Origin of the sequence: Sulfurospirillum sp. MES, from assembly GCF_000789415.1 — a bacterium.
In the GTDB taxonomy this organism is placed as follows: domain Bacteria; phylum Campylobacterota; class Campylobacteria; order Campylobacterales; family Sulfurospirillaceae; genus Sulfurospirillum; species Sulfurospirillum cavolei.
Genome location: NZ_JSEC01000002.1, coordinates 173015 through 230685, shown reverse-complemented (window position 1 = coordinate 230685; position 57671 = coordinate 173015). Strand labels below are relative to the sequence as shown.

The 57671-nt window shown below is 44.3% G+C and carries 58 protein-coding genes (2 of these 58 running past the window's edge); 38 read left to right on the top strand and 20 right to left on the bottom strand.

What is annotated here, in order from left to right:
• From metH to OA34_RS04690, 3 genes are all read left to right on the top strand, one after another.
• On the top strand, positions 1–845 hold the 3' end of the coding sequence (metH, locus tag OA34_RS04700; protein WP_039672920.1) for a methionine synthase. It extends 2626 nt beyond the left edge of the window; the window shows 845 of its 3471 coding nt (coding positions 2627–3471); its start codon lies beyond the left edge, outside the window; the stop codon is at positions 843–845.
• Positions 846–857: 12 nt separating this feature from the next.
• On the top strand, positions 858–1553 hold the full coding sequence (locus tag OA34_RS04695) for an SIR2 family NAD-dependent protein deacylase (protein ID WP_039672918.1): 696 nt from the start codon (positions 858–860) through the stop codon (positions 1551–1553).
• Between the two features lie 85 nt (positions 1554–1638).
• Positions 1639–1905 carry a hypothetical protein gene (locus tag OA34_RS04690; protein ID WP_039672916.1) on the top strand — a complete coding sequence of 89 codons (267 nt, stop codon included), beginning with the start codon at positions 1639–1641 and terminating at the stop codon, positions 1903–1905.
• A 56-nt stretch (positions 1906–1961) separates the two neighbouring features.
• Here the strand turns inward: OA34_RS04690 and OA34_RS04685 are convergent, their stop codons facing one another.
• Both OA34_RS04685 and OA34_RS04680 read right to left on the bottom strand, forming a co-directional pair.
• Positions 1962–2330, bottom strand: coding sequence for a HepT-like ribonuclease domain-containing protein (locus tag OA34_RS04685; protein WP_039672914.1), 369 nt, complete (start codon positions 2328–2330; stop codon positions 1962–1964).
• Complete coding sequence (locus tag OA34_RS04680) at positions 2323–2631, bottom strand: nucleotidyltransferase family protein (protein ID WP_039672912.1); 309 nt, start codon at positions 2629–2631, stop codon at positions 2323–2325. Before OA34_RS04680 ends, OA34_RS04685 begins: the two co-directional genes overlap by 8 nt.
• Before the next feature lie 226 nt (positions 2632–2857).
• Between OA34_RS04680 and OA34_RS04675 the strand changes: the two genes are divergently transcribed.
• The 7 genes from OA34_RS04675 (at position 2858) to OA34_RS04645 (ending at position 9198) form a co-directional block, all read left to right on the top strand.
• Positions 2858–3145, top strand: a complete 288-nt coding sequence (locus OA34_RS04675; protein WP_039672910.1) for a nucleotidyltransferase family protein — start codon at positions 2858–2860, stop codon at positions 3143–3145.
• Positions 3138–3515 carry a HepT-like ribonuclease domain-containing protein gene (locus tag OA34_RS04670; protein ID WP_039672908.1) on the top strand — a complete coding sequence of 126 codons (378 nt, stop codon included), beginning with the start codon at positions 3138–3140 and terminating at the stop codon, positions 3513–3515. Before OA34_RS04675 ends, OA34_RS04670 begins: the two co-directional genes overlap by 8 nt.
• A gap of 188 nt (positions 3516–3703) precedes the next feature.
• Positions 3704–4690, top strand: a complete 987-nt coding sequence (locus tag OA34_RS04665) for a helix-turn-helix domain-containing protein (protein WP_039672906.1) — start codon at positions 3704–3706, stop codon at positions 4688–4690.
• A gap of 108 nt (positions 4691–4798) precedes the next feature.
• On the top strand, positions 4799–6814 hold the full coding sequence (locus tag OA34_RS04660; protein WP_039672904.1) for a TonB-dependent receptor: 2016 nt from the start codon (positions 4799–4801) through the stop codon (positions 6812–6814).
• A gap of 14 nt (positions 6815–6828) precedes the next feature.
• Positions 6829–7128 (top strand): hypothetical protein, encoded by a 300-nt coding sequence (locus tag OA34_RS04655; protein WP_039672903.1) that lies wholly within the window; start codon positions 6829–6831, stop codon positions 7126–7128.
• Entirely contained in the window at positions 7121–8710 is a 1590-nt protein-coding gene (locus OA34_RS04650) for a PepSY-associated TM helix domain-containing protein (protein ID WP_039672901.1), read from the top strand. Before OA34_RS04655 ends, OA34_RS04650 begins: the two co-directional genes overlap by 8 nt.
• A complete protein-coding gene (locus tag OA34_RS04645; protein ID WP_039672899.1) occupies positions 8707–9198 on the top strand; it encodes a hypothetical protein in 492 nt (163 codons plus the stop codon). The genes OA34_RS04650 and OA34_RS04645 overlap by 4 nt, the downstream gene beginning before the upstream one ends.
• A 43-nt stretch (positions 9199–9241) precedes the next feature.
• Here OA34_RS04645 and dmeF read toward each other — a convergent pair whose 3' ends face one another.
• On the bottom strand, positions 9242–10156 hold the full coding sequence (dmeF, locus tag OA34_RS04640) for a CDF family Co(II)/Ni(II) efflux transporter DmeF (RefSeq protein WP_039672896.1): 915 nt from the start codon (positions 10154–10156) through the stop codon (positions 9242–9244).
• Positions 10157–10225: 69 nt separating this feature from the next.
• Between dmeF and OA34_RS04635 the strand changes: the two genes are divergently transcribed.
• From OA34_RS04635 to OA34_RS04610, 6 genes are all read left to right on the top strand, one after another.
• Positions 10226–10498, top strand: a complete 273-nt coding sequence (locus OA34_RS04635; protein WP_025345216.1) for a metal/formaldehyde-sensitive transcriptional repressor — start codon at positions 10226–10228, stop codon at positions 10496–10498.
• 4 nt (positions 10499–10502) lie between these two features.
• Positions 10503–11162, top strand: coding sequence for a response regulator transcription factor (locus OA34_RS04630; RefSeq protein ID WP_039672893.1), 660 nt, complete (start codon positions 10503–10505; stop codon positions 11160–11162).
• Positions 11155–12372 carry an ATP-binding protein gene (locus OA34_RS04625; protein WP_286682845.1) on the top strand — a complete coding sequence of 406 codons (1218 nt, stop codon included), beginning with the start codon at positions 11155–11157 and terminating at the stop codon, positions 12370–12372. The genes OA34_RS04630 and OA34_RS04625 overlap by 8 nt, the downstream gene beginning before the upstream one ends.
• Before the next feature lie 87 nt (positions 12373–12459).
• A complete protein-coding gene (locus OA34_RS04620; RefSeq protein ID WP_039672889.1) occupies positions 12460–12900 on the top strand; it encodes a hypothetical protein in 441 nt (146 codons plus the stop codon).
• 9 nt (positions 12901–12909) lie between these two features.
• Complete coding sequence (locus tag OA34_RS04615) at positions 12910–13422, top strand: cytochrome b (protein WP_039672887.1); 513 nt, start codon at positions 12910–12912, stop codon at positions 13420–13422.
• A gap of 10 nt (positions 13423–13432) precedes the next feature.
• Entirely contained in the window at positions 13433–13888 is a 456-nt protein-coding gene (locus tag OA34_RS04610) for a hypothetical protein (RefSeq protein ID WP_039672885.1), read from the top strand.
• Positions 13889–13978: 90 nt separating this feature from the next.
• Here OA34_RS04610 and OA34_RS04605 read toward each other — a convergent pair whose 3' ends face one another.
• Both OA34_RS04605 and OA34_RS04600 read right to left on the bottom strand, forming a co-directional pair.
• Positions 13979–14647 (bottom strand): response regulator transcription factor, encoded by a 669-nt coding sequence (locus OA34_RS04605; RefSeq protein ID WP_039672883.1) that lies wholly within the window; start codon positions 14645–14647, stop codon positions 13979–13981.
• Positions 14644–16530 (bottom strand): FIST N-terminal domain-containing protein, encoded by a 1887-nt coding sequence (locus OA34_RS04600; protein WP_039672880.1) that lies wholly within the window; start codon positions 16528–16530, stop codon positions 14644–14646. Before OA34_RS04600 ends, OA34_RS04605 begins: the two co-directional genes overlap by 4 nt.
• 476 nt (positions 16531–17006) lie before the next feature.
• Between OA34_RS04600 and OA34_RS04595 the strand changes: the two genes are divergently transcribed.
• From OA34_RS04595 to OA34_RS04550, 10 genes are all read left to right on the top strand, one after another.
• Complete coding sequence (locus tag OA34_RS04595; protein ID WP_039672878.1) at positions 17007–19730, top strand: molybdopterin-dependent aldehyde oxidoreductase; 2724 nt, start codon at positions 17007–17009, stop codon at positions 19728–19730.
• An 81-nt stretch (positions 19731–19811) separates the two neighbouring features.
• A complete protein-coding gene (locus OA34_RS04590; protein WP_039672876.1) occupies positions 19812–22178 on the top strand; it encodes a pyridine nucleotide-disulfide oxidoreductase/dicluster-binding protein in 2367 nt (788 codons plus the stop codon).
• A gap of 2 nt (positions 22179–22180) precedes the next feature.
• Positions 22181–22387: a DVU_1557 family redox protein gene (locus tag OA34_RS04585; RefSeq protein WP_039672874.1), complete on the top strand. Its 207-nt coding sequence runs from the start codon at positions 22181–22183 to the stop codon at positions 22385–22387.
• The gene (gene trsM, locus OA34_RS04580) at positions 22388–23107 is read left to right on the top strand and encodes a DVU_1556 family methyltransferase (protein ID WP_197051132.1); all 720 of its coding nucleotides are present in this window, start codon (positions 22388–22390) and stop codon (positions 23105–23107) included. It abuts the gene before it with no gap.
• Between the two features lie 4 nt (positions 23108–23111).
• Complete coding sequence (locus OA34_RS04575; RefSeq protein WP_039672872.1) at positions 23112–23567, top strand: DVU_1555 family C-GCAxxG-C-C protein; 456 nt, start codon at positions 23112–23114, stop codon at positions 23565–23567.
• Positions 23564–24907 carry a radical SAM (seleno)protein TrsS gene (trsS, locus tag OA34_RS04570; protein ID WP_039672870.1) on the top strand — a complete coding sequence of 448 codons (1344 nt, stop codon included), beginning with the start codon at positions 23564–23566 and terminating at the stop codon, positions 24905–24907. The genes OA34_RS04575 and trsS overlap by 4 nt, the downstream gene beginning before the upstream one ends.
• A complete protein-coding gene (locus OA34_RS04565; protein ID WP_039672868.1) occupies positions 24904–26205 on the top strand; it encodes a DVU_1553 family AMP-dependent CoA ligase in 1302 nt (433 codons plus the stop codon). The genes trsS and OA34_RS04565 overlap by 4 nt, the downstream gene beginning before the upstream one ends.
• On the top strand, positions 26202–27236 hold the full coding sequence (locus OA34_RS04560) for an XdhC family aldehyde oxidoreductase maturation factor (protein ID WP_039672866.1): 1035 nt from the start codon (positions 26202–26204) through the stop codon (positions 27234–27236). The genes OA34_RS04565 and OA34_RS04560 overlap by 4 nt, the downstream gene beginning before the upstream one ends.
• 2 nt (positions 27237–27238) lie before the next feature.
• The gene (locus tag OA34_RS04555; protein WP_039672864.1) at positions 27239–28345 is read left to right on the top strand and encodes a DVU_1551 family NTP transferase; all 1107 of its coding nucleotides are present in this window, start codon (positions 27239–27241) and stop codon (positions 28343–28345) included.
• A complete protein-coding gene (locus OA34_RS04550) occupies positions 28338–28916 on the top strand; it encodes a histidine phosphatase family protein (RefSeq protein WP_039672862.1) in 579 nt (192 codons plus the stop codon). The genes OA34_RS04555 and OA34_RS04550 overlap by 8 nt, the downstream gene beginning before the upstream one ends.
• A gap of 13 nt (positions 28917–28929) precedes the next feature.
• On the opposite strand, the gene OA34_RS04545 is transcribed toward OA34_RS04550, so the two are convergent.
• The 6 genes from OA34_RS04545 to OA34_RS04520 all read right to left on the bottom strand — a co-directional run bounded on the left by OA34_RS04545 (position 28930) and on the right by OA34_RS04520 (position 34282).
• Positions 28930–30006: a CNNM domain-containing protein gene (locus OA34_RS04545; protein WP_039672860.1), complete on the bottom strand. Its 1077-nt coding sequence runs from the start codon at positions 30004–30006 to the stop codon at positions 28930–28932.
• Positions 30007–30118: 112 nt separating this feature from the next.
• Entirely contained in the window at positions 30119–30484 is a 366-nt protein-coding gene (locus OA34_RS04540; protein WP_039672858.1) for a methionine-R-sulfoxide reductase, read from the bottom strand.
• Between the two features lie 90 nt (positions 30485–30574).
• A complete protein-coding gene (locus OA34_RS04535) occupies positions 30575–31240 on the bottom strand; it encodes a potassium channel family protein (RefSeq protein ID WP_039672856.1) in 666 nt (221 codons plus the stop codon).
• Complete coding sequence (locus OA34_RS04530; RefSeq protein ID WP_039672855.1) at positions 31237–32565, bottom strand: TrkH family potassium uptake protein; 1329 nt, start codon at positions 32563–32565, stop codon at positions 31237–31239. The genes OA34_RS04535 and OA34_RS04530 overlap by 4 nt, the downstream gene beginning before the upstream one ends.
• The gene (locus OA34_RS04525; RefSeq protein WP_039672852.1) at positions 32562–33263 is read right to left on the bottom strand and encodes a response regulator; all 702 of its coding nucleotides are present in this window, start codon (positions 33261–33263) and stop codon (positions 32562–32564) included. Before OA34_RS04525 ends, OA34_RS04530 begins: the two co-directional genes overlap by 4 nt.
• Positions 33263–34282 (bottom strand): sensor histidine kinase, encoded by a 1020-nt coding sequence (locus tag OA34_RS04520; RefSeq protein WP_039672850.1) that lies wholly within the window; start codon positions 34280–34282, stop codon positions 33263–33265. The genes OA34_RS04525 and OA34_RS04520 overlap by 1 nt, the downstream gene beginning before the upstream one ends.
• 299 nt (positions 34283–34581) lie before the next feature.
• Between OA34_RS04520 and OA34_RS04515 the strand changes: the two genes are divergently transcribed.
• The 8 genes from OA34_RS04515 (at position 34582) to OA34_RS04480 (ending at position 45662) form a co-directional block, all read left to right on the top strand.
• Positions 34582–36585 carry a TonB-dependent receptor domain-containing protein gene (locus OA34_RS04515; RefSeq protein ID WP_286682844.1) on the top strand — a complete coding sequence of 668 codons (2004 nt, stop codon included), beginning with the start codon at positions 34582–34584 and terminating at the stop codon, positions 36583–36585.
• A complete protein-coding gene (locus tag OA34_RS04510) occupies positions 36585–37145 on the top strand; it encodes a hypothetical protein (protein ID WP_039672848.1) in 561 nt (186 codons plus the stop codon). The genes OA34_RS04515 and OA34_RS04510 overlap by 1 nt, the downstream gene beginning before the upstream one ends.
• Positions 37146–37204: 59 nt before the next feature.
• Positions 37205–39097 carry an AMP-dependent synthetase/ligase gene (locus OA34_RS04505; RefSeq protein WP_039672846.1) on the top strand — a complete coding sequence of 631 codons (1893 nt, stop codon included), beginning with the start codon at positions 37205–37207 and terminating at the stop codon, positions 39095–39097.
• A gap of 119 nt (positions 39098–39216) precedes the next feature.
• Positions 39217–40611, top strand: coding sequence for an MBL fold metallo-hydrolase RNA specificity domain-containing protein (locus tag OA34_RS04500; RefSeq protein WP_039672844.1), 1395 nt, complete (start codon positions 39217–39219; stop codon positions 40609–40611).
• Between the two features lie 94 nt (positions 40612–40705).
• On the top strand, positions 40706–43609 hold the full coding sequence (locus tag OA34_RS13520) for a response regulator (protein WP_286682843.1): 2904 nt from the start codon (positions 40706–40708) through the stop codon (positions 43607–43609).
• Entirely contained in the window at positions 43602–44621 is a 1020-nt protein-coding gene (locus OA34_RS04490) for an HD domain-containing phosphohydrolase (RefSeq protein WP_039672842.1), read from the top strand. Before OA34_RS13520 ends, OA34_RS04490 begins: the two co-directional genes overlap by 8 nt.
• Positions 44618–45310: a substrate-binding periplasmic protein gene (locus OA34_RS04485; protein WP_039672840.1), complete on the top strand. Its 693-nt coding sequence runs from the start codon at positions 44618–44620 to the stop codon at positions 45308–45310. Before OA34_RS04490 ends, OA34_RS04485 begins: the two co-directional genes overlap by 4 nt.
• A gap of 70 nt (positions 45311–45380) precedes the next feature.
• Positions 45381–45662, top strand: coding sequence for a flagellar basal body rod C-terminal domain-containing protein (locus OA34_RS04480; RefSeq protein ID WP_039672838.1), 282 nt, complete (start codon positions 45381–45383; stop codon positions 45660–45662).
• 32 nt (positions 45663–45694) lie between these two features.
• Here the strand turns inward: OA34_RS04480 and queA are convergent, their stop codons facing one another.
• The 3 genes from queA to tatB are packed head-to-tail and all read right to left on the bottom strand — an operon-like array spanning position 45695 to position 47898.
• Positions 45695–46714 (bottom strand): tRNA preQ1(34) S-adenosylmethionine ribosyltransferase-isomerase QueA, encoded by a 1020-nt coding sequence (gene queA, locus OA34_RS04475; RefSeq protein WP_039672837.1) that lies wholly within the window; start codon positions 46712–46714, stop codon positions 45695–45697.
• A gap of 3 nt (positions 46715–46717) precedes the next feature.
• Positions 46718–47482 (bottom strand): twin-arginine translocase subunit TatC, encoded by a 765-nt coding sequence (gene tatC / locus OA34_RS04470; RefSeq protein WP_039672835.1) that lies wholly within the window; start codon positions 47480–47482, stop codon positions 46718–46720.
• On the bottom strand, positions 47482–47898 hold the full coding sequence (tatB, locus tag OA34_RS04465) for a Sec-independent protein translocase protein TatB (RefSeq protein WP_039672833.1): 417 nt from the start codon (positions 47896–47898) through the stop codon (positions 47482–47484). The genes tatC and tatB overlap by 1 nt, the downstream gene beginning before the upstream one ends.
• A 175-nt stretch (positions 47899–48073) precedes the next feature.
• Between tatB and purL the strand changes: the two genes are divergently transcribed.
• Positions 48074–50275, top strand: coding sequence for a phosphoribosylformylglycinamidine synthase subunit PurL (gene purL / locus OA34_RS04460; protein ID WP_039672831.1), 2202 nt, complete (start codon positions 48074–48076; stop codon positions 50273–50275).
• Positions 50276–50398: 123 nt separating this feature from the next.
• On the opposite strand, the gene OA34_RS04455 is transcribed toward purL, so the two are convergent.
• Genes OA34_RS04455 through OA34_RS04440 form a run of 4 tightly spaced genes read right to left on the bottom strand, consistent with a single transcriptional unit; the run spans position 50399 to position 53833 of the window.
• A complete protein-coding gene (locus OA34_RS04455; RefSeq protein ID WP_039672829.1) occupies positions 50399–51163 on the bottom strand; it encodes an NlpC/P60 family protein in 765 nt (254 codons plus the stop codon).
• Positions 51160–51786, bottom strand: coding sequence for a hypothetical protein (locus OA34_RS04450; protein WP_039672827.1), 627 nt, complete (start codon positions 51784–51786; stop codon positions 51160–51162). Before OA34_RS04450 ends, OA34_RS04455 begins: the two co-directional genes overlap by 4 nt.
• 41 nt (positions 51787–51827) lie before the next feature.
• On the bottom strand, positions 51828–52703 hold the full coding sequence (locus OA34_RS13515; protein ID WP_286682842.1) for a metallophosphoesterase family protein: 876 nt from the start codon (positions 52701–52703) through the stop codon (positions 51828–51830).
• The gene (locus tag OA34_RS04440) at positions 52697–53833 is read right to left on the bottom strand and encodes a MalY/PatB family protein (RefSeq protein WP_039672825.1); all 1137 of its coding nucleotides are present in this window, start codon (positions 53831–53833) and stop codon (positions 52697–52699) included. The genes OA34_RS13515 and OA34_RS04440 overlap by 7 nt, the downstream gene beginning before the upstream one ends.
• 76 nt (positions 53834–53909) lie before the next feature.
• Between OA34_RS04440 and OA34_RS04435 the strand changes: the two genes are divergently transcribed.
• A complete protein-coding gene (locus OA34_RS04435; RefSeq protein WP_039672822.1) occupies positions 53910–54665 on the top strand; it encodes a DnaJ domain-containing protein in 756 nt (251 codons plus the stop codon).
• Positions 54665–55153 carry an acyl-CoA thioesterase gene (locus OA34_RS04430; RefSeq protein WP_039672821.1) on the top strand — a complete coding sequence of 163 codons (489 nt, stop codon included), beginning with the start codon at positions 54665–54667 and terminating at the stop codon, positions 55151–55153. Before OA34_RS04435 ends, OA34_RS04430 begins: the two co-directional genes overlap by 1 nt.
• A gap of 3 nt (positions 55154–55156) precedes the next feature.
• Here the strand turns inward: OA34_RS04430 and OA34_RS04425 are convergent, their stop codons facing one another.
• On the bottom strand, positions 55157–55786 hold the full coding sequence (locus OA34_RS04425) for a DsbA family protein (protein WP_039672819.1): 630 nt from the start codon (positions 55784–55786) through the stop codon (positions 55157–55159).
• Positions 55783–56217 carry a disulfide oxidoreductase gene (locus OA34_RS04420; RefSeq protein WP_286682841.1) on the bottom strand — a complete coding sequence of 145 codons (435 nt, stop codon included), beginning with the start codon at positions 56215–56217 and terminating at the stop codon, positions 55783–55785. Before OA34_RS04420 ends, OA34_RS04425 begins: the two co-directional genes overlap by 4 nt.
• 104 nt (positions 56218–56321) lie before the next feature.
• Between OA34_RS04420 and purH the strand changes: the two genes are divergently transcribed.
• Positions 56322–57671 carry the 5' portion of a bifunctional phosphoribosylaminoimidazolecarboxamide formyltransferase/IMP cyclohydrolase gene (purH, locus tag OA34_RS04415; RefSeq protein WP_039672817.1) on the top strand. Its footprint extends 183 nt past the window's final position, so only the first 1350 of its 1533 coding nucleotides appear in the window; its start codon is at positions 56322–56324; its stop codon lies off the right edge, out of view.

Here is a 57671-nt window from a genome sequence, read left to right as displayed (position 1 = left end):
GCGACATCAAAATCCCGACACCGCCGTTTTGGGGCAGACGGGTTTTAAAGACCGATGTCAAAGAGTTAGCCTATTCGTGGATCAACCACAAAATCCTTTTCGCACAGCGTTGGGGCTACAGCGGTAAAGGGCAAAGTAAAGAAGAAAAACAAAAGCAGCTTGATGAGGTGCTTTACCCAACCTATGAGCGTGTCAAAGCAGACATCGAGCGTCTTGGACTGTTTGAGCCGACACTCATCTACGGCTATTTCCCTGCGCGCTCTTTTGAGAATAAGCTCTACCTTTTCGACGAGAGCGAGGGCTATTTTAGTGAGGAACAAGTGTGTCGTGAGAGCATCGAAGAAGCGAGCAAGCGTGCTATCAAAGTCTTTGATTTTCCGCGTCAAAACCGCGCTCCGTACCGCGCTTTAAGCGACTTTATCAGTCCTTCTCGTCACGATGTTTTGGCGTTGACGTGCGTCAGTGCGGGAGCGAAATTTTCAGCGTATGAGAAAGAGCTTTACGATGCTGGCAATTTTACCGAATACTTTTTCGTGCACGGACTCGGCGTGGAGCTTGCCGAAGCGTTGGCGGAGATCGTCCACAAGCAGATACGACTTGATCTTGGCATCGCAGAGCATGAGGGGCATAGCTTGCGTGATGTACAGATGAAACGCTACCACGGATGTCGCTACTCGTTTGGCTACCCCGCGTGCCCAGCCTTGGAAGATACCAGAGTCATTTTTGATCTTCTAAAGCCTGAGGAGTTTGGCATCGAGCTTAGCGAGACGTTCCAAATCCACCCCGAACAAAGTACGACGGCGATCGTGATGCACCATAAAGAGGCACTTTACTTCAACGTGTAAGAGGAGTTTTTCATGGCAAAAGTGGTGATATTTTCAGGAGCAGGCATCAGCGCGGAGAGTGGACTCTCCACGTTTCGCGACGCGGACGGGCTGTGGGAAAAGTACCGCATCGAAGAGATCTGTCAAGCAGGGTGTCTGTCTTGGAACAGGGAAAACACTCTGGCATTTTACGACGCAAGGCGCGAACAATTAAGCGCGGTTGAACCCAATACGGCGCACCATTCCATCGCCAAACTGCAAGCAAAATTCCCCAATGACATCGCCATCATCACCCAAAATGTGGACGATCTTTTCGAGCGAGCAGGCTGCAAGGATGTTTTGCATTTGCACGGTTTTTTACCGCGCCTTCGTTGTGAAGAGTGCGGAGTAACGCATTTAATCGGCTATACCAAACAAGAGAGAACTTTTACATGTAAAAACTGTGGCGGTTCCTTTCGCCCCGACATCGTCTTCTTCGGCGAAGCCGCTCCCATGTACGAACACCTTTACGATGCGATGGAAGATTGCCAGTTTCTAGCCATCATCGGTTCAAGCGGAAATGTCGTAGCGATGGACCATTTTGCTTTACATGTAAAGCATTCCATTCTCAATAATTTAGAGAAAAGTGATGCGATTAACGAGCGGGTTTATACGAAAGTATTGCATCAAAAAGCGACTGAGGCGGTGGATGAGATTGTTGAGGATGTGGAGAGGTTTTTGCGAGAGTGAGAATTGACTAAAACTCACATTGATTTTTAAGAAATGCTTTTGTATGATAAACTACTCTTATGAAATATGCTTTAAGAAGGTTCTAATGTTTCAAAAATACTTATTTTCTTTATTTCTTTTGTTAAGTACATCTGTTTTTGCTGATAGCAATACAAAGTCTCAAGAATATTTAAAAAGTAATGAAGCTCATTTATTAATTCAAAGTGGCAAATCAGTTACTTGTGAAGACTCACAAAGTGGGAAAAAATATGTTTTAAATAAACTTCAATTTGTTTTTCCCGCAGGAGGAATGTATTTTTATAATGTTGGCAATGAACCTATTACGACAGAAAAATGTATATTGACTAAGTAATTAGTAAACCAAGATTATAAAGGGCTACTTTAGATAGCTTTCTAGCTCATAATTTCTTAAGATATTTTACAATTTTTATCAATAATTTTTCTACACTGCTCTTTAAATTTCGGCAAAATATGCCTGATAATCCACTCAATAATAGCAAGATTCACACCTTCGTAATCATGTGCGATGTAATTTCTTACATCGTAAATGCCTTTAATATCGTCAGCTTCAAAATATTCAAGAAAGGTGTTGTTAGAAGATTTTTTGATTTTGTCGAATTGTTCGGCGATGGACGTAAGGTGCATCAAAATAGCGGGGCGATAAATCGTTAAGTCGTGTAAAGCGTTGGTGATAGAGCCAGCATTTTTAACGATTTCTTCAATGTATTCTATTTTTTCAAGAATGAGATAGATTTTGCTAATGCTCTCTTTAGACATAAATCGTTCTATCAATAATGAATTTTTTAGCGGTTTTGCCCATGCCTGTTTTATCGGCTAAATCAACAGAAATTCCGAAAATAGAACTCATCTCTTTTTTGATTTCTTCGATGCGCTCAATTGACTTGATGCCGTAACGTTCGACAAAAGAAGGTTTGGCTTCGATGAGAATATCGATGTCACTATCCTCATCTGCTTCATCACGAGCGTATGAACCAAATAAGCCCTCTATAACGAAGCCCTCAGATAGATAATGATTTTTCATGCTTTTAAGCTGTTGAAGAATGGTTTCTTTTTTCATAAAAAAATTATAGCGAAGATTGAGCGCTTTGTGAATTGTATATTAAGAAGAATGTGGATATAGCTTATTTTGGGATTAATACTTCTAAAACTTATACACCTCTTCGAGTCGACAAATATACTAAACGTGAGTGCTTCTTTTGAATCTAAGAGGTTTTACATGTAAAAACAAAATCATAAATAATTTGACTCTATGTTATAATCACATTAAAACCAAAGGAGGATGTATGACAAAGCAACACATACTTGATTATCTTTCCATGCATAAACCTGAGTTTCAAAAAAAATACGGTGTGGAAGAGATCGGTTTGTTTGGCTCGTATGCACGCGATGAAGCCAAAGACGATAGTGATGTCGATATTTTTGTGAGTATGCAAGCAAAATTTGACAACGTGATGGGTTTAAAATATGATCTTGAAACTTCCTTGCAAAAAAAAGTCGATTTGATGACGAAACATAAATACATGAAGCCTTTTTTGCTTCAGATGATTACGAAAGATGTGATATATGTCTGATCGAACCTTGATGGTATTGTCAACGCTTGAAGATATCGACATGTCTATCGATATGGTCATCGAGCGATTTAAAGCCATTAAAACGGCAGATGATTTTCTTTCCAGTGCCGAGAATATCGAAAAATTAGACAGTATCGCCATGCGTTTACTGGCAATCGGTGAAGGTTTAAAAAACATCGACAAATTGACCGATGGGCAACTACTACCACGTTATCCAAGCATTGAGTGGAAAAATATCAAAGGACTTAGAGATGTGTTATCGCATCATTATTTTGATATTAACGCTGAAATATTGTTCGATGTATGCTCTTCCAAACTTGGTGAATTATCGAGTGTTGTCAAACTAATGAGCAAAGATTTAAAGGTGTGAACTCTTTTAAAACACTCAATATCTTAATAAAAAAACAGGGCTAAATTTTTAACTTTACAAAATTCTCTTTACATATAAGGCAAAACAGTCCTTAAAAATCTCAAAAACCTCAATTTTTGCTACAATATACAATACCTTTGTTTGATAACGTTTCTCAACTTAGGATGAATTGACTTTGAGGTAGTTTTGTGGATGAAAATTCGGTTTTACATGTAAACTCTTTTGATCTGTTGCAGATCGCTCAAACGATGGCGTATCCTTTTTCGCGTGAAAATTTTATGGCGAAAATCAAGCCTGAATTAGGGGAGGGATCGTTCATATGGTACAACCTTGGTAACGGCATTGCGGCGTATACGTATGCATACACGTTATACCAAGATACGATAACGTCGTTGTATTCAGATATTCCCGGTGCCGTGTTGGTGTTCAATCTCGGCGATGAATTTACGCATGCGTTTAAAAACGGTGCGAAGTATGCGATTAAGAAAAATAGTTTTTTTATCGGATTTTCTTCTGATGCGTTTCATGTGGAGATGCAAACGCTCAAAGATAGGGAGTATCGTACTGTCTCGATTGGTATTAAAGAAGCGTTACTGGGGCATTTGATTTCTAATTACCGTGAAGTGCATCAACGTATGGAGTCAGAAGCAAATCAAAACGGTTATGCGATTTTAGAAGGCGGCGAGATCGATCGACGGCAGTTTGAAATTTTAGAAGCGTTTCAGACCCATGAAATGGACACAAACCTTTTAAACGTGCTTCATTTGGAAGCGCATATTATGTATTTGGCACATTATACAATCGAGCGTTTGATGAGTACGATGCATAAAATTGCCGATTTTTCGCTCGATATAAAAACAATCCATTCATTGGAAAAAGCAAAAAATATTATTATAAACGAGTACGACAAAGAGCTTTCCATTAAACAAATTGCCTATCGTTCAGCGATCAATGAGTGTTATCTCAAAAAAGATTTTAAAGCGTATTACGGCATGACGGTCTATGCGATGCTTCAAAAACAGCGCTTGAATGTTGCAAAAAGCTTGCTTCAAAGCAATCAGAGTGTGAAAGAGGTGGCGTTTAAAGTCGGCTATAAACATACGGGAAATTTCAGTAAACTTTTCACAGAACACTTTGGTGTTACTCCGAGTATCTACCGCAAACGACATCGTTAAGTTCTTTTTTTCCTCTTTGTGGCGTTTTTTTTCCCTTTTGTGACTTTTGTTTATTGATAATCGTCATCATAAATGGCACACTTCCTTCATCAAAAAAAAAGGATAGTGATGTCACACAATACATTTTGGCAAATCAGTCTTGCAACATGCTTATTTCTTCCTTCTCTTGCTTTTTCGGACACCAATGCGACGATTCAGCTAAACGAAGTGACCGTTTCGGGCGAAAAAATCGAGCGTTCGTTGCAAGAAACAACAACGGCAGTCAGTGTGTTCCAAACGGATCAAGTCGATACGGCAGGGGCACACTCGGTGTACGACGTAGCGTCGCATGTGCCCAATATGATCAATAATCCTTCCGATATTCCCGTTATTCGAGGTGTTAACGGAGCCGGTGCGGCAATCGGCGGCTTTTCGATGCTCTCAGGTTCTCGTCCTCGTATTAGCACGAGTGTGGACGGTATCAGCGAAGCATGGAACGGGCAACGTTATTTAGACATCGGTTCGTGGGATATTGAGCAGGTTGAGGTTCTAAGGGGCCCTCAATCGACCACACAAGGACGCAACAGCATCGGTGGTGCGGTCGTCGTGACGACCAAAGATCCAAGCTTTGAACCTGAGGGTGCGGTTCGTATCGGATACGAAAATCAAGACGATAAAGCACTGGTTGCGGCGATGATTTCAGGTCCTGTTATAGATGATGTTTTGGCACTGCGTTTAAGCGCTGAGGGCGTTTACGGGCATAATTTTATCAATTACCAAAATTATGCTAATTATTGGGATCCTTCTGATGTTAAGCAAGGAAATGTTCGTGCAAAAGCTCTATGGCTACCTCAAGATGTGGATGGACTGATTGTCAAAGTTTCGGCATCGCATCGTGCGAGTGAGGGTGGTCATATGAATGAGATTATGCCAAATTCAGCGATTTCTGATTATGCATTTCGTCTCTCGTCTTCCAATCTTGTACGTTACAACGATTCCACCAACGATACGTTTAGCACCGATGTTGAGTACGCTATCAATAATGATCTTAAGCTTTACGTTTTAGCCGGTTACAACAGTACCGAAACGAAGACCAAACAAGCACCGACAGCCATGAATTTGGACATCGACGAAAAAAGTGAGACGTTAGAGACTCGTTCAGTGCATGATCCAAAAGACGGACTTTTAACGAGTATGGCAGGACTTTATTTCTACCATCGTGCACAAGATATGTTAGTGACAGACCAAATCAAGATGAACGGTGATGATGACATTACGGCGTTAGCATTTTATACGGAAGAGTCCTTGCATGTTAACGATAAATTTGACATTATTTTCGGTGGTCGTGTGGAGAGAGAGGAACAAGAACGCGACGTAACGTACATGTCAAAACCAATGAATGCCGATGTTGCCGAGACGATGTTTTTACCCAAAGTCGGCGTTAATTATAAGCTTACACCCGAACATAACGTAGGCTTTACCGTGCGTAAAGGTTACAGTCCAGGTGGTGGCGCATTGACATGGGATACGTATGAGTATTACGAATATGATAAAGAAGAGGTATGGACGTATGAAGCCACGACACGTTCTTTGTTGCTCGATAAAACGCTGACCTTGAATACCAACCTTTTTTACAATGAGTATAAAGGCTATCAGGGGATTGCGGGTTCGGGTTACGGACAACGGTTTATCAATATACCCGAGGGCGAAAGTTACGGCTTTGAGGCTGAGACGATTTACCGTATAACGTCTGATTTGGAACTTCAAGGTGGCTTTGGTCTTTTACGTACAAAAATAACAGAAGCGGATGCTAACAATTACGCCAAAAAAGGTAATGAATTTAACCACGCGCCGCATTTTACGGGAAGCCTTGGCTTTAAACAACATTTTATGTCCGGCTTTTTCGTTGGCGGCGACTTAAATTACGTCAGCGAATACTACACCAACGTTACCAATACCGAAGCATATAAAGCGGGCGATTATACGCTTGTCAATTTCAATGTAGGATATGAGACGAAAGCGTATACGATTCGAACCTACCTTAAAAACGCATTCGACGAAGACGTACTTTATAATTACCGAGGAACGTTTCGCCAAGTCGGTCAACCACGCACCTTTGGCGTGACGTTTGATTACCGATTTTAAGGGAAGCCTTGTCAATGAATCTTTATCGCTATTTAGCCACGCCTGAGCCCAACGGTAAAAAAATAGGGCTCTTTCGCATCATCACCGCCATCTTTGGCGGTCTGGTGCTTTCGTACCTTAGTTTGTGCGTTTTGGTTGCTTTTGATTCGCCTTTCAAAAACGATTTTGCCGTGATCGCGCTTTTGTACAACACCTTGGCATGGGCGGCAGTCGCTTTGTGGATCGCCTTAGCGCCTACCAAACTTAGCGCACTGCTTCGCTTTGTGCTTCCCACCATGATCGTTGTGGGCATTTTAGGATGGCTGTATGAATGAGATCAACGCATCCAAATTATGGAAACAACGCCTTTTAAGGCTTCATGCCGCACTGGGTATGGTGGTTTCACTGCTCATGTACATCAGTGTTTTCTTTGGCATTTTTGCCATTTTTCTACCGTATTTACAAGTGTGGGAAAAACCATCGCGTCATATTGAAAGGACAGATGTGACGCAGATTGATTATGAAACCATGCTCAATCAGGTTTTAGAAGACCCTAATTTTCCCAAAAACAACCTGCTTATCACACTTCCCGGTACGAAAGGTGAGACGGCGTTGAGCATTTCGCATCGTTTTAGTGTTCCACGTTTTTTCAATCCCATCAGTGGTGAAATAATCCAAGATGAAGGCGCGCAGTCACAATTGGCATTTTTTTTAAATAGACTCCATTTTGGTAAAGTGCTGGATTTTGACAAAGAGCTTTTTGGAGTCGCCTTTAGCTTTTTTGGGCGTTTGCTCTTTGGTTGTATGGCTGTGGGTGTGATGAGCATCGTCATCTCCGGCGTTATTTTGATCATCATCTTCTCCTACAAGAACAAAACCAAAACGCTGCAAGCACTTTTTTCACGTTTACATGTAAAGATTTTTACGTGGGTTTTTCCTATCTTTTTACTGATTACACTTAGCGGTGCTTTTATGAATCTCTCGCTTCTAAGCTCCGTCCCGATGGCAAAATTGGCTAGTGGCGGAAAAGAGAGCCGCATCGATGCGATCATCGGTCCCGTGCTGTTTCCCAAAGAAGAAGCGCGTATCGCTTCTGGTGAAACAGCACCCATGCTACCGATTAAGACATTAATCGAAAAAGCGCAAACCCTCAATCCTCAGATCAACTTTCAGCAATTAAAGCTGGTCAACTGGAACGCTACAAATGCCCAGATCGAGCTCAAAGGGTACGATGTTACCAAGCCTTTTTTAAACGGTGGTGCCTTTAATAAGCCGAGTTTAACCCTCAGCGCAGTCGATGGCTCACTTATCTCAGAGCAAAAAGCACTGGATCGTTCGTGGAGCGTTTTCTTTGCGGAAGCGACCTTTTTTCTTCACTTCTTAGCAGGCGTGGATATCATTAACCGAACGTTAGTGGCATTGGTCATGGTCGCATCTGCTCTGGCAATCGGCTTTGGTGTGATGTTGTGGCTTGAAAAACAGGCGAAAAAGTTTGATGAACGCATTCCTTTTTACCACTGGATGGCAAAACTCTCTTTAAGCATCATGGTCGGCGTCATTCCCGCCACGGGCGTGCTTTTCGTGTTGCAATGGCTTTTACCGTTTGATCTGAGTGATCGGCTTTTATGGCAAAAAGGGCTCTTTTACAATGCGTGGCTTGCAACGCTGTTTTGGGCGTTTTACCGCTTCAACACTTACCAAGCCGCCAAAGAGTTTTTAGCCTTAGGCGGTGCGTTGTTTATCGGCTCGGTTTTTCTGCACTGGTTTATGCTAGGATTTTTCCCTTTTAGCTCTATTTTAGGGGTTGATCTTTGGCTTTTAGCGTTGGGAAGCCTGCTGCTTTGGAGTGCACGAAAATTGCCGTGTCAGTCTGAAGCAATACAATCATTTTGGATTAGAAAAAAGGAGAAAGCATGAAAAAATTTATGGTGTGGGTGATGGGATTGATGGTGCCAACGCTTATGTGCGCGCATACGCTTTTGTTACATGTAAGCGACAATGACGATGACACGATCAGCATCAAAGGCGAATTTAGCACAGGTGAGGGTGCTTCTGGAGCTTTGGTGAAACTGCAAGCCTTAGGCAGCCAAGAGATTTTACTCCAACAAAGACTGCCCGATAGCAGTGTACTTGTTTTGAACATCCCTAAAGTGCCGTACGAGGTGATTTTAGATGGCGGTCCTGGGCATCAAGTCACGCGTAAAGGCATCGCCCCTAAAACTGGGTTTGAAAAAACAGCCACCAAAAGTGAACCGGTTTCTCCCACAAAAGCGATGAGCCAAAGTGTACCACTCGCCCTTAGCGTTTGCCTCGGCTTGGCATTTGTGCTCTTGGGTGCGACGCTGTTTATCAGCATTTACAACACCAACCGACTGCTTAAAAAGCTCAATGCTGCAAAATCGTAATGTGTTGCGGTGCCGATAGGTTGTTTCGGCACTTTTCGAAATTTTATGATGCGAGTTCGATCGATACGTGCACCAACTCTTCATGAATGGAAAGCCCGTGTTTGATTTGTTCGATGCTCAGCGGTGTTTGGGCGCACAGTGTGAGAATGCAGCCGTATTTGCCTTTGCCGACTTGCCATACATGTAAATCCTTAATCGAGATTTTTTCTTCCAAAGTATTGATAACGTCGATGATTTCTTGAACGATCGGTTCGTCCATCGTTGCGTCTAAGAGTATTTTCCCCGATTGTTTGATGAGCCCTACAGCCCATATAAAAACCAAGACCGAACCGACGATTCCCATTACCGGATCAAGCCAATTTGCTCCCCAAAGCATACCGCCTAAAAGTGCGACAATCGCCAAAACCGACGTCAAGGCATCGGCGAGAACGTGAAGGTAGGCGGCTTTAAGGTTCATATCGTGACGGTGATGATGTTCATGGTGATCGTGTCCGTGGTGATGATCGTCTTTGAGCAGCCATGCGCATATAAGATTGACGATCAAGCCGAGAACGGCTATAACGATTGCTTCTTGGTAAGCGATTTGTACCGGATTGAAAAGACGTTCGATCGAATGGTACGCCATAAAAAAAGCGACGACTAGCAGTAAAATTGCACTGGTATAACCGCCTAGCACTTCTATTTTATACGTTCCGAAATTGAAGCGAAAATCGTGTGCGTATTTAGTTGCCATAACATATGCCGTAAATGCCATACCGAGTGCTAAGGCATGCGAACTCATATGCCATCCGTCCGCTAAAAGTGCCATCGAGTTAAAATAAAGGCCGCCGACGATTTCAAAGACCATCATCGTAAACGTCAATAGCGTGGCATAAAGCGTGTTTTTCTGGGCAATCGGATTTGACGCATCGAAATTGTGTGAATGTGCAAGACTTTTGAGTGATTCTAGCGTGTTCATTTTAGACCTTTTTAAAATTCTTTCAGATACTATACCCCAGTATATCTAATAAAATTCTAAAGGTCAAAAATGTCTCATACGATTGCTAATAAAGAGAAACTGCTTTTGCGGGTCAAAAAAATCAAAGGTCAATTGAGCAGTCTTGAAAAAGCTTTGGAAGACGAAAAAGAGTGTTTTAAAATATTACAACAAATCAGCGCGGCACGCGGTGCGATACACTCGTTAATGAGCGAGGTACTGGACGGGCATATCAAAGAACATCTGGGAAATCATGTCAGTGAAGCCGATAGAGAAAAAGAGATACTTAACCTTGCGAGTCTTTTAAAAACTTATTTGAGGTAAGGCGATGCAAAAGATTTTATTGATTGAAGATAATGAAGAGTTTGCCTCTTTGATTCAAGTATTTTTGGAGCAAAGAAGCTTACATGTAGATATCTGCGATGACCCCTTTAACGCAGTTGTTACACCTCTTGAAAAATACAGTTTGGTACTTTTGGATTTAGGACTTCCGGGAATGGATGGACTTGAAGTGTGTCGTGAACTTCGAAAAAAGAGTCAAATTCCTATTATTATCTCCTCGGCTCGCAACAGTACGAGCGATAAAGTCATGGGACTGCAAATTGGTGCGGATGATTACCTGCCTAAGCCGTATGACCCCGATGAATTGTATGCGCGCATCAGCAGTTTATTGCGCAGAGTCCGTGCCTTTGCCGATGAAAAACCTAACAAATCGTTTGTCATTGATGCAAAAGCCCATGATGTTCTTTTTTTAGAAAACCCTCTTTTTCTCACTGAAGCTGAATTTGAAGTTGCCTCACAGCTCGTCAAACATAACGGCAATGTGGTCTCTAAAGAGCAACTTCTCTACGATTCCCCCGCTATCTCTTCGATGGATGGAAAAAGTTTAGAGATGATTATCAGTAAAATTCGTGGGAAAATCAAACCCTATTCTCCTAAAGAGCATATCATTGCCCTTCGTGGTCGAGGGTACCGCTTTGTTGAGTAATATCAAAACCTCATTAATCGCGCAAATCAGGTTTTTATTTGTGATCTCCCTTGTGGTGATTCTTGGACTGTGGGGATTTTTTTACATTCGCCAAAAACACCTGCAAGATGAGCACAATATGGCGCGTTATTTTAGTATCGCAAGCTCACTACAACCTGTACTAATGCAATCATTTAGTGTGAGTGATGAGGATTTGAAAGAGTATAACGTTAAAATATTCACCCAAAAGCCCTCGAGCGAAGCAAAAATGTTCTATCATAAAGGAGATGAGCTTAAAGGCTTCAGCCTCTTTTCGTACCAAGACAAAAAGGTGCTGTATGTGTACAATCCTATAGGCTCTCTTTATTTGGAAGATTTAGAAGAGGATTATGCGCTCATTTTGATTCACTCCATTTTTGCTATCTTGTTGGGGCTTCAAACGATTTTATTTATGGTCTCAAAAAAAATGCTCACACCGCTTATGGATGTGGAGCGACACTTTAAACGAATGGAAGGTGGGGATTATTCTGAAGTGGCAATGACCTCGCAGTATAAAGAAATCAATCAAATCACCCACTCCTACAACAAAGCCATTCGTCACATTGGCTACCTGTTAGAAACGCGTGAGATGTTTAATAAAATATTTATGCATGAGATGAAAACACCTTTGGCAAAAGGAATGTTTTACCTCAAAAATGAGCCCTCAATCAAAACACATGAACAGATTCATACGGTGTTTGAGGCGATTAACACCCAGCTGAACACATTTAAGACCTTAGAAGAGCTTATTGGCAAAAATGAAACGATTCTGCCACATCCTCACACACTAAACTCCCTTTTAGAAGAAGTTTCACAAACCTTACATGTAAAGGATACGGACGCTATACAAACAGAAGGATGTGAAGGCTATACGCTGTATGGGGATAAAGAGTTGTGGTTGGTTTGTTTGAAAAATATCCTCGACAATGCCTTGCAATATTCTGAAAACCATAAAGTATCTCTTACATGTAAGGAAAATAAACTCCACATTTCCAATGTAGGAGAACCGCTTCCTATTGATATTTCTCAGAATTTGCACAGCTGGAAATTGGATAAAACACAAAGACATAAGAGCTCTACGGGGTATGGATTTGGTCTTTTTATCATTCAAAAAACCGTCCATCTTAATGGCTATACAATAGACTATAGCTATGAGAATCGTCATGTTACGTTGACTATTTTCAAAAAATAACCCTGTTTACCTCTGTTTACCTTCACTTGGGTTACGGATTACCTTCACCTTTTATACTTTCATCACAAATCAAAAAAAGGATTCACGATGAAAACAAAACTCATCACACTTAGTTTAGCTCTTATGGTGGCATCAAGCTCAGTTTACGCTTTTGGAGGACCAAAAGGTTTTATGGACTGCGATAGCCAATCTAGCAAAATGCCTTTTCAAAAGCAAATGGCAATGAGTGGTAATGGTATGCAAGAGGTTATGATGACACTCTCCACTATGGATTTGTCTAAAACACAATGGAATGAGATTCGAAAAGTGATGTTTGATCTACGTGAACAGCGTTTTGATGCCGTAGATACTAAAGAAGCGGTCGTCATCATCAACAAAGATGGCACCTTTGATAAAGAGGGTTTTGTCAAAAACAGAGCTTCGTTATCTAAAGAGATGATCGATGTTCAAGCGGGGAGCATTGAAAAAGTTTTGAGTGTTTTGACAACCGAACAACGCAAAACATTAGCTACCAAACTTGCGATGTAAGGAGTACTTATGACACGCTACACATCACACTCAATTATCCTCCACTGGCTTAGTGGGGGATTGCTTATTTTTCTTTTGATGACAGGAACATTTGTTTTATCGAACATGCCCAATACGGTTGAAAAGTTGGGTTCTTTAAAAATCCATATGATTTTAGGCATCCTCACAACATGGGTAAGCGTGATGCGTATTTGGATGATTTCAAGAGCTCCAAAGCCCGAAGCACTTTCCATGAGCCCTTTTAGAGCTACGATGATGAAAGCTAATCATATCGCCATTTATGGTGTCATTATTGCGATTGGTGTGAGTGGATTTGTGCTTGCACAAAGTGCTTCTTTAGGGCAGATGATTTTCTTTGGATTAGAAAAAGAGCTTTATGGTAGTTTTAAAGATTTTGGTGTGGGCATTGTCCATGGTTTATTAACCAAAGTGCTTCTCTTTTTAATCGTAATGCACGTTGCAGGTGTGGTCTCGTATGCCATTAAAAGTAAGAACAATATTATCAAACGCATGTGGTTTTAAAGGAGCAATGATGAGACAATTTCTAAAAATAGGCACACTTTTAGTGTATGCAGGAATGGCATTGGTAGCACAAGAAAAAACGGCAGATGATTTAGTTGCCAGCATGCAAAAAGAGGACATTACTTATGCGCAATTGATGAGCGGTATGGGCATGGCGTATGAGAGTATTCAAAACGGTGTTGTCAGTATGAATAAATTGCTTGTAGATCGGGGTATCTACTTTATACGTACACATCCTGCCCCCAAACAAAAACCTTGGGTTATTATGGATCAAGAAGATCACGAGGGATTTAAAGCGATGTTGGTGTATTACGACAAAAAGATGGATGATGATGTCGCTATCATCGAGAAAGCCACACAAAAAAAAGATTGGGAAGGTGCCTATGCAGGGGCAAAAGAGCTTGGAAACAGCTGTATTTCATGCCATTTAGCCTATAAAGATCATGTCAAATACGTTATGAAATAAACCTTACTTTTTGTAAGGCTTTTCTTTTTTATGTTACATGTTTTTTGATAACACTAAAATACAATAATAATTTATTCGGTATGGATGTCTCTACATCGAAGGCACTTTGACCATATAGCCGATGCCTCGGATATTGACGATAAAATCTTCTTTTAAGTTGTTTTTGAGGCGGTTGATTTCCGCCCTGATCGTTGCGTCGTCGACGATCGTATCGGAATCTTCCCACACGTTTTCTCTGAACATATCGTAGCTACAGACAAATCCTCGATTGTGGGTTAAAAATTTGATGATTTGCAGTTGTCGCTTGGAGAGCACTTGGGGTTCTTCGTGAAAGTAGAGCGTCATCGCGTCGCAGTCGAAACTGTAAGAGGCGGAGAGCCTTTTATGATGCATCTCTTTTTTGGCGGTTTTGGAGATGCGATCGATTCGAAGATTGAGCTCTTTGAGATGGAACGGTTTTTTGAGGTAATCAAAACAGCCCAACTCAAATGCTTTGGAAATATCTTCGATATCGATGAGTGTTGAGATAAAAATGACGGGTGTGACGTTTTTTTGCGCATGCAATATCTCTAAAATCGTTAATCCGTCAATATTGGGTACGTTAATATCGAAAATGAGCAAGTCGAACTTCTCTTTCTCCAAAATACCCAAACAAACGTTACCGTCTCGAACGGCTTTGATCGCGTGTCCGGCCGTCGTGAGGTATTGCGTGATCGATTCGTTCAGGATAATATCGTCTTCTAACAGTAAAATTTTCATGCGTTCTCGATTTTAAATTGGTATGAAAAAGAGGTCACGTTCTCGTCTGAGAGCAGCGTGATTTTCACATTTTCTTCCTTACAGATTCTTTTAACGAGATTGAGTCCGAGTCCAAAGCCGTCTTGCGCCTGCTCTTCGCGGTAATACTCTTCAAAGACTTTTTCGGGTTTTTGGATTTTGCGCGAATGCGATGCGATGCTGAAAAGATAGCCGTCTTCTTTGACATGTACCCCGACCGTGATTTTTTCGTTTTCAAACGTATATTTGATGGCATTGGTCAAATTATTGTCGATAATACGTTGTAATTTCGTATCGTTAAATAAGATGAGTGCTTGTGCGCAATCGGTTTCAAAACAAAAAACGGATTTGGCTTTATCGGCGACTTGGGCGAAGAAATCGATGCGGCAACGAACGTAATCGACCAAATCGATCGGACGTTTGGCGTAGTTAATTTGATCTTGTTTGATGAGGTAACTAAGATCGTCGTACATCGAAAAGATGCTTTTGACCGCAACTTCGATATTTTCCAAATAAACGCTTTTACCAAACTCCATTTCGTGTAGCTCGATACTGCTCATGATGATGCTTAGGGGCGTATTCATCTCGTGAACGGTGCAACGCAAAAATTGCCTGTGCGATGCGAGAAGGTTTTTGGAGTAATTCATCTGTTTTTCAAGCCGCTTGGATTGTTTGTCGTAATCGCGCGCGCTTTGTTCGATCAAATGGGTCAGCGACTCGATCGTTTTGGAATAAGGAGCACTTTTTTTGGTCTCTTCTTGATCGGGCATAGGGATAAAAGCGGGCTCTAAAGATTCGCTCAGAGCCACGACGGTGAGCGTTTGATTGAGCAGTTTGTTGTGACCGTTGTGGTGAAAAAATTCCGAATAGGTAAAAAACCCCGATGTGGGAGCCGTTTTGGAAAACGATCCGATGCCCATTTTAATTAAAAACGGCATAAATCGTCTTCGTGCCATACACGAAAAGACGTAAAACGTTTCGACGTTAATCGTATGTAAATTTTTTAAAACCTCTATGGGGTCTTTCATCAGCGATTCCGCATCCCCAAAGCCGATTCTCACTTGGTCGCCTTCTTCTAAATTACCGCTAAAGCTGAGGCTTCCGTCTTCGTGTTTCGCGATCACGGCGCGTGCCATAATAATGCCGTTTTTTTCCATAATAAGGGGAAATTCGATTCGGGAAAATTTACCCCCGAGGTATTTGTCGTAAAAAAAAGCGGCTTTCATATCGTCTATCTTATAGACGCGGTTGTTGTGGACTTTCGTAATGGTATGTTTGAGTCCGACGGGTTTCCAGTCGAATTTATAATCGGTCGCGACATGTAAGCGATCGGAATTCAACGAAACGCCGACGACGCCTTTACTTAAAACGGTCGTTTGCGAGGCAATAAACGTTTGTTCAAACTTGCCGTTATCGCCTGCCATACCGCCGCAAATCGGTATCGTCGCATCGTATGCCTCGACGCTTTTTAAAAACTCTTCGGCGTTCATATGCGTGCCGTCGGAGAAGAGAATCAATAATTTCGTGTTCGGCGTAATTAAATCGGAAGCCAACTTATAACCGCATTGAAACGAGTCGTCATCGAGCGAATACGCCGTTTTTAGCAATGTCTGCTCAAAAACGCTGATCGAGATAACGCTTTGTTGCGTCGTAATACGCTCTCCGTAAATTTCGCCATCAGTCGTCGTTCCGATACAGATTGCCTGCGGCAAAGCGGAGGCAAAGAGATCGACCATCTTTTGCAGGACTTCTTGCCCTTGCCCGCAAAAGAGTTGTACGAGAATATTTTGTTCCTGACGTAAAGGCGTAAAATCGATGATATGATCGAGCGAACCCGATTCATAGCAAAAATTGTATGTTTTCAAACCGTGTCTCCTTATCGTTACCTAATTACCTTAAAATGACCCGATAGTTTTGGAAGATAAACACGTTCATTATAAAGTGAAAAAGATAAGGTTTTGCTTGTCACAATATCACACATCGGTCGTTTTTTTATCCGAATAAGGGTGAAATAGCTCTTTTTGCTATATTCATGCTACAGTCATAGTATATGATCTTTAGTAACAAAACTTAATAAACAAGATTAAGAAAAAACATAGCTTACGGGAGGTTAAAAAGTCATCTACATCACATGTACATTGTAACATTGTAAAATGTATATGCATATGGCGGGTTTAACGTGGGTGAGTTTTTTAATTATCCATCCTATTTAATATGCAAAAAAAGCATATTAGCGTATCGATCGGATTTTTAGAAAACTTATGGATACAAATATGTGATTTTTGCATATTTCTTAACATGTAAGAAAAATGCAAAGACTCTATTGACAAGGGGAAACAACATGTTAAAGAAAACATTGATTATTAACGGGGTGAAAACGACGTTGGTCGCGGATATGGAAGAAAAACTATCCGACGTCTTACGAAAACAACTGAAACTTACCGGTACGAAAGTAGGTTGTAACAGCGGCGAATGCGGTACGTGTAGCGTTATTCATAACGGTAAGGTCGTCAGATCGTGTCTTTTAAAAATGAAAAAATTGGAAGAGTACGATGAAGTCATTACGATCGAAGGCGTAGGTACGAAAGATAAACTTCACCCGCTTCAAGTTTCGTGGATGGTTCACGGCGCGGCACAATGCGGTTATTGTACTCCCGGATTTATCGTTTCGGCCAAAGCACTTCTTGATCAAAACGTTAATCCTACCCGCGAAGAAGTTCGTGATTGGTTCCAAAAAAATAAAAACCTTTGCCGTTGTACGGGATACATTCCTTTGGTCGATGCGGTTATGGATGCGGCGAAATTAATGCGCGGCGAAATTCAAGTCAAAGATATCTGGAAACAACTTCCAGACGGTGCTTCTTTGGTCGGTTCTGAATTTATCCGTCCTTCCGCACTTGCCAAAGTTATGGGTACGTGGGATTTTGGTGCGGATTTAGGACTTAAACTTCCTGAAAATACCTTACATGCTAAAATCGTTCAAGCCGAAGTTTCTCACGCCAATATCCTCTCCATCGATACCGAAGAAGCGAAAAAAGTTCCGGGCGTCGTTGCCGTTTTGACCTATAAAGACGTCAAAGGAACAAACCGCATTAACGGTTTGGCGTTCCCGACCAATAAAGGCGACGGTATGGACAGACCGATCTTGAACGATACCAAAATCTTCCAATACGGCGATGCGATTGCAATCGTTCTCGCAGAAAACGAGAAAGCAGCACATGCGGGCGTCGATAAAGTCAAAGTTGAATTAGAGGTTTTACCGGCGTATATGAATGCCCCTGACGCGATGGCGGACGATGCGATCGAAATTCACCCCGGTACTCCAAACGTCTATTTTACCAACCATATCAGCAAAGGCTCCGAGACTGCTCCGATCATGGAAAAAGCTCCGTATGTCGTTGAAGACAGCTTCTATACGCAACGCCAACCGCACTTGCCGCTTGAGCCCGATGTCGGTTTTGCGTACGTAGACGATGAGGGTAAACTTATCATCCATTCAAAAAGTATTGCGCTTCACTTCCACGCTTTGATGATTGCAGAGGGTGTAGGTATGAAAGCCGAAAACGTTTATATCGTTCAAAATAACACGGGTGCGACGTTCGGTTATAAATTTAGTCCGACGATGGAAGGTTTGCTCGGCGTTGCGACGATGGCGACGGGAAGACCGGTTTATCTAGAATTCAATATGAAACAACAAATCACTTATACGGGTAAACGTTCACCTTTCTGGACGACGATGAAAATGGCGGCCGATAAAGAGGGTAAAATCTTGGCATTAGAGTCTGATTGGAGCGTCGATCACGGTCCATACTCAGAATTCGGCGATTTGTTAACGCAACGCGGTTTCCAATTCGGCGGTGCGGGTTATATGATCCCGAACATTCGCGGTAACGGACGTACCGTTTGTACCAACCACGGTTGGGGCTCAGCCTTTAGAGGATACGGTTCACCTGAAATCATGTTCCCCTCCGAAGTGCTTGTTGACGAATTAGCAGAAAAAGTCGGTATGGATCCGTTTGAATTTAGATACAAAAATATCTACAGACCGGGCGATACGACACCGACGGGATGCCAACCGGACGTTTATTGTCTAGAAGAGCTTTTCGACAAATCAAAACCGGTTTATGAATTGGCTAAAAAAACCGTCAAAGAGAAAAATGCCAAAGCTGCTCCTAATAAAAAATACGGCGTAGGCGTCTCCGTCAATATCTACGGTTGCGGTTTGGACGGCCCTGACTCTTCTGAAGCATGGGCAGAATTGACCAAAACGGGCGTTAGTGTGGGTAACTCTTGGGAAGACCACGGACAAGGTGCCGATGTCGGAACATTGACGTATGCGCATGAAACTTTAAAACCGTTACACCTTAAACCAGAACAAATCGACTTAGTCCTAAACGACATGACAAAAACGCCTAACAGCGGTCCTGCTGGGGGAAGTCGTTCAAACCTTGTGACGGGTAATGCGACGGTTGTTGCATGCCGCAACTTACTTGAGGCGATGAAAAAACCAGACGGTACCTATAGAACGTATGATGAAATGGTGGCTGAAGGAAGAGAACTCAAATACATGGGTAAATGGACAGCGCCATGTACCGATACACCTCCAACGGACGGTCAAGGAAATCCATTTGCCGGATACATGTACGGTGTGTGTGTTGCCGAAGTCGAAGTCGATACGTCAACAGGTAAAACCAATGTTGAAAAAATGACGTTGGCCGCTGATGTCGGAACGATCATCAACAAACTCGTCGTCGACGGACAAATGTACGGCGGATTGGTACAAGGTATCGGTTTGGCGTTAACGGAAGATTTCGACGATTTGAAAAAACATACGACCTTGACCGGATGCGGTATTCCTAAAATCAAAGACGTTCCGGACAATATTGAGTTAATGTACACCGAGTATCAACGACCGAACAACTTCTTAGGTGCTTCGGGTGCGGGTGAAATGCCTCTTGCGGCTCCTCACGCGGCGATTATCAACGCCATTTACAATGCGTGCGGCGCACGGGTAACACACTTACCGGCACGTCCTGAGAAAGTTCTAGCGGCTTTGAAAAAATAGTCTATCGCCGCTAAATTCCTCAACAAGGCACACCGTGCCTTGTTGAGCTTTGTGTTTAACGCGATAAAGAGGAGATCAAGAATGGATTTAGATCAATTATTAGAAATTAGCAATCAATGTATTCATTCAGAGCCTCCCGTATGCGTTGCATCATGTCCGGTTCATATGGACGTGATCGCATTTGTATCTGAAGTTGAAAAAGGTAATTTTTCCGGTGCCTATAAAATGATGGAAAGTAAAATTCCTCTTAGTCGGCTTATCGGAAAGATTTGCGATCATCCCTGTGAAAAAGCATGCGTTAGAAGTCATGCGGGCGGAAGTATCCGCATCGGTGAACTTGAAAAAAGCGTGGTTACTTTTGGCTATAGCGCACCTAAAAAACCGTTACTTTTGCCTAAGAACAAAGGCAATATCGCCGTTATCGGCGGCGGATTAAGCGGATGCGTCGCAGCAATCGAGTTGGATAAAAAGGGCTATAAAGTCGCTCTTTTTGAAAAGTCGAACCGTTTAGGCGGAAGGTTATGGGAGTATGTTTCCAAGGGTTTGGAAGCGCGCGAAATTGAAGAAGAGCTCGGCATGATCGAGCAAAAAGGCATTGCGGTGCATTATGGCGTCGAAGTGCTTGAAGAAGATTTACCTCGTTATTTGGAAACGTACGATGCGATCTATTTAGGTGCACGCACGTGGAGCAAATCCTATACCGTCGATCCGCACTCGTTTCAATCGGAAATTTCAGCTCTCTTTATCGGCGGAGGCATTCAAAATCCAAACGCTTTAATGATCGAATCGGCAAGTTCCGGGAAGCGCGCCGCCGTATCGATCGATCGTTATATAACCCAATCTTCGATGCTGGCTTCAAGGGAGCGCGAAGGCGTTTTCGAGACGAAATTGCACTATGCGACGGATCAGGTCGCACCGCTTGCAAGCGTGCCTTTAAGCGCGTCGATCTATTCTCAAGACGAAGCGGCGGCAGAGGCGAGTCGTTGTCTTAAATGCCAATGCGACGCTTGTATTAAAGCGTGCGTTCATATGCAACGATTTTCCATCACTCCCGATAGTTATATCCGCAGTATTTGCCATAACGAACGCATCGTTTTAGGCACGCGTCGAGCAAATTTGATGATCAATTCTTGTACCGAGTGCGGCTTGTGTAAAGCCGTCTGTCCCGTGGGCATCGGTATGGCGGATATTATCCATGCGACGCGCGAAAGTATGGTCAAACGCAACAAAATGCCGCTTTCGGCGCATGATTTTGCACTCAAAGACATGGCATTTAGCCAAAGCGACTATTTTTCGTTGGTTCGTAAACAGCCGAGCAAAGAGGCGTCAAAAGACCTTTTTTACTACCCGATGATTGCATTTTCGGCGTACGCGAGAGGTTTGTACAAAGGTTCGGGAAAAACGGGCTATCTTTTTTATCCCGGATGTCAACTCAGCTCGACGCACACCGATTATATCGGCTCGATTTACAAACATCTCGTCGGAGTGATTAAAGAAAAAGATGCTATGAGCGACGTCGGGCTCTTTTTAGGATGTTGCGGCGCACCTGCCGATTGGGCGGGAAGAGGGGATTTGATGCACGACAACGTCGAAAAGATACGCCAAACATGGGAAGCAGAGGGTCGTCCGACGTTTATTTTGGCGTGTTCGAGTTGTGCTTCTACGTTTGCCAAGTATTTGCCGATGATTCAAACCGTTTCGTTATGGGAAATTTTCGATACGTACGGTTTGCCCGAAGTGGATATTAAAAAAGGCAAGCGCGAGCTTTGCATTCACGATGCGTGCGCAACAAGAGATAATCCCAAAATTCACGAAAGTATCCGCAATATCGTCAAGACTTTAGGGTACAGCGTTCAAGAACTCGAATACTCCAAGGAGAAGACGAAGTGTTGCGGTTACGGCGGTTTGGTTGCTTGCGCCAATCCCGAACAAGCCGAGGAGTTTGCGGCGGATCGAATCTGTGAGAGTGATCCGGACGTGTTGGTTTATTGCGCGATGTGTAAAGATATGTTGGTCAAGGGCAACAAGAGGGCCTATCATATTTTGGACATTATCTACGCCAACGAAATCAACCAAGAGACGCCTCAAAAAATGCCTACGCTTTCGGATCGTCAAAACAACCGCAAACGTTTGAAACGACAACTCTTAAAAGAGATATGGAATGAAGAAGAGGAGGGTGCGATGGATCCGACGTATGATTTTGCACTGCATATTTCAGATGAGATCACGGCATTGATGGAGAAACGATTTATCTTGCTCGGCGACGTGGAAAAAGTGGTGGCAAACTCTCTTTCGCATCAAGAGCGATTTTTCAATCCGAAGAGTTCGGATTATCTTGCGCGTCTTAGGATTCAAAACGTTACTTATTGGGTTCGTTATGAAGAATCGGGACGCGATATTACGGTTAAAGACGCGTACATGCACCGCATGGAAGTCGTGGAAGGCTGAACATGAACGAGCACATCGATACAACAACCGAGTGGGTATGCGACAAATGCCGCCAAGCGTTGGTGTCGCAAAAAGTCAAAGTACGTTATCTTGACGGTAATTTTGAAGTCGATCTTCTCAAATGCCCTACATGTCAAATGGTTTTTATTAGCGACGAGTTGGCAATGGGGAAAATGCTTGAAGTCGAAAAAGGTTTGGAGGATAAGTAGGTGAACGTCTACGAAAGCCCTTACATGCAAGAAGCCACGGGCGATACGTTACGTCCCGGAGGCTTCACGCTTACCGAAGAAGCGGTTCGCTTTTGCGCTTTGAGCAAACGCGATCGTATTTTGGACGTAGGATGCGGTATGGGCGCGACCGTTTCGTATTTGTATCATGCTTACGGTATCAAGGCGGTCGGCATCGATCCTTCCGAAAAACTGCTCGAAAAAGCTCGCCGAAATAATCCTTTCGCTTCGTTTGTTCAAGGGGTCGGGCATGATCTACCCTTTGACGACGAAACGTTCACGTGCGTTTTTGCCGAGTGTACCTTGTCGTTAATGCATGATTTGCAAGGCAGCTTAGACGAAATCTATCGCGTTTTGGCGCACGGAGGATGGTTCGTGCTAAACGACGTGTATGCAAAAAATCCCGAAGCCCTCAAGGCGATGGATAACTTTTCCGTTACCTCGTGTATGCGGGGAATGCACGATTTAGCATCGTTGCAACAGGCGTTACAACGTGCCGGTTTTGATGTGATGTTGGTTGAAGATTGCAGTGGGTTATTGAAAGAGTTGATGGTAAAAATCATCTTTTCGCATGGCTCGATGAGTGCGTTTTGGAGCAAAACGATGGAAGATAAGACGGCACAAACGTCTTGCTCGTTTGACCAACGTATTACGCAATGCAAACCGGGCTACTTTAGAATGATCGTGAAAAAAGGAGACTAAAGCAATGGATGATTTATCGCTACGATTATTTCGCCTTTCCTCGGCAGGGTTTTGCTGTGCGCAAATCATGTATAAACTTGCGCTTGAAGACGAGGGCGTCGAAAACGACGACTTGATACGTGCCGCACAAGGGTTGTGCCGAGGAATCGCCGATACGCAACAAACGTGCGGCGTTTTAAGCGGCGGTATCGGCGTTTTGGGATTGTACGGCGCTAAGGGTAAAGAAGAAGAGAGTGCCCAAGAGAATTTCAAAGCAATGTTAGACGAATTTCATACGTGGTTTACGACGGAATTTGGCTCAAGCCAATGTGCGGTGCTTATCGGAGAGAGGGATTTTCACGGTCTCGATCAAAGCTACAAGCCCATTTGCGCGGGAATGATCCAAAAAGCGTACGTCAAAGTATACGAAATTTTACAAGAGCACGGTTACGAATACGGCAACAGGGAGTCGATGCCATGACGTTAACCCCTTTGGTGCATACGCAAAGTTTATGTCCTATCTGCTTACGTTCGGTGGAGGCTTTTATCGTTCAAGAAGACGATAAAGCGTTCATGCTCAAAACCTGTTTGGAGCACGGAGCGTTTGAGACGATCGTGTGGCGCGGTAAAACGCCGATGCACGAGTGGGTACGTACCAAAGAGCGAGCTTTTATCAATCATCCGATCACGCCGATCGAAAAAGGATGCCCGTTTGATTGCGGGCTGTGCAGTGCACACCGACAACATACATGTACGGCACTGATCGAAGTGACGAAACGCTGCAATTTAAAGTGCCGTTTTTGCTTTGCCGATGCCTTGGACGCGCCTAACGAAGATCCGAGCTTAGAGCAGTTGCGCTTTCAGTTTGAGAGTATTTTCAAGGTTTCCGGTGCGTGCAATATCCAACTCTCGGGAGGCGAGCCTAGCGTACGGAACGATTTGGACGCGATTGTTCGCATGGGGCGGGAAGCGGGTTTTTCCTTTATTCAACTCAATACCAACGGTATCCGCTTGGCGCAAGACGAGGCTTACGTCAAAGCCCTTAAAGAGGCGGGGCTAAGCTCCGTCTTTTTACAATTTGACGGCGTCGACGATGCGATTTACCGACATTTGCGAGGACGTGCGCTTTTTGAGTTGAAATGCCAAGCCATCGAAAATTGCAAAAAATACGGTATCGGCGTCGTGTTGGTTCCGACGATCGTACCGAAAATCAATGATCACCATATCGGTGAAATTGTTCGTTTTGCGATAGGTCGTTCTCCGGCCGTCAGAGGCGTGCATTTTCAGCCCGTGAGTTATTTCGGACGGATTCCCAATCCTCCCAAAGACGAAGATCGTATCACTCTACCCGAAGTGATGGATGCCCTTTGCGAACAAACCGACGGTATGATCTCTTTGGCGAGCCTACAGCCTCCCGGATGTGAAAATGCGCTTTGTTCGTTTAACGGCAATTTTCTGATCGAAGAGGGAGTGTTAAAACCCGTAACGAAACGCGCGGCATGTTGTTCGCCAGAGAGCGAAAAAGCCGAAGTCGGAGCCGCGAAAGCTAAAGCGTTCGTGGCACGAAATTGGTCGTATCAAAAACAGACGCCAAGCGAAACGCTCTCGGATTGGGACAAAATCCTCAGTGCTATTCAAAATAACTCTTTTAGCCTTTCGGGTATGGCGTTTCAAGACGTGTGGAACGTCAATTTAGAGCGTATTCGGGATTGTTGCATTCACGTCTCCACCGCGGAGGGAAAGTTGATTCCTTTTTGCATGTACAATCTGACCAATACCCGAGGCGAATCTTTATACCGCGACGTAAAGAGGCTTTCATGAACGTTACGCCGCTTGAATCTTGGATCCAAGAACGCACGCATCTTGCACGGCCGAGTCAAGAAGCCCTTCGTGCGTACCAGCTCGAAAAAGTGCGAACAACACTTCGGTACGCCCAAAGTAAGAGCCGTTTTTATCGCGAACGTTTGGACAAAATCGATGTGGATGCGATCGACTCTTTCAAAGCGTTCGAAACGATCGCTTTTACGACGCCTGAGGATATTCGGCACAACGCATACGATTTTTTGTGCGTTCCCACGCATGAAATCGAACGCATCGTGACCTTAAATACGTCGGGTACGACCGGCGATGAAAAGCGTCTTTTTTTTACGCACGAAGATTTGGAAACGACGATCGATTTTTTTCATTACGGCATGCGTTGTTTGGTCGACGAGCGCGATAAAGTGATGGTTTTGCTGCCGGGACCTTCGTTTGCCAGTATCGGCGATTTGTTGAAAAAAGCGCTTCAACGAAGCGGTATCGCGTGTATCGTTCACGGCGTTTTGGATGATGTCGAAGCCGCGGCGGCATGCATTTTTCAAAACGGCATTACGTGCATCGTTGGGATTCCGATGCACGTGTCGTATCTTGCACGCATGAAAAAAGAACTCTTTGACACGCATATCAAAAAAGTGCTTTTAAGTACGGATTACGTTGCCGACGCGCTTGTCAAAAGCCTTTCTCATAACGGTACATGTCAGGTTTTTAACCATTACGGTATGACGGAGATGGGGTATGGCGGCGGCGTCGAGTGCGCTTGTTTGAGCGGTTATCATTTACGGGAAAACGATCTTTATTTTGAAATCGTCGATCCGATGACGGGCAAAGTCGTTGAAGACGGCACGTACGGGGAAGTCGTTTTTACAACCTTAAACCGCCAAGCAATGCCGCTTATTCGCTATAAAACGGGCGATAGGGCGCGTTTTTTGGTTGAGACTTGTGCGTGCGGTACGTTTTTGCGTCGAATGGAAAAAGTGCGCGGACGTATCGAAAATACCTTAAGCGTTGAAGGGCACGAGATAACGCTCAGAGATTTGGACGAAATCTTTTTGGCATACGAATCGCTCATGGATTATCGCGTCGAATGTTATGATCCTAACCGCTTACATGTGCGTTTGGTTTTGGATAAAAACACGGATGCAAAGGCCTTTCAAAATGCCCTCAAACAAGAGTTACATGTACGTTTTCAATCGAAGTTCGATTTTGAGATCGAAATCGAAGAAGACGATAGATCTTCTAAAATAACCCGAAGTATGATTAAACGAAAAATACACGATTGCAGACAAGGAGCGAAGCGATGAAAACGATTGTCGAACATATAATAGAGAGCTTAAACGAACAACACGAAATCGTTACGGCAACCATTTTACACAAAAGCGGATCGGCCCCTAGAGAAGCGGGCACGAAGATGGTTATTCGCAAAGATTCCTCGATTGAAGGGACGATAGGCGGAGGAACGCTCGAAGCGATGGCGATACGATTGGCTCCGGAAATTTTTCAAAGTAAGCGCAGTGCGATCGAAGACATCGAATTGACCGATGAAGACGCAAAAGCCGCCGGCATGGTGTGCGGAGGAGAGGTTAGCGTGCTTTTGGAACATATCGACGCTTTGGATATTCCGCAGTTCAATATCTACCATAAAGCCCAAGAGCTTAAGGCTTCGGGCATTGATTTTATCATAATCACGAATATTACGCAAAGCAGTAAACGCATCGGCGGAAAGCACAAATGGATATGCACGCAAAACGAGCTTTTCGGTGCGGACGATAACGAAGTTCAAAGCATCGCAAAAGAATTTCGCGAACACTTTTACCGGATTAAATTTCACCTTTACGTCGGTAAAAGCCGTTATATGATCGAACCTTTTTACGCGACGGAGAGACTCTACATTATCGGTGCGGGGCATGTTTCCCAACAAATCGCGTTGCTTTCCAAAAGTTTGGGTTTTTACACCGTCGTGCTGGACGATCGAGAAGCATTTGCCAATAAAGAGCGCTTTGCGAGTGCCGACGAAATTCACGTCGTCTCCTCTAGCTATGAAGATTTAGCGCAAACAGTGGGCATTCCGCCGAACAGTTACATCGTTATCGTAACGCGCGGCGTCGATAAAGTCGTGTTGGAGCAAGCGTTACGCATGAATGCGAAGTACATCGGTATGATCGGTAGCAAGACCAAACGCAATTACGTGTACGATTTGCTCTTGCACGAAGGCTTTTCGCAACAAGAACTCGATGCGGTACATTGTCCGATCGGCGTGAGCATCAATGCACAAACACCCGAAGAGATCGCCATTAGTATCGTTGCCGAATTAACGCTAGTCAAAAGGGCGTAACCATGGCAAAAGATACCGTTGCCGCTTTAATTATCGCGGCGGGATACTCTTCGAGAATGCACGATTTTAAACCCTTACTCTCTTTTGAAAAAACCAATGCGATCAAGCGTCTCGTTCAAACCTATGAAACGTTTGGGATCGAGCATATTTACGTGGTAGTAGGATATTTAAAAGAAGAAATTATCGCAACGCTTCGGGGCTATAACGTTCATATCGTCTACAACGAGGCGTTCGATCAAGGGATGTTTAGCTCGATTCAAAAGGGCATAAAAGCGATGGACGAAACCGTAGAAGCGTTTTACATGAATCCCGTGGATATTCCGCTCATTAAAACGCAAACGCTGGAGCGTTTATACGAGGCGTACGTTCGTGAGAAAAAAGGGGTTGTCTACCCTCTCTTCTTAGGACGTAGAGGTCATCCGCCTTTGATCGATCGAAAGTATCACAATGCGATTCTTTCAAGCAAGGGCGAGGGCGGTCTGAAAAAAGTCTTGGAAACGTTGGAACACGATGCTTTACATGTCGACGTATGCGACCAATCGATTTTGATGGATATGGACGAAAAAGAGGATTATTTCGCTCTTTTACGTTACGATGCGATGAAAGTTCCTACCAAAGAGGAGTGCTTGGCGATCATGCGTTTAAACGACGTTCCCGAACCTGTAATCCAACATTGCGAAGCGGTCGGTAAAACGGTGTTGGCACTTTTGAACGAAATTTCGTTATGCCACCTCGTGTTCGATAAAAACGCGCTTTTAGCGGCGGCGTATTTGCACGACATCGCACGGCAAGAAAAAGATCATGCAACGCGCGGTGCGGAAAAACTGTGTGCGATGGGCTATGAAACGATCGGCGATATGATCGCGACGCATATGGACATTACGGTGGATCGTAATGCACCGTTAAGCGCGAACGAGTTATTGTTTTTAGCCGATAAACTGGTGTGCGAAACAGAAGTGTGCGGGTATGAAAAGCGTTTTGAAAAGGCACTGAAAAAATGCGAAGGAAATCTCGAAGCACAACGCCATATCGCCCAACGTTTGGAAGCCGTTAAAATGATTATCGCCAAGATCGAACAATGTACATGTAAGGTTTTTGCTTATGGTTGACACGGTGTATCTCTTGCGTCACGGGCATATCGATAACGGAGACGAAAAGCGGTATTTGGGGCAAACCGACCTTGGACTCGATGCTTTAGGTATCGAGCAAGCGTACGCTTTACGCGAGGCGTTTCAATCGATTCGTATCGACGCCGTCTATACCAGCCCTCTTAAACGTTGCGTCAAAACGGCGCACATTATTTCGCAAGAGTATCGTATCGTCGAAGCGTTTCGCGAGATCGATATGGGAGCGTGGGAAAATAAGACGATGGCGGAGATTCGATCACACGATCCGGAATCGTATGCGAAAAGAGGGGAGGATTTGGAATATTTTACGCCGCCTTGCGGTGAAAGTTTTCATGCCGTAGCCCTGAGGGCAAAAGAAGCTTTTGACGCAATTACCTGCGAAGCGATTCATTCGAGCGTGATTATCGTTGCACATGCGGGGGTCAATCGCGTGCTGCTTTCAACGCTCTTAAACCTTCCGATTCAAGAGATGATGCGCATCGATCAACCCTATGCCTGCGTCAATCGTTTAACGAGGCATCAGGGAACGTGGCGGTACGCAAGAGGTTTTTAAAAAACCTCTCGGTTTAGCCGACTTTGGCTTTTTCGAGCTTTTTACGCTCGACTTTCATACGGTCTTGAAATTTCTTACTTCGATCTTTGGCAAAAAGCTGCATATCTTCAACCTCGTCCATCTCGTCCACGATTTCAACGCCTAAAAGCGTCTCGATCGCATCTTCAAGCGTAACGACGCCCGCGGTTTGTCCGTAGCTGTCGAATACCACGAAAAGGTGGGTTTTACGTTTGACGAATTGGTCGATCAGGTTGGGAACGGGTAAATTCTCGGAAACCATATGCACTTCATACGAGATTTGCTCCAAGGTCGTCGAGTCGTGGTCTTCCACGCTCTCTTCTAAAATACGTTGGTTAAAGACGATACCCACGACATCGTCAAGCGTTTCGCCGAAGATGGGAATACGCGAGTGAATGTACATGCGATCGTCTTCGATCGCATCTTCGATGGTGGTAGTCGCAGGCAGTGCAAACACGACGCTTCTTGGCGTCATAATGTCTTTGGCTTTAATGTTTTTCAGTTTTAAAAGATTTTCGATCAAATCGCTCTCTTTACTTAAAATCGATCCCTCTTTTTCGCCCATGGCGACAACCGCCATAATCTCGTCGCGCGAATAGTTACTTTGATGTTTTTTATTGCGGGAAATATAGTTCGTCAAAAGCGAAGAAACCCATGTAAAAGGCGTCGTAATCGTGATCAAAAACGAGATCATATACGCAGAAGGAATGAGTAATTTTTTCCAGTACAAAGCACCGAAGGTTTTAGGGATAATTTCGGAAACGTATAAAATCAGTAACGTTACGACAAAAGCAACCGCCGTTTGCCACTCCTCTCCGAATAAAATTTGTGCTTGCGCTCCTACGCCCGCCGCACCCATCGTATGGGCAAAGGTATTGAACGTTAAAATCGAAGAGATAGGCTTATCGATGTTGTTTTTAAGCTCTTTGAGCAACACAATAGCGTTTTCGTTAGTCTCTTTAGGAAGCGTCTCGATATAAGAGTTGGTGCTTGAGAGCAGAACCGCTTCAAGGACGGAGCAAAGAAAGGAGATGAAAAGAGCAAGGGAGAGATACACAATCAGTAGCGTCATAGGATTGCTCCTAGAACAAAAAACGTTAAGCTACACGAGTCCGGGTCGCTTGGGGTCATACGAAATTCCTTTATGAAATAATTGATGGAAGTATTATAGCATAAACTGGATGCTACTTCTTTTGGGCTTGGAAGACGAGCGCGATCGAATTGACGCAATGGCGCGTGTTTTTGGGCGTAAAACCTTCGTCTTCGAAAACATGTCCCAAGTGCGCCTTACAGGCGTTGCAGAGGATTTCCGTGCGCCTACCGTCACGGTCTTTTTCGCGTTGGATCGCTTGAGGGATTTCATCGTCGAAACTCGGCCAACCGCAACCGGAATGAAACTTGTCTTGTGAGCGAAATAGCGGTGTAAGGCAACGTTTGCACAGGTAAACGCCTTCGTCGTAAAAGTCGTTGTATGCTCCCGAATAGGGCATTTCCGTGCCTTTATGAACGATGACGCGTTCTTCTTCGGGTGTGAGAGGCATAAGGTTCATTATCACTCCTTGGCTTTGATGAAAAATTAGGCAATGCGTTTTTTTCCGCAGGTCGTTTATAGCGTAGATCGGATAAAAAAACCGTTAGAATCAGGCACTTTCATGTTTGGCTAAGCTTCTTAGCTTTTCGATGAACGCTTTTTTCCCGATAAACGATAACATATCGCCTTCGCGAATTTTATAACTTTTTTCGAGGGAAAATTGCCAATTATCGCGTGTTTTGCAGGCGATGAGGTGAATTTCGTTTTCAAACTCCGTTTCGACTTCGCCGATTGTTTTACCGATGAGTGAACGGGTTGCGATCAGTTTGGCGATTTTGATCGTACTGCTAAAATCGATTTGGTCGATGACGACGTTTCCCACAAGGTTTTCGACGAGTTTTTTGGCAGATTCGCGCTCGGGATAGATGACTTTAAACGCTCCGAGTCTTGCTAAAATCTCCCCGTGCGTCAACGTAATCGCTTTGGCGATAATCGTTTTGTTTTCAAGCTCTTTAAGTGCCATCAGGGTCAAAATACTCGCTTCGATATTTTCACCGATGCTGATAATGACCGTATCGAGTCCGACGACGCCGGCTTCTTTTAAAGCACGAATATCGGTACTGTCTAAAACGACGGCATCTTCGATAAATTCGCTGATATCTTGGATTTTATGCGCATCGTTGTCGATGGCGATAATGTCCATACCTTGCTCCGCCAAACCTTTGGCGATGTGAAAACCGAATTTTCCTAGTCCGATGACGGCATACGTTTTCATAAAATAATCCTTCCTTCAGGGTACTGTACATGTTTGATTTTTTCTTTTCCGACGATCAAAAAGCCGACGGCAAAAATACCCATACGTCCGATGAGCATCAGTGCGACGACAAGCGATTTTCCTACAAGATCAAACGTTTGCGAAAGACTCAATACATCGCCGTTTCCGACCGATACGCCCACGGTACAAAACGCGGAGACGACTTCAAAAAGCGTCGGCAAAAAAGCGCTGTGTTGCGTTTGTACCAAGACAACGGTCGCAAGAATGACGATAAACGAAGCAACGAAAATAATCGCGGAAGAGCGATGAATCACTTCGGCGGAAATCGTGCGTTTAAACGCATGCGGAGGTTGGTTGCTGATTTTGATCGTGTGCAACGTTGCAATAATCAAAACGGCGACGGTGGTGATTTTGATACCGCCCGCCGTACTTCCGGCACCGCCTCCGATCATCATAAAAATCGTCGAACAAAAAAGCGACGTATCGCTGAGTTGCGATAAATCCAGACTGTTAAAGCCCGAAGTTCGAAAATTGACCGAGAGAAAAAAGCTGTTTAAAAAGCGATGCTCGAGCGAAAGATGACCGAAAAAGCTCGGATTGTTCCATTCGATCGCCCCTAAAAGAAGCGTTCCCGAAAGCAGCAAAAGCACCGTACCGACCAACGTGATTTTGGTGTGGGCGGAGAGCATAAAACGTTGGTGCATAAGTTTTGCGTGAAGTTCAACCAAGACCAAGTAGCCAAGCCCTCCTAAAATAATCAACGCACCGATCGTCAAGAGAATCGTCGCGTCGGTTTGATAGCCCATAAGATTGTCTCTAAAAAGCGAAAAACCGGCATTGTTAAACGCCGCGACACTGTGAAAAAATCCTTGCCATAAGGCTTGAGGAATCGACATGTGCGTCGAAAAGCGTAAGGCTAAAACGAGCGTGCCCGCAAGTTCGATGATAAAGGTAAAGAGAAAGACCTTACGCAAAAAGATCGGAATATCGTGGTTGGCGTAGTTGAGCGACTCTTTGGCAAGATTTTTTTCGTGGATATTGAGGCTCTTTCGCATAAAAAGGTAAAAAAGCGAAACAATACTCATGTAACCCACGCCTCCGATTTGCATTAAAAGCACCAAGATCGCTTGTCCGAAGAGGCTAAAACTTTCCGGCGTTATTTTCACGATCAGTCCCGTTACGCAGGTTGCGGACGTCGCCGTAAAAAGGGCGTCGATAAAGGCGAGCTTGCCGTGATGCGCAAAGGGAAGCATCAATGCGATCGCACCGGCCAAAACGACCAAGAGGTAGCTTAAAAAGATAATTTTAAGCGTCTTTTGATTCATTCGGACTCCTTTGTGCCGTGGCTTGAAAAACGGTACCCGATACTCGATTCGGTAGAAATATATTCGGGATAGGTCGAATTTTTTTCGATTTTTTTGCGCAACGAGTTGATATAGGTGCGAAGGTATTGCATCTCGTTTTGATAACCCACGCCCCAGACTTCTTTTAAAATTTGGCGATGCGGTAGCACTTTGTCGGCGTTTTTCATCATATAGGAAAGCAGGGCGTATTCGGTCGGCGTCAGTTTCAGCAATGCGCCTTGAAGCGTGACTTGTTTTTGATTAAAATCGATCGTTAATTCCTTACATGTAAGAATGGCATGCGGCGGTTCGGGATGGATTCGACGCAAGGTCGAGCGAATACGCGCCAAAAGTTCGCTGGTGGAAAAAGGCTTCGTCACGTAGTCGTCCGCGCCCAAATCCAACGCCGCGATAATCTCTTTTTCGTCGTTACGCGCCGAAAGCACGATGATGGGTATTTTACTTTGTTTACGTATCTTGGCGATGAGGTGTTTTCCGTCGCCGTCGGGTAGTCCTAAATCCAAAATGACCAAAAGCGGATTGAGGCTTAAAACGTCGCGTTTGGCAGACGCAAGATCGTGGGCGTGTTTGCTTTTAAAACCGTATTCTTGGAGTGAAATCGTCAAAAGTTTTGCGATGGCTTCGTCGTCTTCGACGATGAGGATGCATTCGTTTGCCATTATTCCGCCTCGTTATGCAATTGGGTAGGGTATTTGAGAATCGGCAAGGTGATTTCAAAGCAGATACCGTTGTCTTTGTTGTACGCTCGAATCTCTCCGCGATGGGCTTGGACGATACTTTGGCAAATAAATAAGCCGATGCCGCTGCCTGAAATTTCTTGATTGTCTTCGGCACGGTAAAATTTATCGAAAATCGTCTCAAGCGTACGCTCGTTGAGAGGATTGCTCTCGTTGAAAAAGAGGATGCGAATGCGATCGTCTTCTTGTTTGAGTTTGATGTAAATTTGTTTGTTTTGGTTGGAATATTTAAAAGCGTTATCCAATAAGTTGGCAAAAAGCCTTCCCAAAAGGTTGTAATCGCCCCAGTAAAGCGGTAGCGTCGGATCGATGAAAATGTGCAACGAGCGTTTGATATGCGCATCGTCAAAGTCTTTAAGCGCGACGCCGAGCAAATCTTCAAGATCGCACCACTCCATTTTAAGTTCGAGTTTTTTATCTTTCAGTCTGGCATTGTCTAAAAGGTTGTTGATGAGGCGATTCATCTTGTCGGAGCTGTTTTTGATGTCGTTGAGCAACGTTTTTTGAGTTTCAGGGCTTAATTTCTGATCTTCCAAGAGGAGGGTAATCGAGCCTAAGATCGAAGATAGAGGCGTTTTAAGATCGTGTGAAATCGTATTGAGCAAGATCTCTTTCATCTCGTTGCGTTTAATTTTTTTGGCTTGCCACGTAATGACGTATCCGAAAAAGAGGAAAATCGCAAAGGTCCATACGTGAATAATGTCATACACGTTAAACGTAAAAACGGGAGGGACGTAAAGGTAGTTAAAGAGCAAAACGCTGATCGAAGCGATAAGCGTGGTACGTGCATAATTTCCCTCTAACGCAATGACGATAATCGGAATAAAATGAATCAACGCAATGTTGATCAGTTCCAAAGAATCGTAAAAAAGCAGACAAATGCTCGTCACGAAAGCCAGAGCCGCGAGTGTCGGAAGCGTGTAACGCGAGTCAAAAAACATACCGGCTCCTTTTTATCTTTGTCACGCCTTTGAAGCAAAGCTCCAAAGACTACGCTAACGCTGAGTTTTGCAAGACGCAACGCCCGCGCACCTTCGGTGCTTTGTACTTTTGTCACGTCTTTAGAGCAAAGCTCTAAAGACTACGCTAACGCTGAGTTTTGCAAGACGCAACGCCCGCGCATTTTTACCTTACATGTAAAAGATTGTAAAACATTTATTATAAAGCACAATCCATCAAAAAAGTATCAAAATAACGCCATTTAAGATAAAATAAGCTTCTCAATTTTTAAGGAGAATAGATGAAAAAACTCAAAGGTTTCCGCGGGAAGTATTTTAGCCTAGCGGCGATACTGGCTTTAAACGCGACGATTGCGCTTGCCCAAGAAGGACAAAGCGTCGTCGATAACGAAAAGCAACTCAGTACGCCCAAAGCCGAAGCTTCCTCCGAGACGACGGAACTGCTTGAAGAGACAAGCGCACCCGTTTTGGTCGTCTCAAAAAAGATCAAAGAACAAAAGTCTGAAGTCTACACCGCTTCCAAATCCTTGGTCAGTGCGACCAATGTCACCGATAATGTCAGCATTATCACCTCCGAAGAACTCTCTTTAAAAGGCATTTCCACTGTTGTTGAAGCTTTAAATACCATCCCAGGACTTAGTTTTACGTCCAATGGTGGACTTGGCAAATCAACGGCTGTGACGATGCAAGGTATGGCAAATCAATACATTCTTTTAATGGTTGATGGTGTTCGCTACAACGATCCGAGTGCACTTTTAGGCGATGCCGATTTTAGTAATCTTTTGGTCGGAGATATTGAACGTATCGAGGTCATTAAAGGGGCACAAAGTGGCGTATGGGGAGCGGACGCGGCAGCGGGTGTTATTAACATCATTACCAAAAATCCTCAAAATGGAACCCATGCCAGTGCAGGTGTTGAAGTGGGAAGTTACGGGCATAAAAGTGTGAACACATCTGTGTCTCATAAAACCGATAAGTTCGATGTTTTGCTTTCTGTTCAACGTATCACAGAAGATGGATTTACCACCTATGCTCCAAGAGGCGAAAAGATCGACCAATACGAAGACGATCCGTATCGCAATACAACGCTCAATCTCAAAATGGGCTATTGGATTGATGAGCATAACCGTGTTGAAGCAGGATACCACGATGTGAATGCGATGGCAAGTTACGATGATTTTGGTAACCCCAATAGTGCACAACACACCGATGCACACCTCCAATCGGCTTATATAACCTATAAATATTTTACAGCAAACCATGCGATTGAAACAACGCTTTCTCAAAGCGCTTTTCATAAAAAAGAGTTGGATGCTTCGTATTCGGGCGACTTAAATGATTATCAAGGTAAAGTGCCTTCCATCGAGCTTAAAGACACATGGAAATATTATGATAACAGCTCTTTAGTTTTTGGAACGTCGTATGAAAAACGCGAACTGACCTATACGGCAATCGGCGATGATGAAAAAGAGCGCGATGAAAACTCCAAAGCCCTTTACATGAACAATACCAATCGCTTGGGCAATCTTATTTTAACAGAAGCGTTACGTTTTGATAGCTTTAGTGCGTTTGATGACAAAGTGACGGGTAAAGTGGGTGCCAAATACCTTTTTAACAATCAGTTCAATGTCTATGCCAATTACGGTACAGCCTATAAAGCTCCCTCTATGTTTGAGATGATCTATCCATGGTCAAGCTATGGCATTAGTAATTTTGATCTTAAACCTGAAAATATTAAAAGCTTTAATGTGGGTATGTACTATGCCGGATTCAATGTCAACGTCTTTAGAAATGAAATTGAAGATATGATCGATGCGCAGCTTAACTCTTCATGGCAATACCAGTACGTCAATCTTGATGGAACATCCGTGATGAAAGGAATTGAGCTCTCGTATGAACAACAGTTGTTTCAGTCTCTGTTAATGGGGGCTAATTATACCTATGTAGATGCCAAAGATGCCGATGGTGAAAGACTCAAAAAACGGCCGCGTTATCAAAGCACACTTTATGCAACCTACATGCCAATGAGTAAGCTTAAGATCAATGTAAACGGCACGTATATCGGCTCACGCGCTGATGTCTCAATTGACCCCAATAGTTATGCTCAATCACCTGTTGATACCGGAAACTATTTTGTTGCAAACACAAAAGTTAGTTATCAAGTGGATAAAACATGGAATGTGTATGTTAAAGCCAATAACTTACTCGATCGTTACTATCAAACAGTCGATGGCTATGCAACTGCTGGGCGAAGCTATTACGCAGGCGTTGAGGCGAGATTTTAATGCGCTTGGCGTTACGACCGTATCTTTGGTACAAGCTTTTAAATTCCCTCTTTTTCGGCGTAACGGTCGGGAGTGTTTTTGTGTTGTATACGCCGCTTGAGCCTTCGGTGTTTTCTTTGGGCGGTATCGCTTTGGCGATCGGGTTGTTGGTTGTGGCAAAATTTTACGAGAAGATGATGAATCTTCTCGTGTTTTACCGCGTTTCGCTGCTCGTCGAAGTCGTAACGCTGGGGAGTGTTTTGGCGTTTTTAGCGTTTAAGATGAGTTATCTCAACGCTTTATTTATCTACCTTTCGTACCAAACGATTTTCGTCTTCGGCGGGTATCTCATCCGTATCGAAACCTTGGCGTTAAAGCGTACCTCATTGCTCTCTCTTGCCGACGTTATGAAACAAAAAGGCTACCTGATCGGTATGATCGTTGCCTATCTTTTTTACAAAGCTCTCGAATGGTGCGGTACGACGCAGAAAATAGAACAAGTTTACGCATTACATGTTTTGCTTTTAGTGCTCCAAATTGCTATTATCGTATCGGTTTTGAAATCCTTTCGCCAAAGATAAGCTTCCCTTTTACAAAGATAGATTACAATCAAAGTAATTTTTTCATTTAAGGATTATGCTTGCATCGCGCGGACAATACGCTTTTTCACCTTTTCCTGAGCGTCTGTGAACGCTATAAAGATCACAAAGCCTTTATTTACAACGTTGCCGATCAGGAGTTTGAAGTCACGTATGCCAAACTCTTCGACGACGTTTTAGTGCTCTCTCGGGCTTTTAAAGCCAAAAAAATCGACAAAAATTCTAAAGTTATGTTGCTTTGCGACAATCGTTACGAGTGGATCGTAACCGATATGGCGTCGCTTTCGCTCGGTGCGATCAGTATTCCCAGAGGGTGCGACACGCCTACGCAGGAGTTAGCGTTTATCCTTTCGCACTCCGAAGCCGATTTTTTGATCGTTGAAAACGAAAAAACCTATGCTCAACACGAAGCTATGCTCAAAAATCAAGAACTTAAAGCGATTTTTATCGTCGAAGCACCCAAAGTGCATTCGCTCCTTAATCATCTTTATTCTTACAATGACCTTTTAAAAGATAAAACCGTTTATCAAGACGACGTCGACGCGTTTAAGAGGCAAAAAGAGCGTTTGAGCGAGACGGATACCTTGACGCTGATTTATACGTCCGGTACGACCGGTACGCCCAAAGGCGTCGTATTGAGCCATCAAAACGTGATGTACAATGTTCGCGAACTTCCTCCGCTCATTGCGCTGCAAAGTGAAGACGTATGGGTTTCGATCTTACCCTCGTGGCATATTTTCGAGCGTGCCGCCGAATACGTTGCAATGTCGCACGGGTGTTGCATCGTTTACTCGACGCTAAAGACGTTTGCGGCGGATTTGGAACGCTATAAACCGACGATCGTCGCAACGGTTCCGAGGCTTTGGGAGTCGATGTACACGAAAATCAATACGACCTTAGAGAAAAAAGACCCCAAAAAAGCAAAGATTTTTAAAAAACTCGTTGCGATTTCGGCGGCGTACAATCGTGCGGATCGCATCCTCAAAGATCAATTACCCTGTTTTAAAAAGCCTTCTTTTTGGTTGACATGTCGTACGAAAATACCTGCTTTTTTCCAACGTCTTTTGCTAGCACTCCCCAATCGCTTTGCCAAAAAAAAGCTCTCTTTGGTGCAAGAAAAATTCGGCGGAAGACTACGCCTTGCCGTGAGCGGCGGCGGTACTTTGCCCGATTTTCTCGATGAATGGATCGATGCGATCGGCATTCGTATCGTTAACGCCTACGGTATGAGCGAATGTGCGCCGACGATTGCGGGACGTTCGGTCTTGTGCGACACTTTTTCGACGCTAGGTCCTGTCGTACCTCGAACGCAAATTCGCATTGTCTCTAAAGACGGGGTATATTTAGGTGCGGGTGAAGTCGGCGAAATATGGGTCAAAGGCGAGCAGGTCATGAGCGGTTATTATAAAAACCCCGAAGAAAATGCCAAAAGTTTTAGCGAAGAGGGCTTCTTCAAAACGGGTGATTTGGGAAAACTGACGCTTAAAAACGAGCTCGTCATTACGGGACGTTCCAAAGAGATTATCGTGCTTGCCAACGGCGAAAACGTCGATCCGAGCCGTATCGAGTCGACGCTTTCGATGTTGCCCTTCATTACCGATGCGATTTTGGTCGGACATGCTAAAAAAGGTTTGGGTGCGCTGATCGTACCCGATTTTGAAAAACTCAAAGTCTATGTGGCGGAGCATTTCGATAAAGCGGTTCAAACGATCGAGCAGGTGATGGAGGACAAGCAAATCGTCGCGAAACTGAAAGGCGAAATGAACGAACTTTTACACCATACCAAAGGATTTAAACCTTTTGAAACGCTGCAAAATATCCACTTTCTGGACAAAGAATTTACCGTGGGAGAAGAGTTGACTAATACGCTTAAAAAGAAGCGACATGTGATCGAGAAAAAGTATCAAGAAATTATTGATAAGTTTATACATTAACCCTCTTGCAAACGTATTTTGCAAGAGATAAAGGCACCAAAGGCGCGCGGATTTTTGAGATAATCCGGTGTGTGCGTCGTCTTTAGCGCTTGGCAAAAATCGTATTCAAAGGATAAGCGATGGCAAAAGTGACGAGTTACGGTGCGGCCTCGACGGTCACGGGTTCGTGTCATTTATTGGAAGTAAGTTCGGTACGGATTTTAATTGATTGCGGTATGATCCAAGGATCGCAATGGAGGGATAATTATGCCCCTTTGGGGTTTGATGCCGCGAGTATCGATTATCTGATCTTGACCCATGCGCATAACGACCATATCGGGCGCGTTCCCAAATTGGTCAAAGAGGGATTTCGCGGCGAGATCATTGCCACGGAAGCAACCTTGGATATTGCGTATATTATGTTGCTCGACAGTGCCGCGCTTTTGGAAGAAGAGTACCAAACCCAACTTAAAAAAGCGTTACGCAGAGGCGAAGAAAACAGCGTACAAGAGCCGCTTTACACCAAAGAACATGTCGAAATGGTTTTTGCACGAAAAATGCGTCGAGTCGCGTACGAACAGACCATAGCCCTTGCGCCGTTTTTAAAGATCACGTTGCACAATGCGGGGCACATTATGGGGAGTGCTTACGTGAATGTCGAATACGAAGAAGAAGATGTGCGCAAAAACGTTATTTTTTCAGGCGATTTGGGCAGTAAAAACAGGCTTTTACTCAATGCACTTACGCCGGCGTCGCATGCGCAAACCCTTTACCTCGAATCAACCTACGGCGATCGCGAACACCGATCCTTGGAAGAGAGCATTCGCGAATTTAAAGAGGCGATCACGCAAACTTTAGATGATGGCGGATGCATCGTCATTCCTTCGTTTGCGCTTGAACGCACCCAAGAGATTTTATGGCTTTTGCATCAGATGCATCAAGAGGGTTCTTTGCGCAATTGCCGCGTCTTCTTGGACAGCCCTTTGGCGATTGAAGCCACGAAAATTTACCGCAAATATCCCGCACAGCTCAATCAACCCGTAGGCTTACATGTCAGTCTCGGCGACGATCCGTTTTCGTTTCCCGAACTTGCTTTAACGCCGAAGAAAAAAGATTCTATCGAGATTAACGACGTGCAAAAACGTGCGATTATTATTGCCGGAAGCGGTATGTGTACGGGCGGACGCGTGTTACACCATCTTAAACAGCGTATTTGGAATCCGAAAAATGCCGTAATCTTCGTCGGTTTTCAAGTCCAAGGAACGCTAGGAAGAGAGATTATCGATCACGAACCGTTCGTGCGTATTTACGGTGAAGATATTAAAGTGCGAGCTAAAATTCATACGATCAACGGCTTTTCCGCGCATGCGGATCGTGCCGACATGTCGGCGTGGATTGCTCCGATGGAGGGCTTGCATACGATCTATTTAATTCACGGCGAAATCGACAAAATGGAGCTTTTCAAAGCCTATCTTCACGAACGTACGCAGGCAAAAATTCATATCGTGAAACCCGCCGAAACGATTTATATTTAGGCGGCTTTAGGTCGATTTTGCTCGAAGTTTAGTAAAAAGAGGGTACAATAGTAAAATCTTAGAGTGAATTTTTATTGAATAAAATGGGCGTCTTATGAAAACGTTTTTACACAAAGTCTCTTTACTCCAATCTTTGATCGTGATGATCGTGATTGCGCTCATCGTGCCGATACCGGTTGCGACCTTGATTTACGTGAACAGTACGTTTCCTTCCAAGCAAGAAGAACAAAATACGCTCAACACGAAAAAATTCGACTTCTCCTCGGCGATTTTCGCCGAGTCGCTTTGGAACTACTATCCCGAACTCGGGCAAACGATGCTCGATCAGCTTCTTTTGGATCAAAATATCCAATTCGTTCGGGTCCGCGATAACGACGAAAAACTGTTTTTGATGTGGGAATTGCCTCAACAAAACCCTGCCGATACGCTGGTTTTACGCAAAGTGTTGAAAAAAGACGACGTCGCGATCGGAACTTTGGAGATGGGTTTTAAACGCATCGATCTGATCGAGTCGATTCTCAAAGATATGCGGTTGTTCGGCTCTATGATTTTGCTTCAGATTCTTTTTCTCGTGAGCGTGATTTCGCTGATTTACTACTACAAGGTCTTAAAACCGATCAAGCGGTTGGTCGCGCATTCGCATCTTTTGGCGGCACAAAAGTTGGACGAGCCCTTTGAGTGGGAGGAAAACGACGAAATCGGTTTGCTAGGACATTCGCTCGATCAAACGCGCATCAAGCTTCAACATCTTTTTAAGGTACTTCAAAAAGAGAACGAACGTTTGGATGAGAAGGTCAAGCAACGCACGCAAGAGTTAGAAGACGCCAGTCGTTATAAATCGGAATTTTTAGCCAATATGAGCCATGAAATCCGAACGCCGATGAACGCCGTCATGGGAATGTCGCATCTACTCGGTAAAACGGCGATGAGCCCCGTACAGCAAAACTACGTTTCAAAGATCAAAGAGGCTTCTTCGTTACTGCTTCGTATTATTAACGATATTTTAGATTTTTCGAAAATCGAAGCGGGAAAGATGGACGTTGAAGTCGTCGCGTTTGATTTGCATAAAGAGCTTAAAAAGAGTTGCTCTATCTTTTCGGTGCTCGCCAAAGAGAAAAACATCGACTTTCAATGTGATTTTATCGAGACCAATCGTTTTTTTAGGGGCGATCCGCATAAGATTATGCAAATCGTCAATAACTTTTTAAGCAACGCGATCAAGTTTACGTCCGAAGGCGGCGTGTTTTTAAGCGTTTGCGAAAACGTACTCGACGAAGAGCGATCTTCTTTGAGTTTTAGCGTCAAAGATAGCGGTATCGGTATTGCCAAAGAGAAACAAAACCTTTTGTTTCAAGCCTTCTCGCAAGTCGACGCCTCGGTAACACGCAAACACGGCGGAACGGGTTTGGGACTTTACATTTGCGCGCAACTGGCTCAGATGATGCATGCAAAGATTGCTTTTTCGAGCGAAGAGGGAAGGGGAAGCCTCTTTGCGTTCACGATTCCTTTAGGTGTTGCCAAAGGGATCGATCTTCATTCGGATAGTTCCAATGAACGCTCTTCTCCGCTTCACATTGTGTTGATTGAGGATTATAAGAAAACGGCAGATTATTTTAACGAGCTCGTGCGATCTTTCGGCTTTTTCATGAGCGTGATGAAAAGTAAAGACGCTATTATTGAAGCACTGCAACGTGCGCAAAGTCCTTACGACGTTTTAGTGATCGATCATGAACTTTCCCGCGGTAAAAACGGACTTGCGCTTTATGCTTCTTTGCTCAAAGAAACGCTCGTTGCGCTGCCTCCGACGATTATGTTTTCGATGAACGACGATGCTTCGTTTCAAGCAAACGTCAAGGCTTCGGGGATTCACGTCCTTTTGAAAAAACCGATTAATGCATCGATGTTGTACGACGAACTGGTATCGCTTTGTACGATGCATACGAAAACACCGCTTTTCGATCCTTCCAAAATCGATCTTTCCAAAAAACGTATTTTAGTCGTTGAAGACAATGAGATCAATTTGGACGTTGCCGTCTATCTTTTAAAAGAGACGCACGCTCAAGTCGACACCGCCCGCAATGGACTCGAGGCGGTTGAAAAACTCCAAGAGTGCTCAACCGCTTACGATCTTATTTTAATGGACGTTCAAATGCCTATTATGGACGGGTTTGAAGCGACGCGTATGATTCGAAAAGAGCTCGATATTTTAACGCCGATCGTGGCGATGACGGCAAACGTAATGGTTCAAGATATTGAAAAATGTTTGAAGGCGGGTATGGACGCGCATATCGGTAAACCGTTCGAAGTCGAAGATTTTTACGGTACGCTTTTGGAAACTTTACATGTCAGCAGTACGGTTTCGCCCAAACACCAAACGGCGGGCAAAGCCAAACACGAACACGTCTTCGATCCCAAAGAGGCAATTGCAAGACTTGGAGGCAACGAGACGTTATGGCGCAAAATTTTGAGTCGCTTTTACGAAACGTTTACGCATATGCCGCAAAAAATAGCTTCACTCTCTTCCGGCAACGATCGTGCCATGTTCGTCGATTACCTGCATACGCAAAAAGGATTGTGCGGGTCGTTGGGACTTTTTGCCTTAGAACATGCGCTTTTGGAAGCCGAAACGTTAGTGAAAACCGACCGACCGATCGAGCCTTCTTATTTTGATAACATTATTGTAGCGCACCGTAACGCCGCACCCTTCGTAAACAAAGAGTATGAAAGGTTTGTCAACAATACGGCGTTACGCAACCCTTCGTCGATCGAAAATGAGGCAGGGATTTTAGAACAAAAACAACACTTACAAGCGTTGCACGAAGCATTGGAGCAATCCAACGTTTCTAAAGTGCATGCGCTTCTTGAAACGCTAACGCTCGATGCGGACTTAAAAGAAGATGAACGGTTTACGAAACTCTCTTTAGCCTGCAAACAATTTGATTTTGATGCGGCATTAGCGTATTTGCAAGAGCTTCGTCAGGAGAAAGAACATGGCTAAAGTATTGGTAATCGAAGATACGCCCGAATATATCGAAATGTTGACGTCGCTTTTGAGCGATTATGAAGTTTATGCCGCCAAAGAGGGAAAAAAAGGCTTGGCGTTGGCGGAGTCTATCGAACCCGATTTGATCTTACTCGACATCAATATGCCTTTTATGACCGGATACGAAGTGTGCCGACGCTTGAAGCAAATGCAAAAAACCCGAGCTATTCCCGTGATTTTTTTAACCGCCAATGAAGGGTTGGAGTATGAAGAGATCGGTTTTAACGTCGGTGCGGTGGATTATATATCCAAACCGTTCAATACCGCAATTTTAAAAGCAAGGGTTAAAACCCACGTCGACCTTTACCGGTTACAGTCTTCCTTGCAACAGCAAGTCGACGAGCAAACCAAAGAGATTCAAAAACTGAACCATGAAATTACCTATATTTCGGCGTCTATCGCCGAATTAAAGTCAAAAGAGACGGGACAGCATTTAAGGCGGGTTGCCGAGTTTTGTTATCTTTTTTGCAAGTTTTTGGGTAAAGACGAAGCCGAATGTGAAAAAATCAAAATGGCGGCCGTGTTGCACGATATCGGCAAGGTCGGCATTAGCGACGAAATTTTAAACAAACCTTCCAAACTGGACGAGGACGAATGGGTGGTGATGAAAACCCACTCGATGTTGGGTTACGAGATGCTTGCGGATTCGGAATTTGAGATGATGCGCTTGGCGGCGGTTATCGCTTTGGAACACCATGAGCGATGGGACGGAGAGGGATATCCTTACGGTAAAAAGGGCGAAGAAATTTCTTTAGTCGGACGTATTTGCGCCGTTGCGGACGTATTTGATTCATTGTTAGATAAACGCGTTTACAAAGAGCCGTGGGAAGAAAAAGCCGTCAAAGAGTATTTTGAGATGGCAAGCGGGACACAGTTTGATCCTAAAATCGCAACGCTTTTGCTCGAAAATTTTGACATGTTTATCTATACGTGGAAAGCGCTTCAAACGGGGAAAATAGCATTATGATGCGTTGGATAGTGCTTTTATGCACGCTATTTTTAACTCTCAATGCCGAGAGTTTTCGCGTTTACACCGAGTATAATCCGCCGTTTAATTATAAAAATGCCGAAGGAAAGATCGAAGGTTCGTCCGTTTGGCTCCTCCAAGAACTCTTTCGCAAAACGGGGCAAACGATTGTCGATGGACAAATCAACGTCGTTCCGTGGTCGCGCGGTTATCACGAAGTGCTTGAACACCCCCGTACGGTTTTGTTCAGTGCCGCCCGTACGCAAGAACGCGAAGCGTTGTTTGCATGGGTCGGACCTATCGGAAAATTACGTATCGGCGTTATTGCCAAAAAAGAACGACATGTCAATCTTCAAGCTTTGCGCGGGCACAATTTAGGTAAAATCGGTACGGTTCACGATAGCGGAGCCGAACAGCTTTTGCTCAAAGAGGGATTTACGTTGGAAGATTTCGACCGCTTTAGCAACATCGATTCGCAACTGCGCAAATTACGAGAAGACCGGTTGGACGCGGTCGCGTTTAGCGTCGATGCGATGTTTTATACCTTACAAGCAACCGGCTACTCGTTAGACGCCTATGAAATCGTGACGTTATTGCGCGAAAACGACCTCTATTTTGCATTTCACAAAGACACCGATCCGGCATTGATTGAGAGATTAAACCAAACGCTTAAAGCTATTCGTCCGTAATTTTTTTAGTTTCTTTTCAAGCCCGAAAGAGTATAGTTTTAAATGAAATACCATAGTAAAAGGAGTGCGTATGCAAGTCAATGCCAACGCTATGAATGCGATGTCGACATGGATGAACAACAGTGCGAATAACGTCGCCAACGTTAATACGCAAACCTATCAAGCCACACAAACGACTTTGAGCGAAGAATCAAACAGCGTCGTAGCAAACAGTAGCAAAACCGATAACGGAACCGATCTTACGACCGAGTTTACCGATCAAATTGCACTCGAAGCGGGCTTTGAAGCCAACACCAAACCGATTCAAACCGAAGACGAGATGATCGGCAGTTTGTTGGATATGAAAGCGTAATCCTCTTTTCTTATCCCTTTAAATTTCGTATATTACACGATCAACATCGCATCGCCGTAAGAGAAAAAGCGGTATTTTTCTTTCACGGCAATGGCGTAGAGTTTGAGCGTCTCTTCGATACCTATAAACGAAGCGACCAGCATGATGAGCGTGGATTGGGGTAAGTGAAAATTGGTTAAAAGATAATTAACCCGAATCGGCGGGTTTTTGGGATGCAAAAAGAGATTGCATGCGCCTTGTTGATGATGCGTTCTTGCATAATATTCGATCGTTCGTGTGACGGTCGTACCGACGGCTAGAAGCGGCTTAGGCGAATCGATGAGGCGACATGTCGCTTCCGGAATAGCGTAAATTTCTGAATGCATCACGTGGTCTTGAATATGCTCCGCTTCGACGGGCTTAAAGGTTCCCGCTCCTACATGTAAGGTTAAAAAATGCGTTTCATAGCGTTGTTTGAGTGTCTCGAACATCGTGTCGGAAAAATGCAACGATGCGGTCGGCGCGGCAACGGCGCCTTGTTCTTTGGCAAAAACGCTTTGATAATCGATGCGGTCCTCGTGCGTGTCGCTTCGTTTGATGTACGGAGGTAAAGGAATATGTCCGATACGCTCTAAAATCGCGAAAAGCTCTTGCGTATCGACGGCTTTTTCTTTATGAAAAAAGGCAACGACGCGTAGACCTTCTTCTTTGAGTTCAACCACTTCCGCGTGCAGGTTCTCGTCGAAAAAAAGCAGACTTCCGACCTTGACGCGCCCTTTAATATAGACGCTATAAAGGTTGTCTTGTAGCGGTGCGTTTAAAAGGATTTCGACGGCACCGCCGCTTTCTTTTTTCCCGAAAACGCGTGCTTTGATAACTTTCGTATCGTTTAAAACGACCGCAGTGTCGCCGGGAATGAATTCAAATAAACGATCAAACGTTGTATGCGTGATCGTTTGACCGGCACGCTCGAAGACCAACAATCTTGCGGCATCGCGCGGTTCGACGGGATGCGTAGCAATCAGTTCTTCGGGCAGTGCGTAGTCGTACGTCGATTTTAAGAGCGGATCGATGGATTAATCCTTTTGTGCTTCATCGTCGTCATCGGTTTGTGTTTCGTCCTCTTCGGGCGGAACATAAGGATTGACGATTTTGGCGATCCAAATGGAAATACCGTATAAAAGCGTGAGCGGTGCCGCCATGAGAAGTTGCGATAAAACATCGGGCGGCGTTAAGATCGCCGCTATCGTAAAAATGATGACGATTGCGTATCGAAAAAACTCTTTAAGTGTTTGGTCGGTTACCAAACCTAATTTGGCAAAAAAGAAAATCACGACGGGCATTTCAAACGAGAGCCCGAATCCAAAAAGGATTTTGCTAAAAAAGCCGACGTATTCGCCGATGCTGGGAAGGGCGGTAAAAAGGGTGCTACCGAAGGCAACCAAAAATGCAAATGCTAAGGGTACGACGACGTAGTAACAAAAAGCCGCTCCCATTAAAAACATACCCGTCGCCGCGGTGACGAAAGGAATGACCAAACGTTTTTCGTTATCGTAAAGTCCGGGTGCGACAAAAAGCCAAAACTGCCAAAAAATAATCGGAAGTGCACCGATAAAGCCGGCAAAAAAGGCAACTTTCATTGCGGTAAAAAAGGGTTCTTGCACACCGGTAAAGATCACGTTGCTTCCCTCGGGAAGAACGGCTTTTAAAGGGGCGATCATCCAGCTTAAGATGGGTTGCCAAAATGAAAAACAGATCAGAAACATCGCGATAACGACCACTAAAGAAATCGTAAGACGTTTACGTAATTCGGCAATATGCGGTCTTAACTCCTCGAACATTAGGCTTTTTCCTCTTTGTTGGTTTGGGTGACGGCTGTGAGCGCAGGTGAGGGTGCGGTTTCCGCTTGAGGCGTTTCGGAGACGACGTCGTTTTTCACGCTGTTTTCGAGCTCTTTGAAAGAGTCGCTAACGTTTTGCGTACTTTTTTTAATCTCTTCGAGCTCATCAAACGTAATTGTTTTGCGAGCACTGGTCGCCATTTCGTCTAGCTTTTTTTTGTACGTAAGTGCTTCGTCTTTGAGCTCTTGAATCTTCATCTCTTGTTCAAAGGTACTTTTAACGTCATTGACGCTGTTTTTGACGGATTTAAAAAATTTGGCTACTTTCACCATGGCTTCGGGGAGTTTTTCCGGTCCGAGGAAGATAACAGCAACAAGGGCTATGACGATAATTTCTCCAAAATCGAGTCCAAACATACCAACGACCGCCTTCAATCTAAAATAGAGGATTGGATTCTATCTGAATTTTCATCAAAATTCTATAAAGCTTAGTCTTTCTTCTTGGTAAAACAGCGATTGGCACAACTAACTTTTAGCTCCTTTTTTGTACAATAAGCCCATCTTAAATTACATCAGATAGGGCGAAATATCCATGGAAAATTTAGAAGCGGTGTTAAAAAAACATAAGTTGTCCAAAGAAGAGTATGCAAATATTTTAACGATTTTGGGGCGTGAGCCGAACATGCTAGAGATCGGCATCTTTTCCGCGATGTGGAGTGAGCACTGCTCGTATAAATCCAGTAAAAAATACCTCAATGGCTTCCCCACCAAAGCACCATGGGTCATTCAAGGACCGGGTGAAAATGCGGGTGTTATCGACGTAGGCGATGGCATGGCGGCGGTCTTTAAGATGGAATCCCACAACCACCCAAGTTTTATTGAACCGTACCAAGGTGCGGCAACAGGTGTGGGTGGTATCTTAAGAGACGTCTTTACGATGGGCGCGCGCCCTGTAGCCAACATGAACTCCCTTCGTTTTGGCAATGTTACCAATAACGATGACACGTCACGTCACCAACGTTTTCTTGTTCGCGGTGTCGTTGCAGGTATCGGCGGATACGGTAACTGCATGGGTGTTCCAACCATCGGTGGCGAGACTTTCTTTGATGAGAGTTATAACGGAAACATTTTGGTCAATGCGTTTACACTCGGTCTTGCAAAAAGCGATGAAATTTTCTACGGCAGAGCTGAGGGCATCGGCAATCCTGTTGTCTATGTCGGCTCTAAAACCGGTCGTGATGGTCTGGGTGGTGCTGTTATGGCGAGCGATAGCTTTACCGAAGCCAACAAAAGTCTACGCCCAACGGTTCAAGTAGGCGATCCATTTGCGGAAAAACTTCTTTTGGAAGCGTGTTTAGAACTCTTTAAAACCGATTACATCGTCGGTATCCAAGATATGGGAGCGGCCGGTTTAACGTCAAGTTCCTTCGAGATGGCAGGACGTAGTGGAAGCGGTATGATCATGCATCTTGACAAAGTTCCTGCGCGCGAAGAGGGGATGCAACCCTTTGAATTTATGCTCTCCGAATCACAAGAGCGTATGCTCATTTGTGCAAAAAAAGGGTATGAAGACAAAGTCGTCGAGATCTTTAGAAAATGGGATCTTAACGCTGAAATCATCGGTGAAGTAACAGCCACGGGCAATATGGAACTCTTCTGGCATGGCGAGAGAGTGGCAAATATGCCAGTCCAACCCGTCAGTGAGCAAGCACCGATTTACGATCGCCCCACCAAAGAGCCAACATATCTTGCGAGCATCAAAACCACAACGATTAACGATTTTGCAAAAATTGACAACCAAAAAGCGTTTGATGCACTTTTGAACTCCGTTGAAGTTTCTGATAAAACATGGATTTTCAACCAATACGACTCAACCGTACAAACCAACACGATTAAAGCCCCGGGTAGCCTTGATGCCAGTGTGATTCGCATCAAAGAAAACGGCAAAGCACTCTCCATGAGTAGCGACTGTAACCCACGTTATAACTACATCGACCCTAAAATGGGTGCGGCGGCGGCTGTGGCGGAGAGTGGACGAAACGTGGCGATGAGTGGCGCTAGACCTTTGGCGATTACGGACTGCTTAAACTATGGAAATCCTGAGAACCCCGAAGTCATGTGGCAATTTGCACAGGGCTGTTACGGCATCAAAGAGGCATGCGCGAAGCTCAACACGCCTGTTGTCAGTGGTAACGTCTCTCTTTACAACGAAACAAATGGCATTGGTGTTTTCCCAACGCCTGCGATTGTTATGGTAGGTCTAAACGACGACGCGAACAAAACACTACCGTCTAGTTTCCAAAAAGAGGGTGCTTCCATTTATCTCCTCGGTGAGACCAAAAGTGACTTTGGCGGTAGCTTGTATATGAAAGAGTTGTACGGCAAAGTTGAGGGAACATTGGCTGAACTTGATTATGACAAAGAGTTAAAACTGTGGGAACTTGTCATTGAAGCGAACAAAAAAGGTTTCTTGAACGCGGCGAAAGATGTTAATGTCGGCGGTATCGCTATCGCGCTAGCGAAGATGGTTGCAAAGAGTAAAAAAGGCGTTACATGTAAGTTCACATGTAACGATGCACGAGATATTTTCTCTGAGAGTTTCTCACGTGCTATCGTTGAAGTGAGCGATGAAGCAGGTTTTGAAGCTATGGCTAAAACGATTGGTTTAAGCGTTGTGAAGATCGGAACCGTAGGTGGAAATAGCTTTACATGTAACGATGTTTCAAAAAGCGTTGAAGCGATTTGCGAGCGTTATTTTAACCGTTTTGCCGAAGTGATCGAACAAGACATCTAAAATTTCAAGAGGTGCAAAAGCACCTCTTTTCTCTTTCAAATTTTCACTCCCATTTTCTGCCAATTTATTGGCTAGCTTTAGTGCTATCTCGCAATTCAAGCTTTGCTTGGATTGTGTGTAAAATCAAAACGTCCCATACGCTACAAAAAAGGCGATATTCATACACTGCGGTTGTGCCGCGCCGCCTTTGGACGGGCAGCGTTTCATATAGGTGTTAATCTTTTTGCCGTCTTTGTTGGTGAGCATCGGGTAGTTGAAGTTCATATAATCCAAAATATTTTTTCCGTTGGAGTGGTGGATAAACTCGACCGTACCGTCGGTATCGATGCGCGTAACGATGCCGACGTGCGTAATATTTTCGATAACCGAAGCAGCGGGTTGCGGTTTGGGCGGATTTTTACCTTTGGTTTTGGTTTTAACCGCCGGTCTTCTCTCGGTATTTTCAAAAAAAACTAAATCGCCGAGGTTGGGTAGCATCGTTTCAAAGGCGTGTCCGCGTTTTGCCATGAGATTAAACATCGCACGTGATTTTCGTGCGTTATCAAAATTTGCATTGAGCTCTTTTTCGTTGTAGTACGGACGTCCCGTTTTTAAGTTAACGAGATTGACGAAGCCGGAACAATCGCCTCCGTCGCGTTTGTTCAGATAACTCATCGCCGTATTGACGATGCTTTGACGCGTCGTCATCGGAGAAATAGAACGAAGCGAGAAACTTTTTTCATCGCGTTGGATATACAAATCTTCGCTCGGCGTTTCTTCTAAGTAGAGTTGCGCCGTTTCGGGTGTCGGTTCGGGTTCGGCGACGTGTTTTTCGATTTGGGGTGAAGGTTGTGGCGTGCATCCCGCAAAGTAGAGTGTCGTGATACCTAAAATCAGCCATCGTTTCATTGAATTTTCCCGTAAGCGCTAAAATATTCCGGTGCCAAGCATTTGTTTTGGCTGTTTTTTGCCGCACATTTTTCCATATACGAATTGACGACTTTATGCTCGTATAACGATGCATCGGGATATTTTAAGTTCATTTGTCCTATCAAGTTTTTTCCTTTGGTATGGTGAATAAAGTAGACGGTTTCATCGGCGTCGATACGCGTGATGATACCGATATGCGTGATGTTGTCGGCACTTTTCGCCTTTGCGTAGGCTTTAACGGTATTGGCGAAAAAGACCAGATCGCCTACTTTGGGGTTTTCATAATAGAGCCTGTTGCGGTCGGCTAAGTAGTTGTAAATCGCAAGCGATTTGCGTGAATCTTCATAATAATCGTTTAAAGCTTGCGTTTGAAAGAAAGGCTCGTTGCTCTCTTTATTGACGAGCGTGACAAATCCGGAACAATCTCCTCCGTCTTGTCGATTTTTATGTTTCATCGCATTGGCAACGATATGGGCTCGAAGTTCTTTTTTTTCGTCTTCGACTTTTTGCGGAAGTTCTGGGGCATTTTGTGAGAGTTCTTTTTGAGCGCATCCCGTGAGTAAAAGTACGGCTATGCTAAAGCTTATCCATAGTTTCGTCATACGTTTCCTTAAAAAAATTGAAAAATAGTACCGACTTTTTCCTAAAATTTCGGCACTAAAATCGTTCGTTCCAACGAAGGAAGCCATTGATGCGCCTGATGATCGTAGGTTTGAATGCGCACGCGATCTTTTTCCAAAAAGAGTGAATTGCTCCAGATCGTCTCTTTGTTCATGTCGCTGTTATGAACGTTGGTAACCTGCTCGTAACGGTTGATGGAAGAGGCAAAACTGGACTCTTTCGCAGAAGTATGCGTATGTCCGCTCACCCATAAAAAAAGTTGCGGGTTTTGAACAATGAGTCGGTGTATTGCTTCTTTAGGTTGGGCGACAAAGTTGGGCGTGTTTGCCCAACGGTTGTAATTCTCAAGCGTGTGATCGAGCGGGGCATGAAAAAAGACGATGGTCGGCATTTTGGGATGGGTTTTGAGTTCATTTTCAAACCAACTTAACTGCTCCATCGAAAGCTGGGCAAGATGTTCCGGAGTATCGGCGGAGAGAAAGATAAGCAGGTAAGACTCTTTTTGCACACTGTAATAGAGCTTTGGAAGATGAAATGCCTTTTGAAAGCGTTGGAGCTTTTCGTTTTGCATCTTAGGCGTTCCGTGCAAAAACTTGCCGTCCTCGCCTAATTCATCGGCATAGATAAAGTCGTGATTGCCCGTGATGACGTAAAGCGGCTTGCGAAGCTTTGAAAAATAGTCTTTGACTTGAGTATATTCTTCGTGTGTGCCCGTCAATGAGCAAAGATCGCCCGTCGCAACGACGCTATCGACATCGCTCCATTGGTTGATCTGCTCTAAGACATGCTCTTTGGCTTCAAGGTGTTTACCCGGAATATGCGGATCGCCGAGAATGACGATGTGTGTGCTTGCATTAAGGCTTAGCGCAACGAAAAGCCCTAAGAGACACTTTAACATAGGCTGTCCATTGCTTTTTGCATGCGCTCTAAGATGGTTTCTAAAACACTTCTTTGCGTCCCAAAATTGAGGCGAACGCACTGTTCATTGCCAAACGGTCCGCCATCGCTTAGTCCCACGCCGTGTTGTAAGAAAAATTCGTACGGACTCTTGACATGTAACGCTGATGCATCGATCCACGCGAGAAAGGTCGCTTCTTGATCTAAGAGTTTGAGCTTGGGATTGCGTGCCACAAACGCTTGAACCGTTTTGAGATTTTCCGCTAAGTAGACACGAAGCTCACCCAGCCACGCATCGCCCCCAAGATACGCCGCTTTAAGCGCGGTAATGCCCAAAAGGTTGATACCGCCGACCATGCTTCCCATCGTCTTTTTAAAACGCTTGCGAAGTTCGGCATCGGGGATCACGGCAAACGAGGCTTGCAGCCCTGCGATGTTGAAGGTTTTGCTTGGAGCCATTAATGTGATGGTACGCTTAGAGAGTGCTTCCCCGAGCGAGGCAATCGGAACGTGTTTGGCAGTTGGATTTAAAAGCAAATCGGCATGAATTTCATCGGAACAGATCAAAAGATCGTGCTTGAGGCAAAACGCTCCGAGTTGCTCTAATTCATGACATGTAAAAACGGTTCCGGCCGGATTGTAGGGATTGCAGAGCATAAAAAGTTTACATGTAGGTTTGATGTGTGCCTCCATCGCTTCAAAATCCAGCGTCCAACGGTCGTTTTCTTCTTTCATCGCAATCGCTATGACTTCTTTGTTCGCATGCATGGGTGCTTTGATGAAATGTGGGTAAATCGGCGTAGTCGTCATTACGCTCTCTCCTTCTACCGTGAGGCATGCGACGTTCATACTGCTGACCACGCCGTGCGTAAAGACCAACCACTCTTTTTGAATCTCCCAGTCGTAGTGGCGTTTTAAAAACGAAAGAATCGCACCGTATGTCTCTTCATCAATGTCCGTGTAGCCAAAAACGCCCTCAGCAATTCTTTGTTGCAACGCTTCGATCACGCATGGAGGCGATTTAAAATCCATATCCGCCACCCACGCCGGAATGACGTCTTGACCTTTGTATTTATTCCATTTTTCACACGGAGTCTTGGTTCTATCAACGATTTCATCGAAATTAAACATAGAAAGTGTCCTTTTCTTTAATGAAAAAATTGTAGCATATTTGCCTCAATTTCGTTTGACATGTAAAGGTGAAAAAATGACCTATATGATTGTTCTAGCCGTGATCGTTCTTTTTTATTTTTTAACGAAAAATTACAATGCGGACGATTATGCGCAAAAAATTCATGTGAATGAGAAACAGGCGTTGCAAGGCGATCTTCGCGAGCATGAAGCGGGGCTTTTGGTCGCATTGATGGCAAAAGTGGCGAAAGCCGACGGCAGAGTCAGCGAACTGGAAGCGGAGCTTTTAAGTTTGACGTTTAGCGACATCGCACGCGTGTTTGAAGAGAGCGAGCGCGTACGCGAAGAGCTCAAAGCAATTTATCAAACCGAAATGCAGACGTTCGACAATACGCTCGTTATTTCGAAAAAATACCTCAAACTCACGCAAAACGACTACGCAAAGCGTCTGAAAGTAATGGAGTATTTGCTCAATCTTGCCTTTATCGACGGAGAATTTTCGCAAACGGAGTGGATGATTAACGAAGATATTTCCGACGCGTTAGAGATTCGACGGGCTGATTTTGAGCGTATGATTGAGCAATTTAAAACATTTTATACGCATAAAACCGAACAAAAGCGTTTTGGAATACAAAATGCCTATGACGTTTTAGGCGTAAGTCCGCAAGACGATATGGAAAGCATCAAGAAAAAATACCGAGCCTTGGTCAAAGAGTACCACCCCGATATTTTGATGGGACAAGGTAAAGATCAAAGTATGATCGATGCGGCGACGGCAAAGTTACAAGAGATCAACGAAGCCTATGAAACGATTAAAAAGGAAAAAAGCTAATGCTCTCTACACCGTTTGAAAAACACACGCTTTCGATGTCGGTTTTAATGACGCCCGATAAGGCAAATTTCTCCGGTAACGTACACGGCGGCGATCTTTTGAAGCTACTCGATCAAGTCGCCTACGCGTGCGCATCGCGCTATTGCGGCACGTACGTCGTGACGATGTCGGTCGATCAGGTCATTTTCAAGCAAGCCATTCCCGTCGGAACGCTCGTGAGCTTTTTAGCCAGCGTGAATTTTACGGGCAAAACCTCGATGGAAGTAGGCATCAAAGTCATTGCCGAAAATATCCAACAAGGAATCGCGACGCATACGAACAGTTGTTTTTTTACGATGGTCGCGGTCGACGACAAAGGACGTCCGACACCCGTGCCGCCCCTGATTCCCGAAACCGACGTGCAAAAAAGACGTTTTCACGACGCAAGACGTCGCCGAGACATCAGGCTTCACGGCTACAACGAAATCACGCCGCTCCATCACGAATAAGCTCTAGAGTTCCGAGTCGATTAAGGCTTGAAGCTCTATCTTTCCGAATTTTACGAGCGGCTTAGCGTTGACGAAAAACTCGGGCGTCGCTCTTACGCCGAGGGTTTTGGTATCGGCGATGTCTTGCTTGATGATCGCGTCGATTTCAGGCTTTTTCATATCGTTTTTCAGTTGTTCGACGTCGATTCCCGCTTCGGGTAAAAAACTCCAAATCAGACCGATATTGGGCGTGCCGGTATGACTTGCCCATTTGTCTTGATACTTATAAATGACTTCCAACGCTTCAAGGTATTTGTTTTGCAAACGTGCCGCTTCGATCATCGCAACCACGTAATAAGAGTCCGTGTGAAAAGGCGCATAACGTAAAACGAGTTTGAGTTTGTCGGGATGTTGTTTGAGAATGTTTTTAACAAAAGGGTAAAAACTTTTGCATGTCTCACACGCTGGGTCGAAAAACTCGACGATCGTCGTTTTGGCATCGGGATTTCCAAGAACGAAGGCAGTTGGACGAACGAGTGCGGATTGTTTGTCGCTTGAGACGTTTACATTGCTTTTTTGATAAAGGTAGCTTCCGCCGAAATAAAAAGCGACAAAAAGCAATAAACTGGAAGCAATGAGGAGTTGTTTATTCATCGTGAAACCTTTTGAAAAAAATAGAGGAGTGCTGCAAGAAGGCTAAACGCAAAGAGCGAAAGCCCTTGAATCGTGATAAATCCGAACCAGTGAATATAATCGCTCGTGCATGAAACGCCTTGCGTACACGGTGCAAGTTTTTCAGGGACGATACCGTAATAGAGCAAATTATGGTAGAGCGCAAAAAAGAGACCTACGGCGACAAGCGGCAAAGAGTAGCGAAAAACCGTACGATCGTTGGAAAAAATTCCGACGATAAAAATAAGCGTAAGCGGGTACATACAAATACGTTGATACCAACATAAAACGCACGGTGGGAAGAGCATTATTTCGCTAAAAAATAGGCTTCCAAGCGTTGATATCATCGTGACTATCCATGCTAAAAAAAGGATGAGCCATGCTTTTTGTGACGATTTTTGTGTTTGATCCATTCTTTTTCCTGAAAAATTGGCGTATTGTATTTAATCGATCCTAAAACGAAGCTATTGTAAAATAAAAACATCAATAAATTATTAACATGTCAAAAAGGACGAGTGTGAGAGCGTTAATCAGTGTGAGCGATAAAACGGGAGTTGTAGAGTTTGCCAAGAATTTGGCGGCATTGGATTTTGAGATTATCTCAACGGGCGGAACGTATAAGCTGTTAAAAGAAGAGGGCGTCAAGGCACTTGAAATTTCCGAAGTGACCAAGTTTCCCGAAATGTTCGACGGGCGCGTTAAAACGCTCAATCCGATGATTCACGGCGGCATTTTGCACCGCAGGGATTTACCTTTACATGTCAAAGTCGCCAAAGAGCACGGCATCGAAGGTATCGACTTGGTTTGCGTCAATCTTTATCCGTTTAAAGAGACCATCTCCAAAACGGACGATTTTGATGAGATTATCGAAAACATCGACATCGGCGGTCCGGCGATGGTACGAAGTGCGGCAAAAAATTTTAACGACGTTATGATCGTCACCGATGTACTCGATTACGACGGCGTCATCGAAGCAATTCGTGAAAAAAACAATACGCTTGAATTTCGACGCGCGTTAATGATCAAAGCGTTCGAGCATACCGCAGCGTACGATAGCATGATCGCAAATTATATGAACAAACGCTTTAACGGAGGTTTCGGTGAAAAGCAGTTTATCGTCGGAACAAAAGCCTTCGATACGCGTTACGGCGAAAACCCGCACCAAAAAGGGGCACTGTACGAGTTTGACTACTTCTTTACGAACAACTTTAAAACCCTCAAAGGCGAAGCCAGCTTTAACAATATGACGGACATCAACGGTGCGGTCAAAATTGCCGCATCTTTCGGCGATCTTCCGGCGGTGTGTATCATCAAACACGCCAATCCGTGCGGTTTTGCCATCGGCGAAAATGTGTTCGAGAGCTACGTGAAAGCCTTAAAATGCGATCCCGTTTCGGCTTACGGCGGCGTCGTGGCGATCAACGGAACGCTCGATCGTGCCTTGGCGGAAAAAATCAACGAGATTTTCGTCGAAGTCATCATTGCGGCTAACGTCGATGAAGATGCGTTGCATGTCTTTGACACCAAAAAACGCATCAAAATTTTTACGCAAGAGAGCAAATACTTGGTTCTCAGCGAAGACGCTTACGATTTTAAACATGTCGACGGCGGATTTGTTTTCCAAGAGAGCGACGCGGTCAAAGACGAAGAGATCGCTAACGCTAAATGCCTTAGCCAAAGAGCGGCGACGCAACAAGAGCTGAGCGATCTTGAAATCGCCTACAAAGTAGCGGCACTGACCAAATCCAACTGCGTCGTTTACGTGAAAGATGCGATGATGGTCGCCATCGGCATGGGAATGACGAGTCGCGTAGATGCGGCGAAAGCGGCACTTCGAAAAGCCGAGGAGATGGGCATCGACGTGAGC

What these genes read in the sequence shown, in the direction of transcription:
- OA34_RS04500 (WP_039672844.1), top strand. Translation starts at nt 39,217, where the DNA reads ATGGCAAAAGTGACGAGTTACGGTGCGGCCTCGACGGTCACGGGTTCG.
- OA34_RS04540 (WP_039672858.1), bottom strand. Translation starts at nt 30,484, where the DNA reads ATGAACCTTATGCCTCTCACACCCGAAGAAGAACGCGTCATCGTTCAT.
- OA34_RS04590 (WP_039672876.1), top strand. Translation starts at nt 19,812, where the DNA reads ATGGATTTAGATCAATTATTAGAAATTAGCAATCAATGTATTCATTCA.
- OA34_RS04485 (WP_039672840.1), top strand. Translation starts at nt 44,618, where the DNA reads ATGATGCGTTGGATAGTGCTTTTATGCACGCTATTTTTAACTCTCAAT.
- OA34_RS04530 (WP_039672855.1), bottom strand. Translation starts at nt 32,565, where the DNA reads ATGAATCAAAAGACGCTTAAAATTATCTTTTTAAGCTACCTCTTGGTC.
- OA34_RS04655 (WP_039672903.1), top strand. Translation starts at nt 6,829, where the DNA reads ATGAATCTTTATCGCTATTTAGCCACGCCTGAGCCCAACGGTAAAAAA.
- OA34_RS04435 (WP_039672822.1), top strand. Translation starts at nt 53,910, where the DNA reads ATGACCTATATGATTGTTCTAGCCGTGATCGTTCTTTTTTATTTTTTA.
- OA34_RS04630 (WP_039672893.1), top strand. Translation starts at nt 10,503, where the DNA reads ATGCAAAAGATTTTATTGATTGAAGATAATGAAGAGTTTGCCTCTTTG.
- OA34_RS04520 (WP_039672850.1), bottom strand. Translation starts at nt 34,282, where the DNA reads ATGTTTTTTGACTCGCGTTACACGCTTCCGACACTCGCGGCTCTGGCT.
- OA34_RS04635 (WP_025345216.1), top strand. Translation starts at nt 10,226, where the DNA reads ATGTCTCATACGATTGCTAATAAAGAGAAACTGCTTTTGCGGGTCAAA.
- OA34_RS04555 (WP_039672864.1), top strand. Translation starts at nt 27,239, where the DNA reads ATGGCAAAAGATACCGTTGCCGCTTTAATTATCGCGGCGGGATACTCT.
- OA34_RS04620 (WP_039672889.1), top strand. Translation starts at nt 12,460, where the DNA reads ATGAAAACAAAACTCATCACACTTAGTTTAGCTCTTATGGTGGCATCA.
- OA34_RS04660 (WP_039672904.1), top strand. Translation starts at nt 4,799, where the DNA reads ATGTCACACAATACATTTTGGCAAATCAGTCTTGCAACATGCTTATTT.
- purL (WP_039672831.1), top strand. Translation starts at nt 48,074, where the DNA reads ATGGAAAATTTAGAAGCGGTGTTAAAAAAACATAAGTTGTCCAAAGAA.
- OA34_RS04690 (WP_039672916.1), top strand. Translation starts at nt 1,639, where the DNA reads ATGTTTCAAAAATACTTATTTTCTTTATTTCTTTTGTTAAGTACATCT.
- OA34_RS13515 (WP_286682842.1), bottom strand. Translation starts at nt 52,703, where the DNA reads ATGTTAAAGTGTCTCTTAGGGCTTTTCGTTGCGCTAAGCCTTAATGCA.
- OA34_RS04560 (WP_039672866.1), top strand. Translation starts at nt 26,202, where the DNA reads ATGAAAACGATTGTCGAACATATAATAGAGAGCTTAAACGAACAACAC.
- OA34_RS04685 (WP_039672914.1), bottom strand. Translation starts at nt 2,330, where the DNA reads ATGTCTAAAGAGAGCATTAGCAAAATCTATCTCATTCTTGAAAAAATA.
- OA34_RS04575 (WP_039672872.1), top strand. Translation starts at nt 23,112, where the DNA reads ATGGATGATTTATCGCTACGATTATTTCGCCTTTCCTCGGCAGGGTTT.
- OA34_RS04670 (WP_039672908.1), top strand. Translation starts at nt 3,138, where the DNA reads ATGTCTGATCGAACCTTGATGGTATTGTCAACGCTTGAAGATATCGAC.
- OA34_RS04615 (WP_039672887.1), top strand. Translation starts at nt 12,910, where the DNA reads ATGACACGCTACACATCACACTCAATTATCCTCCACTGGCTTAGTGGG.
- tatC (WP_039672835.1), bottom strand. Translation starts at nt 47,482, where the DNA reads ATGTTCGAGGAGTTAAGACCGCATATTGCCGAATTACGTAAACGTCTT.
- OA34_RS04515 (WP_286682844.1), top strand. Translation starts at nt 34,582, where the DNA reads ATGAAAAAACTCAAAGGTTTCCGCGGGAAGTATTTTAGCCTAGCGGCG.
- OA34_RS04550 (WP_039672862.1), top strand. Translation starts at nt 28,338, where the DNA reads ATGGTTGACACGGTGTATCTCTTGCGTCACGGGCATATCGATAACGGA.
- OA34_RS04680 (WP_039672912.1), bottom strand. Translation starts at nt 2,631, where the DNA reads ATGAAAAAAGAAACCATTCTTCAACAGCTTAAAAGCATGAAAAATCAT.
- OA34_RS04565 (WP_039672868.1), top strand. Translation starts at nt 24,904, where the DNA reads ATGAACGTTACGCCGCTTGAATCTTGGATCCAAGAACGCACGCATCTT.
- trsS (WP_039672870.1), top strand. Translation starts at nt 23,564, where the DNA reads ATGACGTTAACCCCTTTGGTGCATACGCAAAGTTTATGTCCTATCTGC.
- dmeF (WP_039672896.1), bottom strand. Translation starts at nt 10,156, where the DNA reads ATGAACACGCTAGAATCACTCAAAAGTCTTGCACATTCACACAATTTC.
- OA34_RS04650 (WP_039672901.1), top strand. Translation starts at nt 7,121, where the DNA reads ATGAATGAGATCAACGCATCCAAATTATGGAAACAACGCCTTTTAAGG.
- OA34_RS04645 (WP_039672899.1), top strand. Translation starts at nt 8,707, where the DNA reads ATGAAAAAATTTATGGTGTGGGTGATGGGATTGATGGTGCCAACGCTT.
- OA34_RS04675 (WP_039672910.1), top strand. Translation starts at nt 2,858, where the DNA reads ATGACAAAGCAACACATACTTGATTATCTTTCCATGCATAAACCTGAG.
- OA34_RS04535 (WP_039672856.1), bottom strand. Translation starts at nt 31,240, where the DNA reads ATGAAAACGTATGCCGTCATCGGACTAGGAAAATTCGGTTTTCACATC.
- OA34_RS04425 (WP_039672819.1), bottom strand. Translation starts at nt 55,786, where the DNA reads ATGAATAAACAACTCCTCATTGCTTCCAGTTTATTGCTTTTTGTCGCT.
- OA34_RS04490 (WP_039672842.1), top strand. Translation starts at nt 43,602, where the DNA reads ATGGCTAAAGTATTGGTAATCGAAGATACGCCCGAATATATCGAAATG.
- OA34_RS04510 (WP_039672848.1), top strand. Translation starts at nt 36,585, where the DNA reads ATGCGCTTGGCGTTACGACCGTATCTTTGGTACAAGCTTTTAAATTCC.
- OA34_RS04440 (WP_039672825.1), bottom strand. Translation starts at nt 53,833, where the DNA reads ATGTTTAATTTCGATGAAATCGTTGATAGAACCAAGACTCCGTGTGAA.
- tatB (WP_039672833.1), bottom strand. Translation starts at nt 47,898, where the DNA reads ATGTTTGGACTCGATTTTGGAGAAATTATCGTCATAGCCCTTGTTGCT.
- OA34_RS04695 (WP_039672918.1), top strand. Translation starts at nt 858, where the DNA reads ATGGCAAAAGTGGTGATATTTTCAGGAGCAGGCATCAGCGCGGAGAGT.
- OA34_RS04450 (WP_039672827.1), bottom strand. Translation starts at nt 51,786, where the DNA reads ATGACGAAACTATGGATAAGCTTTAGCATAGCCGTACTTTTACTCACG.
- OA34_RS04595 (WP_039672878.1), top strand. Translation starts at nt 17,007, where the DNA reads ATGTTAAAGAAAACATTGATTATTAACGGGGTGAAAACGACGTTGGTC.
- OA34_RS04420 (WP_286682841.1), bottom strand. Translation starts at nt 56,217, where the DNA reads ATGGATCAAACACAAAAATCGTCACAAAAAGCATGGCTCATCCTTTTT.
- OA34_RS04545 (WP_039672860.1), bottom strand. Translation starts at nt 30,006, where the DNA reads ATGACGCTACTGATTGTGTATCTCTCCCTTGCTCTTTTCATCTCCTTT.
- OA34_RS04455 (WP_039672829.1), bottom strand. Translation starts at nt 51,163, where the DNA reads ATGAAACGATGGCTGATTTTAGGTATCACGACACTCTACTTTGCGGGA.
- OA34_RS04525 (WP_039672852.1), bottom strand. Translation starts at nt 33,263, where the DNA reads ATGGCAAACGAATGCATCCTCATCGTCGAAGACGACGAAGCCATCGCA.
- OA34_RS04585 (WP_039672874.1), top strand. Translation starts at nt 22,181, where the DNA reads ATGAACGAGCACATCGATACAACAACCGAGTGGGTATGCGACAAATGC.
- OA34_RS13520 (WP_286682843.1), top strand. Translation starts at nt 40,706, where the DNA reads ATGAAAACGTTTTTACACAAAGTCTCTTTACTCCAATCTTTGATCGTG.
- OA34_RS04480 (WP_039672838.1), top strand. Translation starts at nt 45,381, where the DNA reads ATGCAAGTCAATGCCAACGCTATGAATGCGATGTCGACATGGATGAAC.
- OA34_RS04610 (WP_039672885.1), top strand. Translation starts at nt 13,433, where the DNA reads ATGAGACAATTTCTAAAAATAGGCACACTTTTAGTGTATGCAGGAATG.
- OA34_RS04430 (WP_039672821.1), top strand. Translation starts at nt 54,665, where the DNA reads ATGCTCTCTACACCGTTTGAAAAACACACGCTTTCGATGTCGGTTTTA.
- OA34_RS04605 (WP_039672883.1), bottom strand. Translation starts at nt 14,647, where the DNA reads ATGAAAATTTTACTGTTAGAAGACGATATTATCCTGAACGAATCGATC.